Annotated in this window: 50 protein-coding genes (2 of these 50 running past the window's edge); 24 read left to right on the forward strand and 26 right to left on the reverse strand. The window is 71.9% G+C overall.

The window, feature by feature from the left end:
* Both hisS and AB0C03_RS20950 read right to left on the reverse strand, forming a co-directional pair.
* On the reverse strand, positions 1-656 hold the start of the coding sequence (gene hisS, locus AB0C03_RS20945) for a histidine--tRNA ligase (RefSeq protein WP_357638453.1). The gene continues 673 nt to the left of window position 1, outside the view; 656 of the gene's 1,329 nt are visible here — the first part of the coding sequence; the start codon lies at positions 654-656; its stop codon lies beyond the left edge, outside the window.
* A gap of 72 nt (positions 657-728) precedes the next feature.
* Positions 729-1,439, reverse strand: a complete 711-nt coding sequence (locus AB0C03_RS20950; RefSeq protein ID WP_030336975.1) for an MBL fold metallo-hydrolase — start codon at positions 1,437-1,439, stop codon at positions 729-731.
* A 270-nt stretch (positions 1,440-1,709) separates the two neighbouring features.
* On the opposite strand from AB0C03_RS20950, the gene AB0C03_RS20955 reads away from it, so the two are divergent.
* Together AB0C03_RS20955 and AB0C03_RS20960 are read left to right on the forward strand one after the other, a co-directional pair.
* Positions 1,710-2,594 (forward strand): peptidylprolyl isomerase, encoded by an 885-nt coding sequence (locus AB0C03_RS20955; protein ID WP_210866853.1) that lies wholly within the window; start codon positions 1,710-1,712, stop codon positions 2,592-2,594.
* A 59-nt stretch (positions 2,595-2,653) separates the two neighbouring features.
* Positions 2,654-3,493: a peptidylprolyl isomerase gene (locus AB0C03_RS20960; RefSeq protein ID WP_210866852.1), complete on the forward strand. Its 840-nt coding sequence runs from the start codon at positions 2,654-2,656 to the stop codon at positions 3,491-3,493.
* A gap of 67 nt (positions 3,494-3,560) precedes the next feature.
* On the opposite strand, the gene AB0C03_RS20965 is transcribed toward AB0C03_RS20960, so the two are convergent.
* From AB0C03_RS20965 to ruvC, 8 genes are all read right to left on the reverse strand, one after another.
* On the reverse strand, positions 3,561-6,083 hold the full coding sequence (locus tag AB0C03_RS20965) for a RelA/SpoT family protein (protein WP_030336970.1): 2,523 nt from the start codon (positions 6,081-6,083) through the stop codon (positions 3,561-3,563).
* 197 nt (positions 6,084-6,280) lie between these two features.
* Positions 6,281-6,847 (reverse strand): adenine phosphoribosyltransferase, encoded by a 567-nt coding sequence (locus AB0C03_RS20970; RefSeq protein WP_030336968.1) that lies wholly within the window; start codon positions 6,845-6,847, stop codon positions 6,281-6,283.
* Between the two features lie 78 nt (positions 6,848-6,925).
* A complete protein-coding gene (secF, locus tag AB0C03_RS20975; RefSeq protein ID WP_030336967.1) occupies positions 6,926-8,122 on the reverse strand; it encodes a protein translocase subunit SecF in 1,197 nt (398 codons plus the stop codon).
* A 1-nt stretch (position 8,123) separates the two neighbouring features.
* Positions 8,124-10,043, reverse strand: a complete 1,920-nt coding sequence (gene secD / locus AB0C03_RS20980) for a protein translocase subunit SecD (protein ID WP_030336966.1) — start codon at positions 10,041-10,043, stop codon at positions 8,124-8,126.
* A 278-nt stretch (positions 10,044-10,321) separates the two neighbouring features.
* Positions 10,322-10,660, reverse strand: a complete 339-nt coding sequence (gene yajC, locus AB0C03_RS20985; RefSeq protein ID WP_030336965.1) for a preprotein translocase subunit YajC — start codon at positions 10,658-10,660, stop codon at positions 10,322-10,324.
* A 140-nt stretch (positions 10,661-10,800) separates the two neighbouring features.
* Entirely contained in the window at positions 10,801-11,868 is a 1,068-nt protein-coding gene (gene ruvB, locus AB0C03_RS20990) for a Holliday junction branch migration DNA helicase RuvB (protein WP_030336964.1), read from the reverse strand.
* 114 nt (positions 11,869-11,982) lie between these two features.
* Positions 11,983-12,585, reverse strand: coding sequence for a Holliday junction branch migration protein RuvA (gene ruvA, locus AB0C03_RS20995; RefSeq protein WP_030336961.1), 603 nt, complete (start codon positions 12,583-12,585; stop codon positions 11,983-11,985).
* Positions 12,582-13,109, reverse strand: a complete 528-nt coding sequence (ruvC, locus tag AB0C03_RS21000) for a crossover junction endodeoxyribonuclease RuvC (RefSeq protein WP_030336959.1) — start codon at positions 13,107-13,109, stop codon at positions 12,582-12,584. Before ruvC ends, ruvA begins: the two co-directional genes overlap by 4 nt.
* 708 nt (positions 13,110-13,817) lie before the next feature.
* On the opposite strand from ruvC, the gene AB0C03_RS21005 reads away from it, so the two are divergent.
* Positions 13,818-14,600: a 3-hydroxybutyrate dehydrogenase gene (locus tag AB0C03_RS21005; RefSeq protein ID WP_030336958.1), complete on the forward strand. Its 783-nt coding sequence runs from the start codon at positions 13,818-13,820 to the stop codon at positions 14,598-14,600.
* 14 nt (positions 14,601-14,614) lie between these two features.
* Entirely contained in the window at positions 14,615-16,534 is a 1,920-nt protein-coding gene (locus AB0C03_RS21010) for a helix-turn-helix domain-containing protein (RefSeq protein WP_030336956.1), read from the forward strand.
* A gap of 183 nt (positions 16,535-16,717) precedes the next feature.
* Here the strand turns inward: AB0C03_RS21010 and AB0C03_RS21015 are convergent, their stop codons facing one another.
* The 3 genes from AB0C03_RS21015 to AB0C03_RS21025 form a co-directional block, all read right to left on the reverse strand.
* A complete protein-coding gene (locus AB0C03_RS21015) occupies positions 16,718-17,326 on the reverse strand; it encodes a TetR/AcrR family transcriptional regulator (protein WP_030336954.1) in 609 nt (202 codons plus the stop codon).
* 11 nt (positions 17,327-17,337) lie between these two features.
* The gene (locus tag AB0C03_RS21020) at positions 17,338-18,906 is read right to left on the reverse strand and encodes an MFS transporter (protein ID WP_030336952.1); all 1,569 of its coding nucleotides are present in this window, start codon (positions 18,904-18,906) and stop codon (positions 17,338-17,340) included.
* 84 nt (positions 18,907-18,990) lie between these two features.
* The gene (locus AB0C03_RS21025) at positions 18,991-19,662 is read right to left on the reverse strand and encodes a transcriptional regulator (RefSeq protein ID WP_307857933.1); all 672 of its coding nucleotides are present in this window, start codon (positions 19,660-19,662) and stop codon (positions 18,991-18,993) included.
* Between the two features lie 235 nt (positions 19,663-19,897).
* Between AB0C03_RS21025 and AB0C03_RS21030 the strand changes: the two genes are divergently transcribed.
* On the forward strand, positions 19,898-20,755 hold the full coding sequence (locus AB0C03_RS21030) for an SPFH domain-containing protein (RefSeq protein ID WP_030336949.1): 858 nt from the start codon (positions 19,898-19,900) through the stop codon (positions 20,753-20,755).
* Between the two features lie 62 nt (positions 20,756-20,817).
* Here the strand turns inward: AB0C03_RS21030 and AB0C03_RS21035 are convergent, their stop codons facing one another.
* Together AB0C03_RS21035 and AB0C03_RS21040 are read right to left on the reverse strand one after the other, a co-directional pair.
* The gene (locus tag AB0C03_RS21035) at positions 20,818-22,194 is read right to left on the reverse strand and encodes a permease prefix domain 1-containing protein (RefSeq protein ID WP_210866851.1); all 1,377 of its coding nucleotides are present in this window, start codon (positions 22,192-22,194) and stop codon (positions 20,818-20,820) included.
* Complete coding sequence (locus AB0C03_RS21040) at positions 22,191-22,556, reverse strand: PadR family transcriptional regulator (protein WP_030336945.1); 366 nt, start codon at positions 22,554-22,556, stop codon at positions 22,191-22,193. The genes AB0C03_RS21035 and AB0C03_RS21040 overlap by 4 nt, the downstream gene beginning before the upstream one ends.
* 198 nt (positions 22,557-22,754) lie before the next feature.
* On the opposite strand from AB0C03_RS21040, the gene AB0C03_RS21045 reads away from it, so the two are divergent.
* Entirely contained in the window at positions 22,755-23,501 is a 747-nt protein-coding gene (locus AB0C03_RS21045; protein ID WP_210866850.1) for a phosphotransferase family protein, read from the forward strand.
* Between the two features lie 6 nt (positions 23,502-23,507).
* Here the strand turns inward: AB0C03_RS21045 and AB0C03_RS21050 are convergent, their stop codons facing one another.
* From AB0C03_RS21050 to AB0C03_RS21060, 3 genes are read right to left on the reverse strand one after another with little or no spacing between them, the layout of a single operon-like run.
* Positions 23,508-24,650 (reverse strand): alcohol dehydrogenase catalytic domain-containing protein, encoded by a 1,143-nt coding sequence (locus AB0C03_RS21050; protein ID WP_357638461.1) that lies wholly within the window; start codon positions 24,648-24,650, stop codon positions 23,508-23,510.
* On the reverse strand, positions 24,647-26,104 hold the full coding sequence (locus AB0C03_RS21055) for an aldehyde dehydrogenase family protein (protein ID WP_357638463.1): 1,458 nt from the start codon (positions 26,102-26,104) through the stop codon (positions 24,647-24,649). Before AB0C03_RS21055 ends, AB0C03_RS21050 begins: the two co-directional genes overlap by 4 nt.
* 56 nt (positions 26,105-26,160) lie before the next feature.
* Positions 26,161-26,817 carry a TetR/AcrR family transcriptional regulator C-terminal domain-containing protein gene (locus tag AB0C03_RS21060; protein ID WP_357638465.1) on the reverse strand — a complete coding sequence of 219 codons (657 nt, stop codon included), beginning with the start codon at positions 26,815-26,817 and terminating at the stop codon, positions 26,161-26,163.
* A gap of 118 nt (positions 26,818-26,935) precedes the next feature.
* On the opposite strand from AB0C03_RS21060, the gene AB0C03_RS21065 reads away from it, so the two are divergent.
* A complete protein-coding gene (locus AB0C03_RS21065) occupies positions 26,936-28,108 on the forward strand; it encodes an acyl-CoA dehydrogenase family protein (protein WP_030336937.1) in 1,173 nt (390 codons plus the stop codon).
* Positions 28,109-28,171: 63 nt separating this feature from the next.
* On the opposite strand, the gene AB0C03_RS21070 is transcribed toward AB0C03_RS21065, so the two are convergent.
* The 4 genes from AB0C03_RS21070 to AB0C03_RS21085 form a co-directional block, all read right to left on the reverse strand.
* A complete protein-coding gene (locus AB0C03_RS21070) occupies positions 28,172-29,209 on the reverse strand; it encodes an aminotransferase class V-fold PLP-dependent enzyme (protein WP_357638467.1) in 1,038 nt (345 codons plus the stop codon).
* A 58-nt stretch (positions 29,210-29,267) separates the two neighbouring features.
* Positions 29,268-31,457 (reverse strand): FUSC family protein, encoded by a 2,190-nt coding sequence (locus AB0C03_RS21075; protein ID WP_357638469.1) that lies wholly within the window; start codon positions 31,455-31,457, stop codon positions 29,268-29,270.
* An 86-nt stretch (positions 31,458-31,543) separates the two neighbouring features.
* Entirely contained in the window at positions 31,544-32,956 is a 1,413-nt protein-coding gene (locus AB0C03_RS21080) for an FAD-dependent oxidoreductase (RefSeq protein WP_030336931.1), read from the reverse strand.
* Between the two features lie 73 nt (positions 32,957-33,029).
* On the reverse strand, positions 33,030-35,393 hold the full coding sequence (locus AB0C03_RS21085; protein WP_357638472.1) for a protein kinase domain-containing protein: 2,364 nt from the start codon (positions 35,391-35,393) through the stop codon (positions 33,030-33,032).
* Between the two features lie 183 nt (positions 35,394-35,576).
* Between AB0C03_RS21085 and AB0C03_RS21090 the strand changes: the two genes are divergently transcribed.
* Positions 35,577-36,221 carry a hypothetical protein gene (locus tag AB0C03_RS21090; protein WP_357638474.1) on the forward strand — a complete coding sequence of 215 codons (645 nt, stop codon included), beginning with the start codon at positions 35,577-35,579 and terminating at the stop codon, positions 36,219-36,221.
* Positions 36,222-36,525: 304 nt separating this feature from the next.
* Here AB0C03_RS21090 and AB0C03_RS21095 read toward each other — a convergent pair whose 3' ends face one another.
* On the reverse strand, positions 36,526-36,864 hold the full coding sequence (locus tag AB0C03_RS21095) for a hypothetical protein (protein WP_357638476.1): 339 nt from the start codon (positions 36,862-36,864) through the stop codon (positions 36,526-36,528).
* 57 nt (positions 36,865-36,921) lie between these two features.
* Between AB0C03_RS21095 and AB0C03_RS21100 the strand changes: the two genes are divergently transcribed.
* Positions 36,922-37,875, forward strand: coding sequence for a DUF4231 domain-containing protein (locus AB0C03_RS21100; protein WP_357638478.1), 954 nt, complete (start codon positions 36,922-36,924; stop codon positions 37,873-37,875).
* 299 nt (positions 37,876-38,174) lie between these two features.
* On the opposite strand, the gene AB0C03_RS21105 is transcribed toward AB0C03_RS21100, so the two are convergent.
* Complete coding sequence (locus tag AB0C03_RS21105; RefSeq protein WP_030336922.1) at positions 38,175-39,554, reverse strand: cation:dicarboxylate symporter family transporter; 1,380 nt, start codon at positions 39,552-39,554, stop codon at positions 38,175-38,177.
* A gap of 97 nt (positions 39,555-39,651) precedes the next feature.
* Between AB0C03_RS21105 and AB0C03_RS21110 the strand changes: the two genes are divergently transcribed.
* The 5 genes from AB0C03_RS21110 to abc-f all read left to right on the forward strand — a co-directional run bounded on the left by AB0C03_RS21110 (position 39,652) and on the right by abc-f (position 44,556).
* Positions 39,652-41,238 carry an ATP-binding protein gene (locus AB0C03_RS21110; protein ID WP_030336920.1) on the forward strand — a complete coding sequence of 529 codons (1,587 nt, stop codon included), beginning with the start codon at positions 39,652-39,654 and terminating at the stop codon, positions 41,236-41,238.
* The gene (locus tag AB0C03_RS21115; protein WP_030336918.1) at positions 41,235-41,930 is read left to right on the forward strand and encodes a response regulator transcription factor; all 696 of its coding nucleotides are present in this window, start codon (positions 41,235-41,237) and stop codon (positions 41,928-41,930) included. The genes AB0C03_RS21110 and AB0C03_RS21115 overlap by 4 nt, the downstream gene beginning before the upstream one ends.
* A 97-nt stretch (positions 41,931-42,027) precedes the next feature.
* The gene (locus AB0C03_RS21120; RefSeq protein ID WP_156057918.1) at positions 42,028-42,228 is read left to right on the forward strand and encodes a hypothetical protein; all 201 of its coding nucleotides are present in this window, start codon (positions 42,028-42,030) and stop codon (positions 42,226-42,228) included.
* A complete protein-coding gene (locus tag AB0C03_RS21125) occupies positions 42,225-42,629 on the forward strand; it encodes a type II toxin-antitoxin system VapC family toxin (protein WP_357638482.1) in 405 nt (134 codons plus the stop codon). Before AB0C03_RS21120 ends, AB0C03_RS21125 begins: the two co-directional genes overlap by 4 nt.
* Before the next feature lie 289 nt (positions 42,630-42,918).
* The gene (gene abc-f, locus AB0C03_RS21130; RefSeq protein WP_357638484.1) at positions 42,919-44,556 is read left to right on the forward strand and encodes a ribosomal protection-like ABC-F family protein; all 1,638 of its coding nucleotides are present in this window, start codon (positions 42,919-42,921) and stop codon (positions 44,554-44,556) included.
* An 86-nt stretch (positions 44,557-44,642) separates the two neighbouring features.
* Here abc-f and dnaE read toward each other — a convergent pair whose 3' ends face one another.
* On the reverse strand, positions 44,643-48,173 hold the full coding sequence (gene dnaE / locus AB0C03_RS21135; protein ID WP_357638486.1) for a DNA polymerase III subunit alpha: 3,531 nt from the start codon (positions 48,171-48,173) through the stop codon (positions 44,643-44,645).
* Between the two features lie 145 nt (positions 48,174-48,318).
* Between dnaE and AB0C03_RS21140 the strand changes: the two genes are divergently transcribed.
* The 3 genes from AB0C03_RS21140 to AB0C03_RS21150 all read left to right on the forward strand — a co-directional run bounded on the left by AB0C03_RS21140 (position 48,319) and on the right by AB0C03_RS21150 (position 50,137).
* Positions 48,319-48,939, forward strand: coding sequence for an L-threonylcarbamoyladenylate synthase (locus AB0C03_RS21140; RefSeq protein WP_357638487.1), 621 nt, complete (start codon positions 48,319-48,321; stop codon positions 48,937-48,939).
* A gap of 116 nt (positions 48,940-49,055) precedes the next feature.
* The gene (locus AB0C03_RS21145; protein WP_357638489.1) at positions 49,056-49,595 is read left to right on the forward strand and encodes an RNA polymerase sigma factor; all 540 of its coding nucleotides are present in this window, start codon (positions 49,056-49,058) and stop codon (positions 49,593-49,595) included.
* Entirely contained in the window at positions 49,592-50,137 is a 546-nt protein-coding gene (locus AB0C03_RS21150; RefSeq protein ID WP_357638491.1) for a hypothetical protein, read from the forward strand. Before AB0C03_RS21145 ends, AB0C03_RS21150 begins: the two co-directional genes overlap by 4 nt.
* Before the next feature lie 14 nt (positions 50,138-50,151).
* Here AB0C03_RS21150 and AB0C03_RS21155 read toward each other — a convergent pair whose 3' ends face one another.
* On the reverse strand, positions 50,152-51,573 hold the full coding sequence (locus tag AB0C03_RS21155; RefSeq protein WP_357638493.1) for a serine/threonine-protein kinase: 1,422 nt from the start codon (positions 51,571-51,573) through the stop codon (positions 50,152-50,154).
* Between the two features lie 133 nt (positions 51,574-51,706).
* Between AB0C03_RS21155 and AB0C03_RS21160 the strand changes: the two genes are divergently transcribed.
* The 7 genes from AB0C03_RS21160 to AB0C03_RS21190 all read left to right on the forward strand — a co-directional run.
* Positions 51,707-52,306 carry a hypothetical protein gene (locus tag AB0C03_RS21160; protein ID WP_030336907.1) on the forward strand — a complete coding sequence of 200 codons (600 nt, stop codon included), beginning with the start codon at positions 51,707-51,709 and terminating at the stop codon, positions 52,304-52,306.
* 131 nt (positions 52,307-52,437) lie between these two features.
* The gene (locus AB0C03_RS21165) at positions 52,438-52,779 is read left to right on the forward strand and encodes a PadR family transcriptional regulator (protein WP_030336904.1); all 342 of its coding nucleotides are present in this window, start codon (positions 52,438-52,440) and stop codon (positions 52,777-52,779) included.
* Positions 52,776-53,723 carry a permease prefix domain 1-containing protein gene (locus AB0C03_RS21170; RefSeq protein WP_030336902.1) on the forward strand — a complete coding sequence of 316 codons (948 nt, stop codon included), beginning with the start codon at positions 52,776-52,778 and terminating at the stop codon, positions 53,721-53,723. Before AB0C03_RS21165 ends, AB0C03_RS21170 begins: the two co-directional genes overlap by 4 nt.
* Positions 53,724-53,837: 114 nt before the next feature.
* Positions 53,838-55,163 carry a sensor histidine kinase gene (locus AB0C03_RS21175; protein ID WP_030336900.1) on the forward strand — a complete coding sequence of 442 codons (1,326 nt, stop codon included), beginning with the start codon at positions 53,838-53,840 and terminating at the stop codon, positions 55,161-55,163.
* Entirely contained in the window at positions 55,160-55,876 is a 717-nt protein-coding gene (locus tag AB0C03_RS21180; RefSeq protein ID WP_357638496.1) for a response regulator, read from the forward strand. The genes AB0C03_RS21175 and AB0C03_RS21180 overlap by 4 nt, the downstream gene beginning before the upstream one ends.
* Before the next feature lie 81 nt (positions 55,877-55,957).
* Entirely contained in the window at positions 55,958-56,851 is an 894-nt protein-coding gene (locus tag AB0C03_RS21185; protein WP_210866836.1) for an ABC transporter ATP-binding protein, read from the forward strand.
* A protein-coding gene (locus AB0C03_RS21190; protein WP_210866835.1) for an ABC transporter permease crosses the window boundary here: on the forward strand, positions 56,848-57,671 show its 5' portion. 238 nt of this gene lie beyond the right edge of the window; the window shows 824 of its 1,062 coding nt (coding positions 1-824); its start codon is at positions 56,848-56,850; its stop codon lies off the right edge, out of view. The genes AB0C03_RS21185 and AB0C03_RS21190 overlap by 4 nt, the downstream gene beginning before the upstream one ends.

Below are 57,671 nucleotides of genomic sequence, written 5' to 3' on the forward strand. Positions count from 1 at the left end.
GCCTGCGCCTCGCTCGCCCCGGCGGTCTGGGCGAGCAGGTCGGCCACCTTCGCCGGGCCGATCTTGTCGAGCTTGTCGACGGCGCGCAGCGCGGCCTCCGGGTCGGTCAGCCCGACACCCCGGTAGAAACCCTCACTGATCTTGCGGTTGTTGACCTGGATGGTCACCGGCGGGATCGGCAACGACCGCAGCGCGTCGCCGATGACCAACGGCATCTCCGCCTCGTGGTGCGGGGCCAGGGTGTCCCGGTCGACGATGTCGATGTCGGCCTGGACGAACTCCCGGTAGCGACCCTCCTGCGGCCGCTCACCCCGCCACACCTTCTGGATCTGGTAGCGGCGGAACGGGAACGCAAGCTTGCCGGCGTTCTCCAGCACGTACCGGGCGAACGGCACTGTCAGGTCGAAGTGCAGGCCGAGCTGGTCGTCACCGGCCGGGCCCTCAGCGTCGGCGTGCAACCGCCGGATCACGTAGACCTCCTTCGAGGTCTCGCCCTTGCGCAACAGCTGGTCCAGCGGCTCCACGGCGCGGGTCTCCAGCGGCGCGAAGCCGTACAGCTCGAAGGTGGCCCGGATCTTGTCGAGCACGAACTGCTCGATCATCCGCTGACCGGGGGTCCACTCCGGGAAGCCGGAGATGGGCGTGGGCTTGCTCATCGGCGTACTCCTTGCGGTTCCGCGCCGGTGGCGCGGTGGTGTCGTGGGTCCGCGCGTGGCGCGGACGAAGATCTAGAGGCCCCGGGTGGGAGCGGCCGGCGACGTGCCAGCCACCTCGATGAGGTACGGGTTGCTGGCGCGCTCGCGGCCGATGGTGGTGCTGGGGCCATGGCCGGGCAGCACGACGGTGTCGTCGGCCAGCGGGAGGATCTTGTCGCGCAGGCTGCTGAGCATGGCCGGCATGCTCCCGCCCGGCAGGTCGGTGCGGCCGATCGACCCGGCGAAGAGGACGTCACCGGAGAGGCACAGCTCGTCGGCCTCCCAGCCCGACCCGGCGCCCGGCAGCCGGAACAGCACCGACCCGCCGGTATGGCCCGGGGCATGGTCGACGGCGATCTCCAGGCCGGCGAGGGTGAGGGTGGCGCCGTCGGTCAGCTCCGCCACGTCCTCCGGCTCGGTGTAGCTCAACCGGCCACCGAAGAGCGACGTCAGGTCGGCCGAGAGGCCCTTGGCCGGGTCGGCCAGCATCTCCCGGTCGCCCGGGTGCACGTAGGCGGTGATGCCGCGCGCACCGCAGACCGGCGCTACCGAGAAGGTGTGGTCGAGGTGGCCGTGGGTGAGCAGCACGGCGGCCGGATGCAGGCGGTGCTCGGCGAGCAGCGCGTCGAGGCGGCCGAGCACCCCGATGCCGGGGTCGACCACCACGCACTGCTCCCCCGGCGCGGTGGCAACCACGTAGCAGTTGGTGCCGAAGGCGTCCGCGGGAAAGCCGGCCACGAGCACTGGCGCTGTCCTTTCCGTCGAGCAGCTGTCGTCCTGCCCCGCAGCCTATCGGGCGCGCCCAGCCGGTTTGCCGCGTCCGTCCCCGGCACCCCGCAGGGCACAGTGACGATCTCCGATAAGCGCTGCTCGGGACGGGGCGGACCTCGTACACCACATTCCCAGTCACTAGCCGTACACTCTGGCGGGCGTGTGGCGCGGCACACGTGACGCCCGGACGGGCCGGGGCGACCGGCCGCCGGCGACGACCAGGTAGAGGAAAGGGGAGCACTGGTGGCTTCCAGCAGGGACCGGCAGCGCAAACTGGCACGGGCCAAGCTCGACCGGCAGTTGGCTCGCCGGGCGGCCGCTACGCGGCGCCGACGGCAGATCCAGGCCGGAGTCGGCGCCGCTCTGATCCTCGTGTTGGTAGTGGCCGGCTCGGCCTGGGCGCTCGGGGCGTTCGACTCCGACCCGAAGCAGAACACGGCCGCGGCGGAAACCTGCCTCTGGACGCCGCAGGACGCGACGGCCAACACCAACCTCAAGGACGTCGGCACGCCGGCCACCAAGGACCTGCCCACCGACGGCACCCGGCCGATGACCGTGACCACCAACCAGGGCGCGCCGATCACCGCGGAGCTGAACCTCACCAACTCCCCGTGCGCGGCGGCGAGCATCGCCCACCTGGCGAGCCGGTCGTTCTACGACAACACCAAGTGCCACGAGATCACCACCGAGGGCGCGCTGCGCTGCGGCGACCCCAGCGGCACCGGCCTCGGTGGGCCGACCTACTCGTTCTACGACGAGGAACTGCCGACCGTGCCGTCGGCGTCACCGTCGGCCACCCCCGCCCCCGACCAGCCGCCGACGTACCCGAAGGGCACTGTGGCGATGGTCTCCAACCCGCCGGGCAGCAACGGCAGCCAGTTCCTGATCTTCTTCAAGGATTTCACCACCACCGACCCGAAGTACCCGGTCATCGGCCGGGTGACCGGCGGGCTGGACGTGGTGGAGAAGATCGGTGCCCTCCCGACCGTGGACAATGGGACCGGGGCGAAGGTCAAGCCCAGCACCGATGTGACGATCCAGAGCCTCACGGTCGGTGAGCCGGTCTCCGCTGCGGCACCGGCGCCGTCGGCCTCCGGCACCCCGGCCAGCAGCCCGAGCGCCGGCTGACCGGGCGCCACCACCCACCCAAGCGGCACTCAGCAGCAGACAGCCAGGAGGATCCAGGCGTGACGTCCACCAGAGAGCGGCAGCGCGCGGCGGCCCGCGCCCGGCTCGAGAAGGAGATGGCCGAGCGCGCGGCCAAGGCCCGCAAGCGCCGGCAGACGACGGCGATCGTCAGCGCGGGTGCCGCGCTGGTGCTCGTGGTCGCCGGCACCGTCTGGCTGGCGGTGAGCCTCGGCGGCGACGACGACAAGCCCGACACCACCACCGCGGCGCCCGGCGCGGCCGAGTGCGCGTTCAACGCGGTGCCCACCGAGCAGCGGCCACCGCAGATCAAGGACGTGGGGTTGCCGAGCAACGAACAGTCCGCCAAGGGCATCCAGACCATGACGATCGACACCAACCTCGGCCCGATCACCGCCAAGGTCGACCGGTCGCTGGTGCCGTGCACGGCGGGCAGCTTCACCTACCTCGCGGAGAAGAACTTCTTCGACAACACCAAGTGCCACCGCCTGGTGACCGAGGGCATCAAGGTGTTGCAGTGCGGTGACCCCAGCGCCACCGGCAACGGCTGGCGGGACACCGACGGCCAGGGCGGCCCGAGCTACCGCCTGCCCGAGGAGAACCTGCCCACCGACAAGCGCCCGCCGTACCCGGAGGGTGTCATCGCGATGGCCAACTCCGGCCAGCCGGGCAGCACCGGCAGCCAGTTCTTCATCGTCTACGGCGACTCTCCGCTGGACCCGGCGTACACGGTGCTGGGCACCATCACCGGCGGCCTGGACCTGGTCAAGGACGTGGCCAAGGCCGGCGACGACGGGGCGTTCGCCCAGCAGGCCGGCGGCGGCCACCCGAAGAAGGAGGTCATCATCAAGGACCTCGCGATGAGCAACCCGCAGGGCTGACACCCGCGCAGACGACACAGCGCCCGCCGGCTGAGCCGGCGGGCGCTGTCGTGTTCGGGGTACGGCGTCAGGCGCCCGAGGTGACCCGGTAGGCGTCGAAGACGCCGTCGACCTTGCGGACCGTGGCCAGCAGGTGGCCCAGGTGCTTCGGGTCGGCCATCTCGAAGCTGAACCGGCTCACCGCCACCCGGTCACGGGTGGTGGTGACGGTGGCGGAGAGGATGTTGACCCGCTCGTCGGAGAGCACCCGGGTGACGTCGGCCAGCAGCTTGTGCCGGTCCAACGCCTCGACCTGGATGGCGACCAGGAACGTCGAGGCGGAGGTGAGCTTCCAACTCACCTCGACCACCCGCTCGCTCTGCGCGCGCAGGTCCTCGGCGTTGGCGCAGTCGTCGCGGTGCACGCTCACCCCGCCGGAGCGGGTGACGAAGCCGAACACCGAGTCCGGAGGCACGGGGGTGCAGCACCGGGCCAGCTTGATCCAGACGTCGCTGACGCCCCGGACCACCACGCCCGGGTCACTGCTGCTCTGCCGGCTGCGCGGCGGCCGGGTGGCGACGGCGGTCTCGGCGATGTCCTCCGCCGCACCCTCCTCGCCGCCGTACGCGGCCATCAGCTTCTGCACCACCGACTGCGCGGAGACCTGGCTGTCGCCGACCGCCGCGTACAGCGAGGCCACGTCGGCCAGGTGCAGGTCGCGGGCGATCGACATGAGCGCGTCGGAGGTGAGCATCCGCTGCAACGGCATGCCCTGCTTGCGCATCGCCTTGACGATCGCGTCCTTGCCGGCCTCGATCGCCTCCTCGCGCCGCTCCTTGTTGAAGTACTGCCGGATCTTCGTCCGGGCGCGCGGGCTCTTGACGAAGCCCAGCCAGTCCTGCGTGGGGCCGGCCGTCTCGGACTTCGACGTGAAGATCTCGATCACGTCGCCGTTGGACAGCGTCGACTCCAGCGGCACCAGCTTGCCGTTGACCCGCGCCCCGATGCACTTGTGCCCCACCTCGGTGTGCACCGCGTACGCGAAGTCCACCGGTGTCGAACCGGTCGGCAGCGGGATGACGTCACCCTTGGGGGTGAAGACGTACACCTCCTGGCTGGACAGGTCGAAGCGCAGCGCGTCCAGGAACTCGCTCGGGTCGGCCGCCTCCCGCTGCCAGTCCAGCAGCTGCCGCAGCCAGGTCATCTCGTCGATGTGCGCCGGCGGGCCGACGATCTGGGTGCCCTTGTGCTCCTTGTACTTCCAGTGCGCGGCGATGCCGAACTCGGCGGTGCGGTGCATCGCGTACGTGCGGATCTGCATCTCCACCGGCTTGCCGGTGGGCCCGATGACAGTCGTGTGCAACGACTGGTACATGTTGAACTTGGGCATCGCGATGTAGTCCTTGAACCGGCCCGGCACCGGCTGCCAGTTGGCGTGGATGACCCCCAGCGCCGCGTAGCAGTCGCGAACCGTGTCGACCAGGATGCGCACACCGACCAGGTCGTAGATGTCGTTGAAGTCGCGACCCCGCACGATCATCTTCTGGTAGATCGAGTAGAGGTGCTTCGGCCGACCTGTCGTCTCCGCCTTGATCTTGGCGGCCTTCAGGTCGGTCTGCACCTTCTGCGTCACCTGCCGCAGCAACGCCTCGCGCTGCGGCTGGTGCTCCCCGATCAGCCGGTTGATCTCCTCGTAGCGCTTCGGGAAGAGCGTGCCGAAGGACAGATCCTCCAGCTCCCACTTGATCGTGTTCATACCGAGCCGGTGCGCCAGCGGCGCGAGGATCTCCAGCGTCTCCTTGGCCTTCTGCTCCTGCTTGGGGCGGGGCAGGAAGGTCAGGGTACGCATGTTGTGCAGCCGGTCGGCCAGCTTGATCACCAGCACCCGCGGGTCCTTGGCCATCGCCACGACCATCTTGCGGATCGTCTCGGCCTTGGCCGCGTCGCCCAGCTTGACCTTGTCGAGCTTGGTGACGCCGTCGACCAGCAGGGCGACCTCGCCGCCGAAGTCGGCGCGCATCTGGTCGAGGGTGTACTCGGTGTCCTCGATGGTGTCGTGCAGCAGCGCGGCGACCAGGGTGGTGGTGTCCATCCCCAGGTTGCCGAGGATCGTCGCCACGGCGAGGGGGTGGGTGATGTACGGGTCACCGGACTTGCGGTACTGCCCGGAGTGCCACCGGGCGGCCGTGTCGAAGGCGCGCTGGAGCAGCCGGGCGTCCGCCTTGGGGTGGTTGTCCCGGTGGCTCGCGATGAGCGGCTCCAGCACCTCGCTGACCTGAGAGGTCTGCCAGGGCGCGTTGAACCGGGCCAGCCGGGCCCGGACCCGCCGGCCGGTGGGCGCGTTGGACAGCCCGAAGCCACCGCTGGGCGACGGGTCGATGCCGGCGTCGCTCGGGAACGGCACCACGACACCGTCGGCGCCGGGAGACGCCTCGGCGCTCGGCGGGCCGCTGGTCGGACGCACCGGGCTCTCGCCGGAAGCCCTGCCGGAGCCGTTGCCGGTGCCCGTCACCCGGGCCGGCGCGTCGCCTGTCCGGTCAGTCACCGAGCCGTCAGCGTCGCCTGTCGGGTGCACCGTGCCCTCCGCCGGAGGGACGACATCGTGGGACACCGGCCTCCTCACCGCTCGCCGGAAACACGCCGGCCGAAGATCGGCCGACCTGGTCTCGCCCGCCGGACGGGGTACCGCCGGCGTCAGCAAAGGGCAATGCTACCCGCACGGACGGTCCCCTGCCGCTCCGCCGGACGGTCGGCGCCGGGTCCATCCGACAGGTCCGGGATCAAACGGTCAGCCGGGTACCGACCGGCTCAAACAGTCAACAGGGCGTGGACGGGACGCGGCGCCAGTCGCTCACGTCCACCCAGGAAACCGAGCTCCAGCAGCACGGTGAAGCCGGCGACGGTCCCACCGGCCCGCTCGACCAGGTCCAGCGTCGCCTCGGCGGTGCCACCGGTGGCCAGCACGTCGTCGACCACCAACACCCGGTGCCCGGCGGTGAAGGCGTCCTCGTGCACTTCCAACGTCGCCTCGCCGTACTCCAGCGCGTAGGAGACCGAGTGCGCGGGGCGGGGCAGCTTGCCGGCCTTGCGTACCGGCACCACGCCCACCCCCGTCGCGTACGCGATGGCCGCCGCGACCACGAACCCACGCGCCTCGATGCCGACCACCACGTCGAAGGCTTCCCGCCCGTGGTACGAGACGATCCCGTCGATCACCTCACGGAAGACCTTGCCGTCGGCGAACAGTGGCATCAGGTCCTTGAACAAGACGCCCGGCTTGGGAAAGTCGGGCACGTCCAGCACCCGGCTGGCGACCAGTCGGGCGGCCTCCGGGCCACTGTCCCCGCGCGCTGCGGTGCTGTGGGTCTCCGTCACGGCTGTTTCGCTCTCCTTCGACGACGAACGGCGTCCGGCAACAGCATGCCGGACGCCGTTCGGGTGTTTCCTGTCGGGTCAGCGCCGCTTGGCGCCACCCGGCCGGTTGCCGCCGCCACCCGGGCGACCGCCCCGGGCACCGGTCGGGCGCTTGCCCGCCGGCCGAGCGCCCACCTTGGGGGCGGCACCGGCCAGCGCGGCGGCGTCCTGGTCGACCGGCTCGTCGGACGCGACGGCCTGGGCGGCCGGGCTCGCGGCGCCCTTACCGGGGACCTCGCCGCGGGCGACAGCGCCCCGCCGGCTCAGGACGCGCTTGTTGTGCGCCTGGATCCGCGGGTCGTAGTTCTTCAGCAGCGCCAGCAGCGGGGTGGCCACCAGGATGGAGGTCAGGAACGCCACCGCCATACCGACGAACAGCACCAGACCGAGGTCCTTCAACGTGCCGGCACCGAGCAGGCCGGCACCGATGAAGAGCAGACCGCCGACCGGCAGCAGAGCGACGACGGAGGTGTTCAACGACCGCATCAGGCTCTGGTTGATAGCCAGGTTGGACGCCTCGCCGTACGTCTGGTTGTTGTTGGCGGTGATGCCCCGGGTGTTCTCCTGGACCTTGTCGAAGACCACCACCACGTCGTAGAGCGCGAAGCCCAGGATGGTGAGGAAACCGATGATCGTCGACGGGGTGACCTCGAAACCGACCAGCGAGTAGATGCCGGCGGTGAGGATCAGGTTCGTGATCAGCGAGGCGACCGCGGCCACGGCCATCCGCCACTCGAAGCGCAGGATCAGGTAGACCATCACCAGCGCGATGAAGATGACCAGACCGAGCACGGCCCGCTCGGTGACCTGGCTGCCCCACGCCTCACTGACCTGGTTGCTGCTGATCTGGTCGGCGTTGATGCCGAGGTCCTCGGCGATCTGGGCCTTGACCGCGGTGGCCTGCTCGGCGGTGAGCTGCGGCGTGCGCAGCTCGTACGAGTCGCCGCCCGGGCCGCCGACCTTCTGCGTGGTCGCCACCGTGACACCGGTGTTCTCGGCGGCCAGGGCCGAGTTGACCTCCCGCTCGGCGTCGTCCAGGGTGCCGACGCTGGCCGGCACCTGGAACGAGTTGCCGCCCGCGAACTCGATGCCCAGGCTGAACCCGCGGATCGAGAAGCTGAGGATCGCGATCAGGATCAGAACCCCGGCGACGCCGAACCAGAGCTTGCGCCGGCCGACGATGTTGAGACCGGCCTCGCCGTTGTAGAGGCGGCTCGCCAGACCGTTTTCAGCCATCTCAGGCCTCCTTGGCGCGCGGGTTGCGGGGCTGAGTCGGCTGGTTGCGGGCCGGAAGCGCCCGGCCCAGACCGCTGACCCGCGGGGACAGGAACGCCCGGGTCCGGGCGAACATCGTCATGATCGGGTGACGGAAGAGGAACACCACCACCAGGTCCAGAACGGTGGCCAGGCCGAGCGCGAACGCGAAGCCCTTGACCGTGCCGACCGAGACCACGTAGAGCACCACCGCGGAGAGCAGGGTGATCGCGTTGGCCGAGATAATCGTGCGACGGGCCCGGATCCAGGCACGCGGCACCGCGCTCCGCGGGCTGCGCCCCTCCCGGATCTCGTCCTTCAATCGTTCGAAGTAGATGACGAACGAGTCCGCCGCCACACCGAGCGAGACGATCATGCCGGCGATGCCGGCGAGGGTGAGCGTGAAGCCGATCTGCCGGCCGAGCACCACCAGCGCGCCGAAGACCAGCAGCGCGGAGAGGATCAGGCTCAGGAAGATGACCGAGCCGAGCAGCCGGTAGTAGAAGAACGCGTAGATGATGACCAGCAGCATGCCGATGCCGGCCGCGAGCAGACCAGCGCGCAGGTGGCTGGCGCCCAGGGTGGCGGTGACGTTCTGCGCCTCCTGCTGCTCGAAGGTCACCGGCAGCGCGCCGTAGCGGAGCTGGCCGGCGAGGGTGCTGGCGTCCTTCTGGGTGAACTGGCCGGTGATCTGCGAGTTGCCGGTGAGCACACCCTGGATCTCCGGGGAGGACACGATCTCGTTGTCCAGCACCACGGCGACCCGGCACTTGCCGTCCTGGCCCAGCGCGGTCGCGTCACAGGCCTGGCCCTCGTTGTTGAACGCCTCACGGGTCAGCGAGGTCCACTTGCCCTGACCGTCGCCGGTGAAGTCCAGGCTGACCACCCAGGCGTTGGTCTGGTCGAGCACCGCATCGGCGTCGGAGACGTCGGTGCCCAGCACCTTGGCCTGGTCGAGCAGGTACTTCGAAGCGCCGTCCTCGCAGGAGACCACCTGCTGCTTCGGGTCGGAGATCGACGCCGGGGGGCGCTGGTCGAGCTGCGCGCAGCCGATCGTCGGCACGTTGAACTGCATCTGCGCCGGCAGCACCGCGACCTCCTGCGGAGACAGCGTGCCGAACGGCTTGAGCTTCTCGGCCAGCGACGGGTCGGCGGTCAGGTCGGCCGGGGCCTGCAGCCCGTTCGCGGCCTGCCACGCGGCGGCGCCGACCTTCTGCTCGACGGCCTTGCGCTGCTCCTCCACGCTGGCCGGCACCGGCTCCGAACTGGCGGTGGGCGCGGCGGCGCTCGGCGAGGCCGAGGCGGACGCGGAAGGAGTCGGCGTGGCACTGGGCGACGCCGGGGCCATCCCGCCCTGACCACCGCTGGGCGACGAGGTCACCTTCGGCGAGGCGCTGCCCGTGGGGGTCGGGGTCGCGGCGCCGGACGGGGTCGCGCTGCCGGTCGGGGCGGCGCTGCCGGACGGGGTCGGCGTGGCGGCGGGCGGCGCCTCGGCCACACCACTGCCGGAGGCGGCCTTGAGCACCTTGCGGAAGCGCAGCTCGGCGGCTTCGCCAACGTCGTCGAGGTTGCGGTTCTCACCGGGCAGGGAGATGACGATGTTGCGGTTGCCCTCGGTGACCACCTCGGCCTCGGCCACGCCGAACGCGTTGACCCGGCTCTCGATGATCTCGCGGGCCTCCTCGAGGTTCTCCGCCGTCGGGGGCTTGCCGTCGACGCTGTTGGTCGCCTCCAGTGTCACCCGCGTGCCGCCGATGAGGTCCAGGCCGAGCTTGGGCTCGAGCCGGTCCTTCCAACTGCCGCTGGCGCCGGCGAAGAACACCAAAAGATAGAGGACCACGAAGATGAACCCGAGCACGGCGAGCTGCCGCCCGGGGCGCATCTGTCCCTGAGGTGGTGCCACGGCTGTCCTGTCTCCCTGTACGGTCGCGCCGCTGTCGCAGCGGCGGCGGTGTCGGGCCGGGGGTCCCGCCCGACGGGTCTGCCTTGAGTCGACGAGATGCCGACACGAGAACCGGGCCCCCCGGCGCGGAACGCCGACGGCCACCGGAACGTGTCGACGCCCGACGTCGACCCAACTATCCAGTTTTCACGTCTCGCCCGCTGCCCCGTCGGGGCGCGACGACCCGGAAGCCGGGTCGACCGGCCGTACGCCGGACTCGCCGCTCCCGGGGGGAGGGGTCAGTCCTTGGCGGTGTCCGCGTCCTCGGTGACCGGCTCGCTCGGCAGCTCGGCACGGGTGACCACCCGCGCGATGGCCGGGCGGGCGTAGCGGGTCTGCACGCCCGGGGCGACCTCGATCAGGACGGTGTCGTCCTCGATGCCGGTGACCGTGCCGTAGAGCCCGCCGATGGTCACGACCTCGTCGCCGGGGCCGAGGTTGGACTGCATCGCCTCTGCCTCTTTGCGGCGCTTCTGCTGGGGTCGGATCATCATGAAGTACATGACGCCGAAGAGCAGGGCGATCATCAGGATCGGCGTGAAACCGCCGGCCCCGCCACCCGCTGCTGCCAATTGCACGGTTACTGACCTTCCCATTGGCCGCCTGCCCGGCACCGTGGGTGCCGGAGCGGAGGCGGATTCTCACGTCCTGTACAGACCGCGGCGAAGTCTAAACCCTGCACCTGAGAACGCCGAATGCGGCACAGATCACGTTCACATCACGGCTGTTCGGCATCCAGCGAGAACAGATCGGGCACAGGTGGACTATCTACACCAAATGTACCATTCGGTGGTGTGCGCCCCAGATGCCGCCAGGCGGCCTCGGTCGCCACCCGCCCCCTGGGCGTACGCGCCAACAGCCCGGCCCGCACCAGGAACGGCTCGCAGACCTCTTCGACCGTGTCCGGCTGCTCCCCCACCGCCACCGCCAGGGTGGACAACCCGACCGGGCCACCCCGGAACGAGTCGACCAACGCGGTCAGCACCGCCCGGTCCAACCGGTCCAGGCCCAGCGCGTCCACGTCGTACACGATCAGGGCGGCGCGGGCCGTGTCGAGATCGACCACCCCGTCCGCGCGGACCTCGGCGTAGTCGCGGACCCGGCGCAGCAACCGGTTGGCGATCCGCGGCGTACCCCGGGACCGACCGGCGATCTCGGTCGCGCCCTCCGGGGTGATCGGCACCCCCAGGATCCGTGCCGAACGGTGCAGCAGCGTCTCCAGATCCGCCGGCGAGTAGAAGTCGAGGTGCGCGACGAAACCGAACCGGTCCCGCATCGGCCCGGTCAGCAGGCCCGACCGGGTCGTCGCGCCGACCAGGGTGAACGGCTCGACGTCCAGCGGGATCGCCGTCGCCCCCGGACCCTTGCCCACCACCACGTCGACCCGGAAGTCCTCCATCGCGCTGTACAGCAACTCCTCCGCCGGCCGCGCAATCCGGTGGATCTCGTCGATGAAGAGCACGTCGCCCTCGGCGAGGCTGGTCAGGATCGCCGCCAGATCACCCGACCGCTCGATCGCCGGACCGCTGGTCACCCGGATACCCGCGCCCAACTCGGCGGCGACGATATTGGCCAGACTCGTCTTACCCAATCCGGGCGGGCCGGAGAGCAGAATGTGGTCCGGCGGCGAACCCCGCCGCATGGCGCCCTGCAACAACAGGTCCAGCTGGTCGCGGACCCGGTCCTGGGCGATGAACTCGGCCAACCGCCTCGGCCGTACCGTGGCCTCCGCGTCCCGGTCGGCGTCGTTGACGTACGCCGAGACGAGCCCCTCGGTCTCGCTCATCGGGCCGTCTTCATTCGCGACTGCGGGGCTCGCAAACCCGGCTCACTCCTCGCGCTCATCGGGCTGCCTTCAATCGCGACTGCGGGGCTCGCAAACCCGGCTCACTCCTCGCGCTCATCGGGTCCGACCCAGCAGCCGGATGGCCTGCTTGAGCAGCACCGGCACCGGCGGGGTCTCACCCTCGATCGACTCCGCCACCGCGGCCACCGCCTGATCGGCCTGGCCGGCCGTCCAACCCAACCCCACCAGGGCCTGCCGGACCTGCTCCGGCCAGCTGCCACGAGTCACCCCGGCCGACCCGTCGGCGCCGATCGGCACCGGGCCGATCCGGTCGCGCAGCTCCAGCACCAGGCGTTCCGCGCCCTTCTTGCCGATGCCGGGCACCCGGGTCAGGGCGGCGGTGTCGGCGTTGGCGATCGCCTTGCGGACCGCGTCCGGGGTGTGCACCGCCAGCACCGCCTGGGCCAGCCGCGGGCCGACCCCACTGGCGGTCTGCAACAGCTCGAACAGCGACTTGGCGTCGTCGTCGGCGAAGCCGTACAGGGTCAGTGAGTCTTCCCGCACGATCAGGCTGGTGGCGAGCCGGGCGACCTGGCCGACCCGCAGCTCCGCGAGGGTCCCCGGGGCGCAGTGCACGGCGAGCCCGACCCCACCGACCTCGATCACGGCCTGGTCCGGACCCGTCGCGGTCACCGTGCCGCGCACGCTGGCGATCATCGTGCTCCTCCTCGTCGTGCCCGGTCGGCCGCGGCGGCCAGCTTGGAGCGGGTCCCGCCGCGCCACACGTGGCAGATGGCCAGAGCCAGCGCGTCGGCGGCGTCGGCCGGCTTCGGCGGCTCGGCCAACCGCAACAGCCGGGTCACCATCGCGGTCATCTGCGCCTTGTCGGCCTGACCGGACCCGGTCACGGCCGCCTTCACCTCGCTCGGGGTGTACGTCTGCACCGGCAGCCCGGCCCGCGCCCCGGCCAGCACGGCGATGCCGCTGGCCTGCGCGGTGCCCATCACCGTGCGGACGTTGTGCTGGCTGAACACCCGCTCGACGGCGACGCTCTCCGGTTGGTGCTCGGCCACCAACTCGGTCAGCGACCGGTCCAGGTGCAACAGGCGCAGCGCCAGGTCGTCGGCCGGGTCGGTGTAGACCACGTAGTAGGCGACCAGGGTGCAGGGCCGGCCGGGCACACCCTCGACCACACCCACCCCGCACCGGGTCAGACCCGGGTCGACACCGAGCACGCGCACGCCGCCCCCTCCCCAACCGTCAGCAGTACGTGTGTTCGACACCCTAACCGGCGCCCTTCCCACCAGCCCCACGGGACACGCCCCCCGCGCCCCACACCCCACGCCTCGCACCCCACGCCCGCCCGCACCCCGCACTCACGCCCCACGCGTCCCACACCCACACCCACGCCTGCACCCCGCACTCACGCCGCCGCGAGCCCGCACCCCGCACCGCGCGCGCCACGCGCCACGCGCCACGCGCCACGCGCCACGCGCCACGCGCCACGCGCCACGCGCCAAGATCCGAGCAACCTCCCGGATGTCGCTGCCTCAGACGCTCCGGCGGCCGATCGGGCGCGAATCGCAACGTCGACGCCGGCAAGGTCACGCTCGATCCAGGATGTAGTGGCAACGGAACGCCGGGATGCCCACTACATCCTGGATATTGCGCGATCTTGCGCGGCGCGGCGCGGCGCAGGCGCAGCCTGGCGCGGAGCGGCGCAACCGGCCCGGCGCGGCCCGGCGCGGCCCGGCGCGGCCCGGCGCGGCCCGGCGCGGCCCGGCGCGGCCCGGCGCGGCCCGGCGCGGCGCAGCCTGACGCAGTGCGGCGCGACGAGGGCGGTGGGCGCGTGTGGGTCGGGAGGGGCGGGCGAGCCACACAGCTTCGGTGCGGAGTATGTGTCGCCGGCCCATGTGCCGGGGGGCACACAGCTCGTAACTTCTTGCGCCATGACGGCAGAACCCGTGGTGGTCCCCCACGTCGTACAGGTCGACCTCACCGGTCGGACCGCCCTGGTCACCGGGGGCGGCGGCGGCATCGGGCGGGCGTGTGCCCTGCGGCTCGGCGCGGCCGGCGCCACGGTGCTCGTGGTGGACCGCAACCTGGAGGCGGCGAAGGCGGTGGCCGCCGAGGCCGGGGGCCGGGCGGAGGGGGTCGACCTGTCCGACGCCGCGGCGGTGGACTCCCTCGACGCGGACGTGGACATCGTGGTGAACAACGCCGGGCTCCAGCACGTGGCGCCGTTGCAGGACTTCCCCGTCGAGCGCTTCGAGTACATCCAGCGGGTGATGGTGGAGGCGCCGTTCCTGCTGATCCGCCGGGCGCTGCCGCACATGTACGCCCAGGGCTGGGGGCGGGTCATCAACATCTCCTCGGTGCACGGGCTGCGGGCCTCGCCCTACAAGGCCGCGTACGTCTCGGCCAAGCACGCCCTCGAAGGGCTGTCGAAGGTGGTCGCGCTGGAGGGCGCCGCGCACGGGGTCACCGCCAACTGCATCAACCCGGCGTACGTGCGCACCGCCCTGGTGGAGAGCCAGATCGCCGATCAGGCGGCCAGTCACGGCATCGACGAGACCGAGGTGGTCGAGAAGATCATGCTGGCCCGGGCCGCGATCAAGCGGTTGATCGAGCCGGAGGAGGTGGCCGAGCTGCTGGCGTACCTCTGCTCGCCGCCGGCGGCGTTCATCAGCGGAGCGTCGATCGCCCTCGACGGGGGCTGGACGGCCAACTAGTGGGGCTGAGCACAATGTCGACCATGTCATCGCCGGTGGAGTTCCTGGAGCTGCTCGCCCGAGAGGCCGCGGCCGTCGAGTTCGAGGGACCACTGGTGGCCGCGCGGGCGGCCGGGCTGCCGCCGGAGCGCCTGGCCGAGCTGGAGCAGGCCAGGGCTGTGGCGTTGCGGGTCCGCGCGCTGCTGGAGCGCCGCCGCCGCCGGGAGAGCGAGCTGTCCGGCCTGTACGACACGGTCAGCGACCTGGCCGGGCTGCGCGACCTGGACGACGTGTTGCGGGCGATCGTGCACCGGGCCCGTCACCTGCTCGGCGCGGACGTGGCGTACATGACGCTCAACGACGACGAACGTGGCGACACCTACATGCGGGTGACCGACGGGTCGGTCTCGGCCCGTTTCCAGCGGCTGCGCCTGCCGATGGGCGCCGGCCTCGGTGGCCTGGTGGCCCAGTCGGGCGCCCCGTACGTCACCGCGAACTACGGCGAGGACGCCCGCTTCCACCACACCGGCGAGATCGACGCGGGGGTGGGCGAGGAGGGTCTGGTGGCGATCCTCGGGGTGCCGCTGCGACTCGGCTCCACCTCGATCGGGGTGCTCTACGCGGCCAACCGTTCGGCCCGGCCGTTCGTCCGGGAGGAGGTGACGCTGCTGGTGTCGCTGGCCGCGCACGCCGCGGTGGCGATCGACACCGCCCGGCTGCTGGCCGAGACCCGTTCGGCGTTGGCCGAGTTGTCGGCGGCGAACACCACCATCCGGGCGCACAGCAGCTCGGTGGAGCGGGCGGCGGCGGCCCACGACCGGATGACCGCGTTGGTGCTGCGCGGCGGTGGGGTGGAGGACGTGGCGGCGGCGGTGACCGAGGTGCTGGGCGGCGCGCTGCTGGCGTTGGACGCCGAGGGCCGCCTGCTGGCCCGGGTGGGTGAGATCGAGGAGCCGGACCGCGCGGACATCGTGGAGGCGGTGGCCGCGTCCCGGACCGAGGGGCGCAGCGTCCGCCGGGGCCCGCTCTGGTACGCCGCCGTGGTGGCCGGCGCGGAGAACCTGGGCGCCCTGGTGCTGCGCCCGGACGACGAGTTGGTCGACGCCGACCAGCGCATCCTGGAGCGGGCCGCGTTGGTGACCGCGCTGCTGCTGTTGTTCCGCCGGACGGTCGCGGAGGCGGAGGGGCGGGTGCGGGGCGAGCTGCTGGACGACCTGATCGCCCGCCCGCTGCGCGACACCGACGCGTTGCGCAGCCGGGCCCGTCGGCTCGGCGTGGACCTGGACGCGCCGCACGTGCTGGTGGCGGTGGGTGACGACGCGATCGCCGCGACCGGTTCGGCTCGGCAGCGGGTGCTCTCCTGGGCCACCACGTACGCCTCGGCGCGCGGCGGACTGGCGGCGGCCCGCGACGGCCGGGTGGTGCTGATGTTGCCGGGCTCGGACGCGGGCGGCAGTGCCCGCGCGGTGGCCCGGGACCTGTCCCGGGTGACCGGCCGCCCGGTGACCGCCGGGGCGAGTGGCCCGGCGAACACGCCGGCGGCGCTGGCGGTGACGTTTCAGGAGGCGGACCGGTGCCTGACGGCGTTGGGTGCGTTGGGCCGTGCCGGGCAGGGCGCGAGCACCGTGGAGTTGGGCTTCGTCGGGTTGTTGCTGGGCACTGTCGGTGACCGCGGTGAGAAGGACGTGACGGAGTTCCTCACCGCCACGGTCGGCCCGGTGCTCGACTACGACGCCCGCCGCGGCACGGCGCTGGTGAAGACGCTGGAGGCGTACTTCGGGGTGGGTGGCAGCCTGGCCCGGGCCGCCGAGCAACTGCACGTGCACGTCAACACGGTGACCCAGCGGTTGGAGCGGGTCGGGCAGTTGCTCGGCGTCGACTGGCAGCGCCCCGAGCGGGCGCTGGAGGTGCAGCTCGCGCTGCGTCTGCACCGCCTGCGCGCGCCGGCCGGCTGACCGCACCGCCGGGCCGCCGTGCCGCCCGGACCGCCGCGCCGCCGTGCAGCCCGGACCGCCGTGCAGCCCGGACCGCCGCGCCGCCGTGCAGCCCGAGCCGCCGTGCAGCCCGAGCCGTAGACGCCTGGTCAGCGGGCACCCCGCTGACCGCCACCCGGCCGGCGGGCACCGGGGCCGCCGACGTCAGCGGGCCCGGATGCCCTCCAGCACCGCGTCGACGACCCGTTCGGGCAGGGTCTGCTCGTCCAGGTCCGGATTCCACTGCAGCACCCGCTGGATCAGCATCGGGCCGGTGAGCAGCGCCATCGTCACCTCGACGTCGATGTCGGCGCGGAGCGCGCCCTCGTCGATGCCGCGTCGCAGCACCTCGCGCATCAGCTTCCGCCGGGGCGCGATGATGTTCTGGTAGAGCTGGTACTGGTCCGCGCTGCGGTTCACGGCGGGCACCAGACAGGGCATGATCTTCGCCGCGCGTGGGTCGACGTTCTTGCCGATCGCGCCGACCAGCAGCACCAGGTCGTCGCGGACCGAGTGCCCGGCCGGCTGGGCCAGGACGCCCTTGAGTCGCCGCAACGCGTCCAGCAGCAACGCGTCCTTGCCGGCCCAGCGGCGGTAGATGGTGGCCTTGCCGACCCCGGCGCGGGCGGCGATCGCCTCGATCGAGAGCGCCTCGATGGTGCTGCCCTCGGCGAGCAGGTCGAGGGTCGCCTCGATGATCGCCTCGTCGGCGCGGATGCTCCGCGGTCGCCCGGGCGACCGCGGAGCATCAGCAGTGGACGTCATGTCCGCCATTCTTCCCGCACCTAGGCCGTGCCGGCCAATTCGGGCTCGGCGACCGGCGTCACCGGGGCGACGCTGGTCTCCTCCTTGCCCGGCATCCAGCGCAGCACCACGATGATCCCGAGCGCGGCGATCACCGCGGAGAGCCCGGCCGCCCAGTGCATGGCGGTGACGAAGGCGTCGTTGGCCGCCGAGATCAGCCCCGGCGCCGCCGGGCCGAGCTGGCCCGCCGCCGCGTACGCCCCGGAGATCGACTCGTTGGCCGCGTCCTGGGCCTGCGTGGGCAGGCCGGTCAGCGCGTCACCGATGTCGCTGCGGTAGACAGCGGAGAGCACCGAGCCGAGGACGGCAACGCCGAGCGCGCCGGCCACCTGGCGGATGGTGTTGCTGACCGCGGAGCCCACCCCGGCCTTCTCCCGGGGCAGCGCCGACATGATCGACTCGGTGGCCGGCGGCATGATGTTGGCCATCCCGGCGCCCTGGATGAGGAAGACGAGCAGCACGATCCAGATCGGGGTGGAGGCGCCGATGAAGACGAAGGCGCCGAGTGACACAGCGGTCAGCACCAACCCGACGGCGGCGACGGCCTTCCCGCCGTAGCGGCGGACCATCGTGGCGCTGCGCGGCGCGAAGACCAGCTGGGCGCCGGCGAAGGGCAGGAAGAGCAGACCGGTCTGCAACGGGCTGTAGTCACGCACGAGCTGCAGGTAGAACGATCCGAAGAACATCGAGCCCATCGCGGCGAAGAACACCAGGCCGACGATGGCGACCGGAGCGGCGAACCGGGGCACCTTGAACAGCCGGACGTCCAGCGACGGGTGGTCGCTGCGCCGCTCGTGCTGCACGAACCAGGCCAGCACCGCGACGCCGACCAGGATCGAGCCCCAGGCCAGCGGACGGCCGAAGCCGTGCTCGCCGCCGTCGATGATGCCGTAGGAGAGGGCGACCAGGCCGACCACGGAGAGCAGAACGCCGAGCACGTCGATGCGGCCCGGGCGCGGGTCACGCGACTCGGGGACGAGCAGCGCCACCAGCACCACGCCCGCGGCGACCACCGGCACGTTGATCAGGAAGACCGAACCCCACCAGAAGTGCTCCAGCAGCGCGCCGCCGAGGATCGGGCCGATCGCCACGGCGAGGCCGACAGCGCCGGCCCAGACCCCGATGGCCCGACCGCGCTCGCGCGGGTCGAAGACGTTGGAGATGATCGACAGTGTCACCGGCATGATGGCCGCGCCGCCGACCCCCATCAGGGCGCGGGCCGCGATGAGCTGTCCGGGGCTCTGGGCGTACGCGGAGAGCAGCGAAGCCAGGCCGAACACCAGCAGACCGATCATCAGGAAGCGCTTGCGGCCGGCGCGGTCGCCGAGCACGCCGAAGGTGAACAGCAGCCCGGCGAAGACCAGGGTGTAGGAGTTGATGGACCACTCCAGCTCGCCCTGGCTGGCACCGAGGCCGTGCACCGGGTCGGCCAGGGTGCGCAGGGCGACGTTGAGGATCGTGTTGTCGAGGACGACCACGAGGAGGCTGATCACCAGCACCCCCAGGATCGCCCACCGCCTCGGGTGTCCCGTGTTGTTCTGCAGTTCCATTCCCGGCTTTCCCCCCACGCTGGTCACCCGCGACGAAATACGATACGGGTCAGACTCGTAACGCGAGTCAGCCTACGACGCGCATTAACGATACGGGACCGATCCGTATCGTATGTGGTGGGCGTCACGTCCCGGCGCGACAGCCAGGCAGGCGGCGACGGCGTCCGCCAACGTGCCGAGCCGCACGGCCGGCTTGCCGAGCGGCTCGATCCAGCCCGGCCCCGCGCCGTACACCCGAAGGCGTGGGAAGTCCCGGGCGAAGCGCAGCAGGCGGTACGCGCGGCCGGTGAGCGGCGTCTGCGACCAGAGCACGACGGTGCGGGGTCGGGCCCGGTGCACCGCACTGGCCAGCGCGCCCCAGGGCAGCGCGGGGCCGAGATTCAGACAGCCGCGACCCTGCTCGCGCAGCGCGGCGGCGAGGGCGTGCAGCCCGAGGCAGTGCGCCTCCTGCTCGGCGCCGGCCAGCAACACCCCGCCCGCGGGCAGGGACCGGCCGGGCTCCCGGCGGTACACGTCCATCCCGACCCGGACACCCTCGCTCAGGGCGTGCTCGACGGCGATCTCGGCGGCGGTCCGCCCCGGCATCCGGGCCAGCAGCGGCCCGCAGACCTGCTCCCAGAGCGCCTCGACGCCCCACGCGTGCGCCATCTCCAGCAGCACAGTGGCGACACGGTTACTGTCCAGGTCCTCAGCCGCCAGACAGACGCGCTTGTACGCGACCTCCACGGCATCCGCCGGCATCGAAGCGCTCAGCACCACACGTACCCCCGGGTAGACGTTTCCTACCCGATGGTTCGCTGAAACGGCGCGCGGTGGATGCGCTGTCGTGGGATTCGCCGGCGACGGGCATCCGGCCGGAGGGATATCGGCCGCGTCGCCCCGCGACGGCGGCACGGCGAGGCCGGTCACCAGGCCGGTCCCCCCGGACCACCTGCTTGACCTGCCCTCGTACGTTGATGATCCACACAGCTCAGCGGAAGGTCCTCACCCCATGCCTGTCGGCTTCACCATGGCGATCGTCTTCGCCGTCGCCCTGGCGGTCAGCGCCGTCGTCGCCCTCGTCGCTTCGGCCAAGCCGCTGAAGCGGACGGCCGCCCTCGCGGCGCTCGGCCTTCTCGCCCTCACCCTGGTGGTCGGCATCGCCTCCAGCGCCCACTCGGTGCCCATCCGCTCGGTCGGCATCGTCACCAGCTTCGGCAAGCCCACCGGCGAGGTGACCGGATCGGGCCTGAAGTGGGTGGCGCCCTGGCAGAAGGTCGGCGAGTGGGACGCGGGCCGGCAGAAGTACGACCACATCGGCGGCAACAACTGCGTACGCGTGCGCACCGGCACCCTCGCCGACGCCTGCGTCGAGGTGCTCGTCGAATGGCAGGTCAAGCCGGAGAACGCGCCGAAGCAGTTCATGGACTACAAGGGCGACTTCGGCAGCTTCCGCGGTCAGCGGGTGGGAGTGCAGCTCGACAGCGCGGTGAACGACGCCTTCGCCGCGTACAACCCGCTGGAGAAGATCGACGCCCAGACCGGTGACCTCAACGTCGACCTGAAGCCGTTCGCCGCGAACATCAAGACCAGCGCGGAGACCCGCCTCGCCAGCGACGTGGACATCCTCTCGGTGACCATCACCCGGGTCAACCACGACGACAAGACCGAGGGCAACATCAAGGCGTTCCAGGACAAGCTGGCCCAGACCCGCAACCTGGAGCAGGACCGCAAGAACGCCGAGATCTCCAAGCAGATCACCGAGACCAACGCGAAGGTGGACAAGGTGACCCGCTGCCTGGAGATCGCGGAGAAGAACGGCGCGAACCCGGGCCTGTGCATCAACCCGGGCATCGTCACCGGCAAGTGACAGCGGGGCCGGCCCACCCGTGGCGGGTGGCCGGCCCCGGTTCGCGGCTGGTCGCTCGCCGACTAGGCGAAGCTGAACAGCGGCGGAAACACCAGCACCACGATCCAGGCCCACGCCGCGTACACCGGCAGGTAACCGGTCTGCCACCGTTCGAGCGCCGCGAACGGCGTACGCCGGCGGATGAAGGTCAGCAGGAGCCACGCCGACCACGCGAGGTTGACCAGCAGGATCACGTTCTCTCCGAGCGCCGCCGCCCGGTTGGGCGTGCCGCCGTAGTCGTCGGTGATGCGCCCGGTGATCTCTATCAGCACCAGCACGTCGATGGCCAACGCGCTGACCACGAGCGCGAGTTGGAGTTTGTCGAACGGGCCGGGCGGGGCCGACGGATCGCGGGCCGACAGTGAGTAGAGCAGCAGCCCCAGCACCACGACCAGCAGGAGGTCGAAGAGGAGCAGCGCCTCACGCTCGACGTCGATGCCGTGGCTGGTCCAGACGACAGCGACGAGGAAGGCGAGCAGGGCGGCAGTGAAGAGCGGGGTGAACAACCGGGTGAGCACCGGCGCGATGTTCTCGACGACGCTCTGCTTGGCCTCGACGAGCCACCCGGCCACCACGACGGCGGCCGCGGCGCCACCGGGCAGCAGCCACTGCGAGACGAACTCCTGCGGGACGATGCCGATGGCCGCGAAGGTGTTGAACAGGAACGCGGCGAGCACGCCGCCGCCGAGCGCCATCAGCACCAGGTAGATGAACCACTCGCCGGTGAACCGGATGAAGTCCATGCGCCGACGCGACGAGCGCCAGTCGTCGGCGACGTAGGCCAGGCCGACCACCAGCCACAGGGCGATGGGAAGGTGGACGCTGGTGACGACCACTGACTGCGAGTCGTCCGCCAGGGGGTAGGCGTTGGCCGCCACCGCGCCGAGAGCGAAGAGGACCGCGAGTGCCGCGATCACCGGCCGTCGGGCGCTGCGACGCCAGGCCAGGTACGCCGCCAGCCAGGGCAACGCGAACAGTGTGAAGTTCCGCGCGTAGAACGCGCCGTCCTCGCCGAAGCTCAGCCCGAACAGCACCGGCACCTTGACCGACACCAGCGCGCCCGCCGCGCAGGCGAGCATCACCCACAGGTCCCGCCGGGCGCGGGGGCCGTCGGCCGGGCCGGCGGAGTCGCCGGTCAGCACCAACTGCTTCCACAACCGTTCCGAGTGTTCCCGGGCGAACTCGCGGGAGAGTTCGTCGAGGCTGCCCATCCGTTTCACCGCGACCAGAAACGCCTCGTCGGGGCTCAGGCCGGCGGCGACGAGTTCGTCCACGGAGCCGCGCAGGTGGTCTTCCAACTCGTCGGCGTCCACCGCCTGCAACTCCCGGCGGCGGAGCACGTACTGGCGCCACAGGGCGAACTGCGCTTCCAACTCCTGCGGGCCGTCGGGTGCCGTCATGCCAGGCCCCCCAACGGGGGCACCGTCAGCGGCGCGCGGTCCTGCCAGATCTCCTTGAGCGCGCCCACCACCGTGTCCCACTGCCGGCGCTGCTCGGCCAGCTCGGCCAGGCCGCTGTCGGTGATGCGGTAGTACTTGCGCTTGCGCTCACCGGCGACCGACTGCCAGCTCGACTCCAGATAGGAGAGGCGCTCAAGTCGGTGCAGCAACGGATACAGCAGCCCTTCGGTCCAGTCCAGCTCACCCCCGGACAGCTCGTTGATCCGCCGGAGGATGGCGTAGCCGTAGCTCTCGCCCTCGGCCAGGATGCCGAGCACCATCGGGGTCGCCGAGGCGGCGACCAGGTCCTTGGCGACCTTCATGAAACCTCCCGCCCCAAACCTAGAAGTACGATGCATAGTACTGCTAGGTATAGCGCCTGACGCAACCTCAGCGCCGGCGCGGACCTTCCGACCAGTCGCACGACTCTCGTCACCGCGGTCGCCGGGTCGGCCCCGGGCACCTGGCCACCACCGCCTCCCGTGGAAAATCAGTCGAATCCCGATGGTCGGGTCACCACAATGGCCGGTGTGCCGGAGGTCAAGGTGGTCGTAGCCCATCAGGAACGCGCCACCCTGCGCATCGGCGACGTGTTCCTGAAGATCGATGCTGATTCGGGGCGCACCGACGTCGAGGTCGAGGCGATGGCCATCGCGCCGGTCCCGACTCCCGAGGTCCTCTGGCGCCAGCCGCCAGTGCTCGCGCTCGCCGCCCTGCCCGGTACGGCACTCGGCCGCCTCGGCGAGCCGTCGACCGCGTCGTCGGCGGCGTGGACCGCAGTGGGCGCCGCCGTTCGGAAGCTGCACGACGCGCCACTACCGCCGTGGCCCGGTCGCGACCGCGCCGAGTTGACATCACAGCTCGACGCCGAGTGCGAGTGGCTCGTCCGCGACCGCGTCCTCCCCACCGACCTGGTCGCCCGCAACCGCCAGGTCGCCGAGGCGGCGCTCCGACCGTGGACCCCGGTGTTCACGCACGGCGACCTGCAGATCACCCACGTGTTCGTCGACGGCGACGAGATCACCGGTGTGATCGACTGGTCCGAGGCGGGCCGGGGCGACGCCCTCTTCGACCTCGCCACCCTGACGCTCGGGCACGAGGAACGCCTCGCCGACGTCCTCGCCGGCTACCGCGCCGACGTCGACCTCGACGTCATCCGCGGCTGGTGGTCAGCGCGCAGCCTGCTGGCGATCCGCTGGCTCGTCGCGCACGGCTTCGACCCGTTCGCACCAGGCTGCGAGGTCGACGTCCTGAAATCCCGGCTGTGACCGGCGTCAGCTGAGGGTGACCACCCAGCGGGCGCCCTCGCCCCGGGCCAGCCGGTCGAACGCCGTGGGCGCCTCGTCCAACGGAATCGTGCCGCTGACCAGCACCCCCAGATCCAGTGCGCCGTCGGCCAGCTCGGCAGCCAGCATCGGCACCTCCCGATCCGGGTCGGACGATCCGTACACCGAGGAGCGCAGCGTGCGCGCCGAGTGGAAGATGTCCAGCGCGCCGAGGCTGACCATGTCGTCCTTCGCGCCCATCCCGACCACTGTCACCGCTCCGCCGCGCCGGGTGAGCCGCCAGGCGGCACGGATGGTGGCCGCCCGACCGACGCACTCGAAGGCGTGGTCGACGCCACGGCTCTCGGTGCGCGCCCGTACCTCCTTGGAGAGCCGATCGTCGGAGAGCAGGAAGTCGGTGGCCCCGGCGGCCAGCGCCAGATCCCGCTTCGCCTCCGCGACGTCGACGGCCAGGATCGTGGTGGCACCGGCCCGGCGGGCCGCGCTGAGCACGGCGAGCCCGACGCCACCGAGCCCGACGACCGCCACCGACTCGCCGGGCGTCACCCGGGCGGTGTTCCGGACCGCGCCCACGCCGGTGAGCACCGCGCAGCCGAGCAGTGCGGCCTGTTCGGGTGGCAGCCCGGCCGGGATCGGGATGACGGCACGCTCGGGTACCACCACCGCCTCGGCGAGAGCGCCGAGGCCGAGGGTCAGGTGCAGCGGGACCCCGTCGTCGGTCTCGCCACGCGCCACCGTCGGGGCCGTGGTGGCGGCGCAGAGCCACGGCTCGCCGCGCCGGCACCACCAGCAGGCCCGGCACGCCGGTGCCCAGTTGAGCACCACCGGGGTGCCGACGGTCACCTGCACGCCCGGCCCGGTCTCGGCCACCACACCGGTCGCCTCGTGCCCGAGCACCAGCGGGAACCTCGCCGCGAGGGTGCCGTTGACCATGGACAGGTCGGAGTGGCAGACACCGGCCGCCGTGATCGTCACCCGCACCTCGCCGGGGCCGGGCGCGGGCAGGCGTACCCGCTCGACCCGCAGCTCGGCACCCGACCCGCGCGCGACCAGCGCGCGAACCGTGACCGGCGCGGACGCCGCTTCGGTGCCGCCGCCCGGCGCGGCCGGGGACAGCTCGCCGCCGGTCATCGCTGGATCGCCTTCAGCTCGCAGAACTCGGCCAGCCCGTGCACGCCCAACTCCCGGCCCAGGCCGGACTGCTTGTAGCCACCGAACGGGGCGAGCGGGTTGAACGGGGCACCGTTGATGTCGACGGCGCCGGTGCGCAGCCGCCGGGCCACCGCCAGCGCCGCGTCCGTGTCGGTGGACCAGACCGCGCCGGCCAGCCCGTACTTCGAGTTGTTGGCGATGGCGACCGCCTCGTCGGTGTCGGCGAACGGGATGACGGCGAGCACCGGCCCGAAGACCTCCTCCTGGGCGAGCGCGCTGTCGGGGTGCACGTCGGCGAAGACGGTGGGGGCGACGAAGTGCCCCCGGGCCGGCACCGGCGCGTCCGGTCCACCGGCGACCAGCCGGGCGCCGTCGGCGACGGCCCGGTCGATGTGGCCGCGCACCCGCTGCGCCTGGGCGGCGGAGACCAACGGGCCGAGCCGGGTCGCCGGGTCGAACGGGTCACCGAGCCGGTAGCCGGCCACCGCCGTGGCGATCAGGTGGAGGGCTTCGTCGTACCGGTCGCGGTGCACCAGCATCCTGGTCCACGCGGTGCAGGTCTGACCCGAGTTGAGCAGGGCGTTGCCGACGCCCACCTTGACGGCGGTGGCCAGGTCGGCGTCCGGGAGGATCACGTTGGCGGACTTGCCGCCCAGCTCCAGCGCGACCCGGGCGATCCGGTCGGCGGCGAGCCGCATGATCCGCGCGCCGGTGGCGGTGGAGCCGGTGAACGAGACCAGGTCGACGTCGGGGTGCCCGGCGAGAGCTTCGCCGACCACCGGCCCGGTGCCGCTGACCAGGTTCAGCACCCCCGGCGGCAGACCGGCCTCGGTGACCGCGTCGAAGAGCAGGTACGCGGTCAACGGGGTCAGCTCGCTGGGCTTGAGCACCACAGTGCAACCGGCGGCCAGGGCCGGGGCGAGCTTCGCCATCACCTGGTGCAGCGGGTAGTTCCACGGCGTGATCGCGCCGACCACGCCGATCGGCTCGCGGACGACGAGGGAGTTGCCGATGTGCTCCTCGACCGGCTCCCGGGCGGCGAGCGCCACATGGTCGCGCAGCACTGTCAATGGGAGCCCGACCTGCACCCGGGTGGCGAGCTTGAGCGGCGCGCCCAGCTCCCCGGCGATGGTGTGGGCGAGATCGTCGGCCCGGGCGGCGAGCGCCGTGTGCAGCCGGTCGAGGTGAGCGGAGCGCTGCGCGGGGGCGGCGGCCGACCAGCCGGGAAACGCGGCGCGGGCCGCGGCCACGGCGCGGTCCACGTCGGCCGGGGTGCCGGCCGGCACCTGCCCGATCAGCTCCCCGGTGCTCGGGTTCTCCACGTCGATCAGGTCGGTGCCGGCGGGCGACGTCCACTCCCCGTCGACGTGCAGGTGGCGCCGCAGGCGCAGGGGGTCGGGCAACTGCGACGGCGGGGCGGCGGCGAGGTCCATGTCGTCCCTTCGAGGGTGGGCGATGGGCGATGAAACTAGCGCTGGGAGTTTGGACGCTACCCGGTGGGCCCGGCGGACTCCACCGGGTCGACGGTGCGGGCGTACTCGGCGGCCAGCCCGTGCAGCAGGGCGTCCAGGCCCAGGGCGAAGGCGCCCTCGTCGACGCTCTGCTGATGCTCGGCGAGCCGGTGCGCCTGGCGCAGGTGCGGGTAGTGCGCCGCGTACAACTCCGGGTCCTCGACGAAACCGCGGGCGAACGAGCCGAGCGCCGACCCGGCCACGAAGTAGCGCAACGCCGCGCCGATGTGGGTGGCGCGGGCCGGCGGCCAGCCGGCCCGGACCAGCCCGCCGTAGACCGCGTCGGCCATCGCGAGGGCGGCCGGTCGACGACCCGGCCCCTGCGCGAGGTACGGCACGATGTTCGGGTGCGCGGTGAGCGCCCGCCGGTACGACCAGGCCCAGTCCCGCAGCGCGGTGACCCAGTCCCGGCTGGCGAAGCCGCTGGTGTCGACAGCACCGGTGACCGTGTCGGCGACCGCGTCGAGGATCTCGTCCTTGGTGGCGAAGTGGTTGTAGAGCGACGGCCCGCGGACGCCCAGTTCGGCGGCGAGCCGGCGGGTGGAGAAGGCGGGCAGGCCCTCGGCGTCGATGAGCGCGGTGGCGCTCTCGACGATCAGCTGCCGGGTGAGCCGGGGCTGGCGGGGTCGGGGCACTGCGCTCCTTGAGGGTCTCGGGTCGTGGGGTCTGGACGAATGAAAACTTACACCGCTAGTTTAGATGTGACCGCTGCGTCCCGCAGCGGCGCACCGCCACGCCGACCGAGGGGGAACCGTGGACTTCGCACTGTCCGACGAGGAACGCGCCGTCCGAGACACCGTGCGCGCGTTCATCACCCGCGAGGTGATGCCCCTGGAGGCGGAGGTGCTCCGCCGGGAACGGGCGCACCAGCCGGGCCTGGACCACTCCGAGGTGCGGGAACTGCAACTCAAGGCGCGCAAGTTCGGCTTCTGGGGCCTGGCCACACCGGAAGAGTACGGGGGGATGAACCTGCCGGCCGTCCTCCAGTCGTTGATCTGGACCGAACTGGGCCGCACGTTCGTGCCGTTCCGCTTCGGCGGCGAGGCGGACAACATCCTGTTCCACGCCACCGAGGAGCAGAAGCGGGAGTTCCTCATCCCGACCATCGAGGGTGAGCGCCGCTCCTGCTTCGCGATCACCGAACCGGGCGCCGGTTCGGACGCGGCCAACATCCGGCTGTCCGCCCGCCGCGACGGCGACGACTGGATCCTCGACGGCGAGAAGACCTTCATCACCGGCGGCCACGACGCCGACTTCGCCATCGTGGTCGCGGTGACCGACCGGGAGAAGGGCGCCCGCAACGGCGGCGCCACGGCGTTCCTGGTGGACCGGTCGATGGGCTGGCGTTCGGAGTTCATCCAGACGATGGGCGAGGGCGGGCCGGCGTCGCTGATCTTCGAGGGCGTCCGCGTGCCGCACCGCAACATCCTCGGCGAGATCGGGCAGGGCTTCACGCTCGGCATGGAGTGGATCGGCAAGGGCCGCTACACCATCCCGTCGCACGCCATCGGCATCGCCGAGCGGGTCCTGCAGATGGCCATCGACTACGCCAACACCCGGGAGACGTTCGGCGCGACGATCGGCACCAACCAGGCCATCCAGTGGATGATCGCCGACTCGGAGACCGAGTTGGAGGCGGCCCGCTGGCTGGTGCTGCGCTCCGCGTGGACGGTCGACCAAGGGCTGGACCCCCGGCACGCCTCGTCGATGGGCAAGCTCTACGGCGCCGGCATGGTCAACCGGGTGGTCGACCGGGTGCTCCAGATCCACGGCGGCATGGGCTACACCCGGGAGCTGCCGATCGAACGCTGGTACCGGCAGGTCCGGCTCTACCGGATCTTCGAGGGCACCGACGAGATGCAACGGTTGATCATCTCCCGGGACCTGCTGCGCGGCTACACGAAGATCGGCGGCCACCTGGCCTGAGCCGGATGCCGTACGCCGTCGGGGACGGCCGGGTGCGCGCCCGGTCGTCCCCGGCGGCGGATCTCAGCCGGTCAACGCCGTCAGCGCGGCGTCCACATCGGCCTCGGTGGAGTAGATGTGGAAGGAGGCCCGGACCCGGCCGGCGCGCACCGCCGCCCGGATGCCGGCCGCCGCGAGGCGCTGCTGCGCGTCGGGCACGTCCACGCTGACGATGGCGCTCTCCCCCGGTGGCCGACCCAACCCGGTCAGGAACCGGTTGGCCAGTGCCACGTTGTGCGCCCCGATCGCCGACACGCCGATCTCGGCGACCACCTCCAGGGCGGGCGCCGCGCCGACCCAGCTGAACCAGGCCGGTGAGATGTCGAACCGGCGGGCGTCGTCGGCCAACCGCAGCGGCGGACCGTAGTAGGAGGCGTGCGGGTCGCCGCCCGCGTACCAGCCGGCGGCGTCGGGGCGCAGCCGCTCCCGCAGCGCGGGCGCCAGATAGGCGAACCCGGTCCCCCGCGGATTCATCAGCCACTTGTAGCCGCCCACCGCCACCACGTCGGCCCGGCTGCCGTCGAACGGCAACCACCCGCACGCCTGCGTCGCGTCCACCGCCACCAGCGCGTCGTGCGCGCGGGCCGCGGCCACGATCTCGTCGTACGCCGCGACCGCCCCGTCGGCCGACTGCACCAGGCTGAACGCGACCAGGTCGGTGTCGGCGTCGATGGCGTCGACCAGCGACTCCAGCGGCACCGTACGGACCGTGACACCCCGCTCCCGCTGCACCAGCCAGGGGAAGAGATTCGAGGTGAACTCGACCTCGGGGACCACCACCGTGGCACCGGCCGGCAGCGCCGCCGCGACCGGCGCGAGGAGTTGGGACACGGCCGCGCCGACCGCCACGTCACCGACCGGCACCCCGATCAGGCCGGCGAACGCTACCCGGGCCCGGTGCGTCGACTCGCCCCAGCCCTCCCACGACGTACGACCAACCCGCCAGGCGGTAAGGGCCTCCTGCACCGCCGCCCACGCCGGCTCCGGCGGCAGCCCGTAGCTGGCGGTGTTCAACCAGCCCGGCTCCGGCTGCCACAGCTTCTGCGCCTGCTCGATCTCCATGCCTCGACGCTATGTCGAGCCCGGCGCGACGGGGACTGCCAATCCGCGACCCGCGGCCTCACGGCTCCCGGCGGCGTCCGGCCGACTCGTCGGCGGTGGGCCGCTGGATGTGGGTGAGGCTGTCGGCGAGAGCGGCGAGCCACCGATCGACCTCCACCAGGTGCCGGACGGACTGCAGGTCGGCCCCGCGCAGCAGCGGACGGATCCGGTCCAGCTGGTCGACACAGGTCATCGAGACCGGTGCCGGGCCCGCTGTCCGGCCGTGGGCGACCTCGTCGGCGAGGGTGTCGTACGCCGAGCGCAGGCGGCCGGCGGAGTCCGCCAGCAGCGCCGCCGCCTCGGGCCAGCCGGCGAGGCAGCCGGGCGGGTTGCGGCGCAGCAGCGACTGTGCGCCGGGCAGCACGTGGTGCCCGGCGCTCAGGACGGCACCCCAGTTCACCTGCCGCCGGCGTGGATCGTGCCGCTCGGAGTGGTACTGCCAGTACGACGCGTCGACCAGGACCATCCGGCGGCGGACCCGGTCGAGCGCGGCGTCGGGTGGCGGCGAAGCGCCGAGCACCGCCTGGACCGTCTGATCGACGGCGTCAGCGTTGACCGCCAGGTAGCGGGCGGCGTTGTGCCGCAGGTCGTGGCCCGCGCCGCGCGGCCACATCGCCACCCCGGCGAGCACGCCGATCACCGTACCGAGCAGCACGTCGACGAGGCGGGCCTCGGCGAGCCGCCAGCCTTCCGGGCCGAGTTGGGCGAAGACGACAGTCAGCAGGACCGTGAACAGCGCCTGCTGCCACACCGGACCGAGCAGGCGGCCAACCCCCAGGGCCAGCAGCAGGGTGATCGGAAGGACGACGGCGTAGACGACCGGTTCGTCGACGACGAGCATCACCCCGCCGCTGACAACCGCCCCGATGATGGTGCCCAGCACGGCCGGCCGCAGTTCGGTGCGGGTGTCGGCGGCCGAGGTGCGCAGGACCGTGAGGGTGGCCAGCAGCACCCAGAAGCCGTGGTTCAGGTGCAACACCCCGGCCGCCACCCGGGCGATGGCCAGGGCCACGGCCAGCCGCAGTGAGCTGTGCAGGTGGGCCGAGCGCGGCGCCAGGTGGGAGCGGAACTGCCACCAGTACAGCGTCCACGGGCTGTGCCGGGCGTACTCGAACAGCCCCGAGGAGGCGTGCGGGTCGTCGAGCCGCGCCCCGGCGGCCACCCGGCAACCGACGGCGAAGACCCGCACCTGGTCGGCGAGGGCCAGCGCCGTGGCGTCGCGGCACAACCGCTGCACGTCCGGCGCGTCGCGGACGCCGCCCGTTCCCACGGGGTACGCCGCCTCGGCCCGTGCGACCGCGACGTCCAGGTCGGCGAGGGTCACCGCCGGCGCACCCGGCGACAGGCTCCGGCCGGCGACGCGGGTCGTCTCCGCGCACGAGCGCAGCAGACGCGCCGCCGCCAGGTCCGGAATCGGCTCCGGCGGGGCGTCCGCCGCCAGCCGGTCCGCCTCGACGAGCGCCTCCCGGAGCGCGGCGGCGCAGATCCGCAACGCCCGGTCCTGCGCGCCCGCCGCGGTGGGCGCCCACGTCGCGGGGGTACGGCCCAGCTCGATCGCCGCCATCGCGTCGTACGCCCGCGCGCGCCGAGTGTCCCGGTCGGCCCCGGCGGTGTGCGGGTCGGTCACCGTGGCGGCGGTGTCGTCGAGGAAGGCGGCGAGGCCGTCCGCCGCCGCGGCGAGGCGCTGCCGGTAGGAGACCGGCACCGGGTCGGGCCAGAGGACGACCTCCGCCGCGGCGAGCAGCACGACGGCGAGCGTCACCCCGCCGAGTCGGGCCGGCAGGGTGCCCGGCTGGTACGGCGGGAACGACGCCAGGATGTAGAAGAGCTGGAACGCGCTCGCCAACCCCACCAGGCGCGGGTTGCCGACCCCGGCGAACGCCACCACGAACCCGACGACGAGCATGCCGCCGGCGGCCGCCCACGTGCTCCACGCCAGGAACGAGCCCACCGCGATCAGCGCCCACACCACCGGTAGCGACAGCACGAGGATCCGCGCCCGCTGCGGCGCCGGACCCGGCAGCTTCGCGAACGACCCGGCGGCGATCGTGCCGAACAACCCGTACGTGGCGAGGGTGGAGTTGCCCGCACCGTAGCGGCAGCCGAAGAAGACGACCGACGCGACGAGCGTCAGTCGTGCCGCGCGTCGCAGGATGACGTCACCCGGGTCACGGCGGCGAAGCCGGCCAAGGAGGCTGGTTCCGAGCACTACCGCTCCCCCGGTCCGTCGCAGCAGCCCTCCCCGGCCCACCATTCTCCACCGCGCCCCGCCACGGGCGGCGGGTTACCGGCGAATCATCGCCGGGAGCTGCCCAGCAGACCGAGCCGGAGAGCCCGCAACAGGGTGCCGGGGCGGCTCAGGGCGGCCGGATGGTCGAGCATGGTGGTGACCCGACCCAGCCGGGCGTTGAGCACCGGGTCGGTCAGCGACGCCCGGAAGAGCAGGTCCCCGAACCACTTGGTGACCTTGTAGCCGGGCGGGTACGGCCCGTCGACGTGCGGCAGCTCGATGTCGGCGGTGGTGGAGATCTGCCAGGCCGCGTCGACCACCACCCGGACCTGGTCGAAGTACGCCCGCGCCGGCTCGTCGTGCGGCCTCGGCCCGGATCGCAGGTACCTGGACAGGCAGGAGGCGTGCAGCGTCGCGGAGGTCATGCCCTGGCCGTACACCGGGTTGAAGGACGCGACCGCGTCGCCCGCGGCGACCAGCCCGGCGGGGAGGCGGTCGAGCTTGTGGAAGTCGCGGCGTCGGCTGTCGGCCTGGTGGTACGTGACCACCCCGCCGAGCATCTCCCCGTGTTCGGCGATGTCACCGAACATCTGTGGGTAGTGCTCCCGGCAGCGGGCGGTGAAGTCGGCGACGTCGCGGCTGGGCCGGTCACCGTCGTAGCCGGCCACCAGCATGATCCAGCGGTCCCCCTCGACCGAGTTGATGCCACCGATCCGGGCGGTACGCCCCCTGCCCGCCATGGTGTGGAAGACCGCCACCCACGCGTCGCTGACCTTCTCGTCGCGCCTGAAGAGCGCCGTGGCGTAGTTGAGTTTGATCGGCATGCGCTGCATGGGTGGACGCGGCCACCCGTGCTCGGCCAGCCAGTCGCTCAACCGGCTGGACCGTCCCATCGCGTCGACCACCAGGTCGGCCGCCTCGACGACGGGCTCGGTGCCGCCCTCGGGCACGTACCGGACGCCGGTGACCCGCCGCTCGTCGAAGAGCAGGCCCTCCGCCCGGCCGTACACCATCCGGATGTTGTCGACGGCGAGGGTGCGCCGCCGGACCAGCGCCTCCAGGAACGGACGCGTGGTGATCAGCGCCGGCCCGGTGCCGGTCGCCGCGGGTGGCAGGCCCAACATGCCGTTCACGAAGACCTTCGCCGTGCCCGGGTCGCGCGGCGGCGGCGGAGCGCCGAGCGCGAGCGCCTCGTCGGCGATGCCGGGGAACCAGCGCTCCAACTGGACCTGACCGGCGGGCAGCAACGCGTGCACCTGACTGCCCTGCGGCACCCCCGGCCGTGGCCCGGCGTCGACGTCGGACGGGTCCCGTTCGACGATCAGCACCTCCTCGGCGTGATCGCTGAGCACCCGGGCCGCCAGCAACCCGGCCATGCTGCCACCGAGCACCACCGCACGTCGCATGACGACTCTGGTCTCGGCCGGTCGTTCGGCGGTCGCTATCTCCGCGAAGAGCCGGGACGGAGAGGGGGGCATGCGATCACTCCTCGGACGGTCGGGAAGGCGTGGCATCCACGACCGTAACCACCGCCGCCCCCGCCGTCAGCGCTCAGCTGGCCCGCCACTTCTGGTTGGCGTTGCCGGTGCACTGCCAGATCTGCAACCGGGCGCCGTTGTCCGGGTTCGAGTCGACCACGTCGACGCACCTGTCCGCCTTGGTGTTCACCAGGTCGTACGCCTTGTTGAGGGTGAACCTCTGCGACGACGCGCCGGAGCACTCGGCCAGGATGACGTACGCCCCGTCCTGGGTGGAGTGGCCGGCGACATCAAGGCACATCCCCATCGAGCGGACGGTGCCGTCCGACGGGAACGTCCACAGTTGCTTCGCGGTCCGTCGACAGTCCCAGATCTGCGGTCGCGCGCCGGCGTAGGCGTTGCCCTCCGGAATGTCGATGCAGCGGTCACTGGCGAAGCTGGAGATCTGCTTGCCGGCGGGCGGGCTGCTCTTCGTCGGAGACGGTGGCGGAGCGGACGGCGGCGCCTGGTTTCCCCCAGCGGTGGTCGTTCCGCTGCCCGTCCTCGGCGACGGCGGCGGCGCACTGGCCGACGGCGGCGCGCTGGCGGCGCGCGACGGCGGGGCACCCGCGACGGGTAGGCCCTGGAAACCATCCGTGATCAGCGCGAGGACGGCCTCGCTCGCGGACCATTCGGCCGCCGAGGTGGTCCAGTCGATCGAGTACGCGTGCCCGTTGTGGCCGACGAACACCCGGCTCGACGTGTGCATCGGCGTGCCGTCCTGGTCGGTGTACGTCCACGCCCACTCGGCGGCCCGCAGTTGGTAGCGCAGCGCGTCGAGCCGGACCTGCCGATACTCGGCGTACCGGCCGCGTTGTGCCGTCTCCCGCGCCCGCAGCTGCGCGAGCGGGTCCGCGGGGACGGACCGGAGTTCGTCGACGACGAGCACGCGACTGCCGTCCGGCTCGCGGAACACGGCGCGCTCACCGTCGCGCCGGGCCTGCCAGCCGTCCGGCACCGGTACGAGGAAGCGCGGATCGTCACGGTAGTAGCGCCAACCCGCCGGCGGCGGTGGCAGCACCCTGGACACCGGCGTCTCGGCGACCGGCGACGGGTGCACGTCCGGCGCCGCCACGTCGTCGGCACCCGGGTCACCGAACATCCCGCCCTTGAGCACTGACGCGGCCACCAGCAGGACGACCAGTAGCACGGCGGCCCCGATCGACCCGATCAGCCGCGCCCGACGCTGACGACCCTTCCCGGGCACCGGGGCGGCAGCGGGTGACGGGGGCACCGCCGGCGACATGGGCGCGGCAGCGACGGCGGGCGACGTTGGGGCAGCCGGCGCGGCGGGCGACGTTGGGGCAGCCGGCGCGGCGGGCGACGTTGGGGCAGCCGGCGCGGCGGGCGACGTTGGGGCAGCCCGCGCGGCGGGCGACGTTGGGGCAGCCCGCGCGGCATTGACAGTCGGTGCCGCGGGGGCGTCGGACGCGTCGGGAACGGCCGGCGACGCGGGCGGACCGGGTTCGGCGGGGACGAACTCGGGCACGATCGTCGGACGGGGCAGGTCGGCCGTGGCGGTGGTGATCCGGGTCAGCGGTCCGCCGTCGGCCCCGCTCACCTCAGTCGCCGGCACATCCGGGGTGGCGGCCTGGCGCAGGAGCCGGTCCGCCTCCTCGGCGCTGATCCGTTGACCCGGCTCCCGGCGCAGCAGTCCCTCCAGGAGTGGGGTCAGCGGACCCGCCCGTCGCGCCGGCGGTGGCGGTTCGGTGGCCAGGGCCGCCAGCGTGGCGATCGGAGACGAGCGGTGGTACGGGGTACGTCCCTCGACGGCCGCGTAGAGGGTGGCGCCCAGCGACCACAGATCGGCCGCCGGCCCCACGTCGCCGTCGGTGGCCCGCTCGGGTGCGAGGAACGCCGGCGAGCCGAGCACCATTCCGGTCTGGGTCATCCGTGGGTCGCCGGGGAGGGTGGCCAGACCGAAGTCGGTCAGCACCACAGTGCCGTCGTCGGCGAGCAGCACGTTGGCCGGCTTGACGTCCCGGTGCAGCACACCGGCGCGGTGGGCGGCCCGCAGCGCGCCCAGGATGCCCAGCCCGATCCGGGCGGCGCGGTCCGCCGACATCGGCCCCTCAGCTTCGAGCACCTGTTGCAGGGACCGGGACGGCACGAGCTCCATCACGATCCAGGGGTCGCCGCCGGAGTGCAGCACGTCGAAGACGCGTACCACATTGGGGTGGCCCAGACGGGCGACGGCCCGCGCCTCACGCATGGACCGTTCGCGCATCTCCCGACGTTCGTCGTCGTGCAGGCCGGGCGGTGCCACCAACTCCTTGATGGCGACGTCGCGCTGCAGCATCTCGTCGCGGGCCTGCCACACGCGGCCCATCCCGCCCTGGCCGAGCGGACGGACCAGCCGATAGCGATCGGCAATCAACTGTCGAGAGGCGTCTGGCACGACAGGAAGGTACCTGCCCTGGTTTACGTACCCAATTCTTCTGGCGGCTGGAAAAGCGACAGTTGGATATGTCACACGCAAGATCGACTGGTTACCGATCGTTCATTTCCGCTATTGGTACGAGCGGTGTCGCCCACCGCGATGTTACCAACGCGTATATCGGCCTCCTGCTATAAATATCGAATGAATTCGAATTCTGCGGAGCGCCGGACCGGACGCGCCGCGGCCGGGGTGGCCGGCCTGTGCCTGGCGGTGGTCCTGTCCGCCTGCACGTCGGCAGGTGACCCGCGCCAGCCCACCTCAGCGCCGGCCGACCGGGCGCCGGCTGATCGGGCAACTCCGGCCGACCGGTCGGCGCCGGCCACCGGTGCCAGCGGTGCCGGGCTGCCGTGCACGCCATCGGTCGACGCGCTGCCGACGCCGCCGGCCGGCTACCGGTTGGTGGGCGAGGATGTGGCGGTGCCCGACACCCCGGTGCTGTCGGCGGGCGATTCCGGGGAGGCCGATCCGGCGGCGCGGCTGTTCGCCAAATGGGGGCTCGTCGTCCGCGCCGGCACCGTCGTCGACCTGCGGGTGGCACCGGGCTGGCAGGACAGGGCCCGGCTCGGGTGGGGCGGCACCGGCGCACCCGCGGCGACCGTCACGGTGCACGCCTGCCCTCCCGAGGGTGGGCAGGCGCAGTGGCTGGCCTTCGTCGGCGGCGCCTGGGTCGCGCAGGTCGCCTGCGTACCGCTGATCGTGACGTCGGACGGCCGGACCGACCGCGTCAACCTCGGCATCGGCACCCCCTGCGACACGACCGCCACGCGGCACCCCGTCACCTCATGAACCCCGAACGGCCCGGCGCCGCCTGCTGCCGCTCAGTCCGGTAGCGCTCATGCGCCTCAGCCCGGCAGCGCCCGTGCGCGCCAGCCCGGCAGCGCCCGTGCGCGCCTCAGTTCGGCAGCGCCCGCGCGCGCCTCAGCCCAGCACCGCTGGGCTCAGCCCGGCAGCGCTCGTGCGACTCGATCAAGCAGGTCGCGGGCACCGGCCTGAACATCCGGGTCGGGATCGTCCAGCAGACTCCGGAGCACGGCACGAAAACGCATCCGGTCCTCCGGCCCTGCGCAGGCGAGCTCGAAGAAGGCGGCGCTCAGGCAACCGGTGAGATGATCCCCTGCTCCGGCTCAGCGACATGCCACGCTGCCGCGATGAGACGCAGGCCGGCTGCGTCACGACGCCGCAGCAGTTCCTCGGCGGTGGCGTCGGTGACCGCGGTGTTCGCGCTGTCGAGAAGCAGGCTCCGCACCACGGTGTCCACCGGCTTCCGCCCAACGACAGCGCTCAGGTGACGCCCGGCGCGGGCCCGGTCCGACCACAACTGCGACCGGGCCAACCTCAGCGCCTCCCCCATCTCCACCCCCACATCATCCCCGCCCCCACCCGGATCGACGTCCACCGCCCTGGTGATCAAGAGCTTTCCGTCATCCATCCCGGTGTGTCGTGACGCAAACCTCTTGATCACCAGGGGTGACGGGTGGGAGTGGGGGTGGACAGGGGTGTCTACTGTCTACAGCGGCTGGCGTCCGACTGTCGATGTCCTGGATGTTCTGTCGAGAGGGTCAACGACATGCTGAAGGCCGAGGATCTTCCCCCGTTTCAGCGCGCCGTGTCCGATGAGTCGCAGCGCGGCCAACGCGTGTACGCCACCCTTGTCGCGCTGCGGCTGTCCCTGCTCCTGGTGGCCGCTGTCGCGGGAGTCGCCACCTGGAAGCTCGACAATTTCGCCCTCGGCCCGGCGCTGGCGGCGGGCGCGTTCGCCGCCACCTCGATCGTCGAGGTCTTTCTCCTCACCAATCGTCCGAATGAACGGTGGTACGTCGGCAGGGCCCTCTCCGAATCCATCAAATCACTCACCTGGCGATTCACCGTCGCGGCTGACCCTTTTCCCCGATCGCAGAGCGAATCGGACAGCGTTCAGGAATTCACCAACCGATTGTTGGGCCTGACCGGGGACATGTCGGCCGCCGGGTTGGCGGCTCCCGCGGTGGCCGGGCAACAGATCACTGACGGAATGCGTGCGCTGCGCGCCACCCCCCTTGAGGAGCGCCGCGCCGCGTACCTGGTCGGCCGTCTCGAGGCCCAGCGGGCCTGGTACGCCGAACGGTCACTGGCGAACCGGGCGCGGGCGACCGGCTGGTCGGTGACCATGCTCGTGCTGGAGATCGTCGGGGTGACCCTGGCCGTGTCGAGGGCTGCCGGACTGACGGACCTCGACCTGCTCGGGGTGGCCGCCGCGGCGGTCGCGGCCGGCGCGGCCTGGACCCAGACGCGGCAACACGGCGCGGTGGCGACCGCCTACGCGCTGGCCAGCCAGGAGCTTGCCGCCATGGGGTCACTGGCCACCCGGATCAGTACGGAAGCCGAGCTGTCGCGGTTCGTGAATGACACGGAGACGGCGATTTCCCGGGAACACACGATGTGGCGCGCACGCCGACGCTGACACCGCCGCCATCCAGCCCTTGCCGCCCGCTCCCGCCGCTCGCCGCCTGGAGATCGCCGCCCGCCGCCCGGAGATCGACTCGGATTTCAGGAAAGCGCGGTGTCGGGGCCGTTCGGATACCCCGATATTCAGAAAGCGGAGTGGATCACGGCGCGGACCGAGATCACGACGTGGACCGAGATCACGACGTGGACCGAGATCACGGGGTGGACCGGCATCACGGGGTGGACCGCAGAACACGGCGCGGACCGGGATCACGGCGGCCGGGGCCACCGCGAAGCCCGGTCCACGTCCGTGCGTCAGGCCGACGCTCCGGCCGGCGCGGTCTCCCTCTCGTCGGGGCGCGGCGCCGCGTCGTCGTGCTCGTCGACCATGGTGGCCTCGTCGAACGGGTCGTTGCCGCTCAGCACCCCGACCGCCCGGTCCCGGTCGAACTCGCCGGTCCAGGTTCCCACCAGCACTGTCGCCACCGCGTTGCCGGCGAAGTTGGTCAGCGCCCGCGCCTCCGACATGAACCGGTCGATGCCGACGATCAGTCCGACCCCGTCGACGAGGTCCGGTCGGTGCGACTGGAGGCCGCCGGCCAGCGTGGCCAGCCCGGCGCCGGTGACTCCGGCGGCGCCCTTCGAGGCGATGATCATGAACAGCAGCAGCGAGATCTGCTCGCCGACAGCGAGTGGCTTGCCCAGCGCGTCGGCGATGAACAGCGACGCCATGGTCAGGTAGATCGCCGTACCGTCCAGGTTGAACGAGTAGCCGGTCGGCACCGTGATGCCGACGACCGGCTTGCTCACGCCGAAGTGTTCCATCTTGGCGATCAGCCGCGGCAGCGCCGACTCCGACGACGAGGTGGACAGGATCAGCAGGAACTCCCGGCCGAGATAACGCAGCAGCGAGAAGATCGAGATCCGGGCCACGAACCACAGCAGCGCGCCCAGGAAGACCAGCACGAAGATCAGACAGGTGACGTAGAAGCCCACCATGATCTGGGCGAGGCTCTTGAGGGCGTCCACGCCGGTCGCGCCGACCACGGCGGCCATCGCGCCGAACGCGCCGATCGGCGCCAGCCACATGATCATGGCGAGGACCTTGAAGACGACCCGCTGGACGACGGTGATGGCGCTGAGCACCGGCTCACCCCGCTGTCCCATGGCCTGGACGGCGAACCCGACCAGCAGGGCGACCAGCAGCGTCTGGAGCACCTTGCCCTCGGTGAGGGCGGAGAGCAGCGTCGTCGGGATGATCCCGAGCAGGAAGTCGGCGGTACCGGCGGCCTCGTCACCGGCGGCGGCCTTGCCCGAGCCGGCGAGGTCCGGGCCGAGGTTCAGGCCGGAGCCGGGGTGGATGAGGTTGCCGACGACCAGGCCGATGGCGAGCGCGACCGTCGACATGGTCAGGAAGTAGCCGAGGGCCAGGCCGCCGACCTTGCCGACCTTCGCGGCCTGCCGGACCGAGCCGACGCCGAGCACGATGGTGCAGAAGATGACCGGGCTGATCATCATCTTGATCAGGTTGACGAAGCCGGTGCCGATCGGCTTGAGTTCCTTGCCGAAATCGGGGGCGACCAGGCCGACCACGATGCCGGCGACGACGGCCACGATGACGGCCAGATACAGGTAACGGGTACGGTCCCGGCGGACCGCCGGCGCCGGGGTGGTGGCGGATGTGGTGGTGTCCATGTCGACAATGTGAAGCGCGTCTCACCCGTTGACAGCCTTGCGGTCATTCTGTTCACCGCGATGGCAGCAACGGCGGCGCGACGAGGAGGTGGTGGAGGTGGCCCGACGCCAGTGGAGCATCGCGGGGCAACTCTTCGCCCTCCAGGCGATGGTGGTGACGTTGCTGGTGCTGGCCGGCGCGGCGGGCGCCGTCTGGCTGGCCCGCAGCGACTCCCGCCAGGCCGCGCAGGAGGAGGTGCTCGCGGTGGCGCAGACGGTGGCGCGCTCCCCCGACGTCCGCGCCGCCCTCACCACCGCCGATCCGGCCAGCATCCTGCAGCCGTACGCCGAATCGACCCGGCTGGCCACGGGCACCGACTTCGTGGTGGTGATGGCCCCCGACCGCACCCGTTTCTCACACCCCACCCGCGAGCGCATCGGCCAGCCGTTCGTCGGCGAGATCGGGCCCGCCCTGGCCGGCCACCCCTTCACCACCACGAACGTCGGCACGCTCGGCGAGTCGGTGCGCGCTGTCGTTCCCGTGTACGACGAGCAGCGGCACCTCGTCGGTCTGGTCTCGGTGGGCATCACCACCCGGGCCATCGACCGTAAGCTGCTCGGCCAACTGCCGGTGCTGTTCGGGGTGGCCGCGCCGGCTCTGGCGCTCGCCGCGACGGGCTCCTGGCTGCTCAGCCGCCGGCTGCGTCGCCAGACGCACGGTCTGGGGCCGGCGCAGATGACCCGGATGTACGAGTACTACGACGCCGTTCTGCACTCGGTGCGCGAAGGTCTCGTCGTGCTGACCACCGATCGTCGGGTGGCGCTGGTGAACGACGAGGGCCGCCGACTGTTGGGGCTCGACGCGGACGCGCCGGTGATCGATCAGCCGGTGGCCGGGATCGACCTGCCGCCCGCGGCGGCCGAGTTGCTCGACTCCGGGCGCGACGCCCGCGACGAGCCGATCCTCGCCGGTGACCGGGTGCTCGTCGCCAACCAGCGGACCGCCCGTTTCGAGGGCGCGGCGCTCGGCACCGTGCTGACCCTGCGCGACCAGACCGAGCTGCGCACCCTGGCCAGTGAGCTGGATTCGGTGCGGGCGCTGACCGAGGCGTTGCAGGCGCAGACCCACGAGTCGGCCAACCGGCTGCACACCGTGCTGACCCTGGTCGAGCTGGGCCGCACCGAGGAGGCCGTCCGGCTCGGCACCCGCGACCTGGCCCTCGCCCAGCAGCTGACCGACCGGGTGGTCGGCGCGGTGACCGAACCGGCGCTCGCGGCCCTGCTGCTCGGCAAGTCCGCGCAGGCCGGCGAGCGCGGAGTGGACCTGATCGTCGAACCGGACTGCCGCCTCGACGACAGCCCGCTGCCGACCGCTGACCTGCTCACCGTGGTCGGCAACCTGGTCGACAACGCGCTCGAAGCGGTGGCCGGCACCCCGGCGCCCCGCCGCGTACGCGTCTTCGTCGGCGCGGCCGACGACGAACTGGTGGTCCGGGTCGCCGACAGCGGCCCCGGGCTGGCACCGGAGCGGGTCGCCGACGCGTTCCGGCGCGGCTGGTCCACCAAGAGCACCGGCCGCGGCCTCGGCCTGGCGCTGGTCGGGCAGGTGGTGCGCCGGCACGGCGGCAGCGCCGAGGTGGATCGCTCGGACGACGGCGGCAGCCGGTTCACCGTCCGGCTGCCGAGCCGGATCGAGCGGTCATGACCGACATCCGGGTGCTCGTCGTCGAGGACGAGCCGCTGCTGGCCGAGGCGCACGCCGCGTACACCGAACGGGTTCGGGGTTTTGTCGTGGTCGGGGTGGCGCACACCGCGCGGGCGGCGATGGCGGCCCTGCGCGCCGACCACGGCGGCGGCGTGGACCTCGTACTCCTGGATTTTCGGCTGCCCGACCTGCACGGCCTGGACGTGTGCCGGGCGCTGCGGGCAGCCGGCAGCAGCGTGGACGTGCTGGCCGTGACGTCCGCGCGGGACCTGGCGGTGGTGCGCACCGCCGTGTCCCTCGGGGTGACCCACTACCTGCTCAAACCGTTCACGTTCGCCGCGTTCCGCGACAAGCTGGAGCGCTACGCCGACTACCGCGCCCAGGCGCTCGCCGACGGCGAGGTCGCCGCCCAGCACGAGGTGGACCAGATGTTCGCCACCCTGCGCGGCACCGCCGGGCACAGCCTGCCGAAGGGGCTCGACGCGCAGACCCTTGATCGGGTACGCGCCGCCCTCACCGACGGCACCCGCGCGGCGGCCGGGCTGTCCGCGACCGAGGTGAGCGCGCTGACCGGCATCTCCCGGGTGACCGCCCGCCGCTATCTGGAGTACCTGGTGACCGTCGACCGGGCCGCGCGCACCCCCCGATACGGCACCCCCGGCCGCCCCGAGGTCGAATACCGACCCCGCTGAGCGCGGTACAGCTTGACTCTCCGACATCAACGCGAGATGCCGCCCATCGATGTCGGAGGTGGAAGAATTGGGCCGACCCGATATGCAGGAGCGAGCCGTGACGTCGAGCAATGCCGAACAGATGCCCGAATGGCCGACGACTGACCACGTGCCGGCCGAGGAGTTGGCCCGTCGTCAGGGCGTCCAGCCGGTCGCCTCCGTGGACGACCTGGCCCGTCCGGGTCTCTTCGAGTCGGACGAGGAACTGGACGAGTTCCTCACCGACCTGTACACCTCTCGGCGGGCCGGCGCCGCATGAGCCTCGTCGTTCTGGACACCGACGTAGCGTCAGCAATCCTCCGCGGGCGCCTACCTGAACGTCTCCGTGCCCGCCTGGCCGGTAAGACCCTCTGCATCACCTTCGTGACGCTCGGCGAGCTGACCAAGTGGACGGCACTGCGCAGCTGGGGTCCGCGCAAGCTGGCTGATCTCGCGCAGTGGCGTTCGGGAATCGTGCTGCTTCCCTTCGACGAGGCGGTGGCGGTCACCTGGGGTCACCTCCAAGCACGGGCTCAGCACCGAGGGCTCCCCCGACCGACCAACGACTCCTGGATCGCGGCTTGCTGCCTGGTCGACCGGCTGCCACTGGCGACTTTCAACGGCAAAGATTTCGCCGACTTCGCCGAGTACGACGGGCTACGCCTCTTCGACGTTTCCTAGCGCCGGCTGCGCCGAAGTGGCTGTCCGATACCGCGAAGCGGCACCTGGCTGGTAACCCGGTGGCGGGGCGGAGATCCGTTGTTAGACTCGGCGGCGTTGGGTCAGTGGTACGACCAGGGAGACCAGACATGGCGGGTGACGACGACATCTCCGGGTGAGACCGGATGTGTTCGGCCATCGGTTCGGCGCGCGTAAGGCGCAGCCGCGGTGGCCATGACGTCGTTCCACCGTTCCCGTTCGTCGTCGGGCGGCTTACGCACGCCCAGCCCACCCTCTGAGGTCACTCGCCATGTCTGATGCCTTCATCGTCTGCTCGAATCTGTCCTTCTCGTGGCCGGACGACACCCCGGTCTTCTCGGACCTGTCCTTCACGGTGCCGGGCGGTCGCACCGGCCTGGTCGCGCCCAACGGCGCCGGCAAGAGCACCCTGCTGCGGCTGATCGCCGGGGAGCTGCGGCCCAGTGGTGGCAGCGTCACCGTCGACGGCCTGCTCGGCTACCTCCCGCAGACGCTGCCCCTGGCCGGTGACCTGAGCGTGGCGCAAGTGCTGGGCGTGGCCGAGCGGGTCGCGGCGTTGCACGCCATCGAGGCCGGCGACGCGAGCGAGGAACACTTCGCCACCATCGGCGACGACTGGGACATCGAGGAGCGCACCCGCTCGGAGTTGGACCGGCTCGGCCTGGGTGAGCTGTCGCTCGACCGGCGGCTGCACACCCTCAGCGGCGGTCAGGTGGTCTCCCTCGGCCTGGCGGCGCAACTGCTGCGCCACCCGAGCGTGCTGCTGCTCGACGAGCCGACGAACAACCTGGACCTGGACGCCCGGCACAAGCTCTACGACGTGCTCACCGGCTGGTCCGGGTGTCTGCTGCTGGTCAGCCACGACCGGGAACTGCTGGACCGGATGGACCGCATCGCCGAGCTGGACCGGGGCGAGATCCGCTGGTACGGGGGCAACTTCACCGCGTACACCGAGGCGGTGCAGGCGGCGCGGGAGGTCGCCGAGAGCAACCTGCGCAACGCCGAGCAGGAGGTCAAGCGGGAGAAGCGGGAGATGCAGCAGGCCCGGGAGCGCGCCGACCGGCGGGCCAGCAACGCCGCCAAGAACCTCAAGAACGCCGGTCTGGCCCGGATCGTGGCCGGCGGTCTCAAGCGCAGCGCGCAGGAGTCGGCGGGCAGGGCGCAGGAGACGCACGCCGGCCGGCTCGGGCAGGCCAAGGCCCGACTCGACGAGGCGGGGCGGGCGGTACGCGACGAGGACCGGATCACGGTCGACCTGCCGGACACCAGCGTCCCGGGCGGGCGCACGGTCTTCTCCGGCCAGGGGATGCAGGCCCGCTTCGACGGCCGGGACCTGTTCGGCGGCGACGGCGCGGACCTGGTGATCCGGGGGCCGGAACGGATCGCTCTCACCGGGGCGAACGGCGTCGGCAAGTCGACGCTGCTGCGGCTGGTCACCGGCGACCTGGAACCGGCCGGCGGCGACATCCGGCGGGCCGACGGGCGGATCGCGTACCTGTCGCAGCGGCTGGACCTGCTGGACCTCGACCGTACGGTGGCGGAGAACTTCGCCGCGTACGCGCCGAGCCTGCCGGACGCCAAGCGGATGAACCTGCTCGCCCGGTTCCTGTTCCGGGGCGCCCGGGTCAACCTGCCCGTCGGGGTGCTCTCCGGTGGCGAGCGGCTACGCGCCACCCTCGCCTGTGTGCTCTGCGCCGAACCGGCACCGCAACTGCTGCTGCTCGACGAGCCGACGAACAACCTGGACCTGGTCAGCGTCGGTCAGTTGGAGAGCGCGCTCGCCGCGTACCAGGGGGCGTTCGTGGTGGTCAGCCACGACGAACGGTTCCTCGCGGAGATCGGCGTGCAGCGCTGGTTGCGGCTGGCCGACGGCCAACTGCGGGAGATCAGCGCCCCCGACCGGGGCTGAGCCCGGCGGTGTCCCCGGCCCGGTCGGACGAACGCCCGGCCGGGCCGAGGCCCCGGTCAGCTCACCCTCGCCGGGCCGAGGCCCGGTCAGCTCACGTTGGCCGGGCCGAGGACGCTCTTCAGGTCACCCATCAGGGCGGTCGTCGGCGCCACCCGGAACGGCCCCAGCCGCAGGGTGGTGGTACGCCCGCCGTTCTGCAGCTTGACGTGCACCTCGGTGTCACCCGGGTGCAGCACCAGGGTTTCCTTGAGCCGTTCGACCAGCGGTGGTGTGCACCGGTGCACCGGGATGGTGAGGGTGACCGGCTTGTTGGTGGCGCTGGTGCTGACGTCCGGCATGGACATGTCCATCGCCATGATCCGTGGGGTGTCGTCGCGGCGGTCCACCCGACCCTTGACCACCACGATGGCGTCCTCGGCGATGTACTGCCCGATCACCTCGTAGGTGTTGGGGAAGAACAGCGTCTCCACCCCGCCGGCCAGGTCCTCCAGGGTGGCCGACGCCCAGGCCCGGCCCTGCTTGGTGACCCGGCGCTGCACCCCGGAGAGAATGCCGGCGAGGGTGACGACCGCCCCGTCGGGCACCGCCCCCTCCTCGGCCAGCGAGGCGATGGTGGTGTCGGCCGCCGCGTTGAGAATGTGCTCCAGGCCGAACAGCGGGTGGTCGGAGACGTACAGGCCGAGCATCTCTCGTTCGAAGGCCAGCTTGTCGCGCTTGTCCCACTCGCTGTCGCCGATGGTCGGCATCACAGTGGTGCTGCCGGTGTCGGCGTCACCGAAGCCGGCGCCGAACAGGTCGTACTGGCCGACGGCCTCCTTGCGCTTGACGTCGGCGTACGCGTCGATCGCGTCGGCGTGCACCGCGAGCAGCCCCTTGCGGGGGTGGTCCATCGAGTCGAACGCGCCCGCCTTGATCAGCGATTCGATGGTCTTCTTGTTGCAGACCACCGCGTCCACCTTGGACAGGAAGTCGTAGAAGTCGGTGTAGTCGCCCTTCTCCTCCCGGCAGCGCATGATCGAGGCGACCACGTTCGCCCCGACGTTGCGCACGGCGGCCAGGCCGAAGCGGATGTCCTTGCCGACCGGGGTGAACGGCCCGGCCGAGGTGTTCACGTCCGGTGGCAGCACCTGGATGCGCATCCGGCGACACTCGGCCAGGTAGAGCGCCATCTTGTCCTTGTCGTCGCCGACGCTGGTCAGCAGCCCGGCCATGTACTCGGCCGGGTAGTGCGCCTTCAGGTACGCGGTCCAGTAGGAGACCAGCCCGTACGCGGCGGAGTGCGCCTTGTTGAACGCGTACCCGGCGAACGGCACCAGGACGTCCCAGACGGCCTGGATCGCCTCGTCGGAGTAGCCGCGTTCGCGGCAGCCGTCCCGGAACGGGATGAACTCCTTGTCGAGGATCTCCTTCTTCTTCTTACCCATGGCCCGGCGCAGCAGGTCCGCCTGACCGAGGCTGTAACCGGCGAGGATCTGCGCGGCCCGCTGCACCTGCTCCTGGTAGACGATCAGGCCGTGGGTGGGCGCCAGGATCTCCCGCAGCGGCTCCTCCAGCTCCGGGTGGATCGGGGTGATCTCCTGCAGGCCGTTCTTGCGCAGCGCGTAGTTGGTGTGCGAGTCGACGCCCATCGGGCCGGGCCGGTACAGGGCCAGGACGGCGGAGATGTCCTCGAAGTTGTCCGGTTTCATCAACCGCAGCAGCGACCGCATCGGCCCACCGTCGAGCTGGAACACGCCGAGGGTGTCACCGCGGGCCAGCAGCTCGTACGCGGCCTTGTCGTCCAGCGGCAGGGCCAGCAGGTCGAGCTTCAGGCCGTGGTTCAGCTCGATGTTCTTGACCGCGTCGTCGATGATCGTCAGGTTGCGCAGGCCGAGGAAGTCCATCTTCAGCAGCCCGAGCGACTCGCAGGTCGGGTAGTCGAACTGCGTGATGATCGCCCCGTCGGCGTCGCGGCGCATCAACGGGATGTGCTCGATGATCGGCTCGGCGGACATGATGACGCCGGCGGCGTGCACACCGGTCTGCCGGATCAGCCCCTCGATGCCCTTGGCGGTGTCGATCACCTTGCGGACGTCCGGGTCGGAGTCGTACAGGCCGCGGATCTCGCCCGCCTCGGCGTAGCGGGGGTGCTTGTTGTCGAAGATGCCGGTGAGCGGGATGTCCTTGCCCATCACCGCCGGCGGCATGGCCTTGGTGATCCGGTCGCCGACCGCGTACGGGAAGCCGAGGACCCGGGCCGAGTCCTTGATCGCGGCCTTCGCCTTGATCGTGCCGAAGGTCGCGATCTGGGCGACCTTGTCCTCGCCCCACTTGTCGGTGACGTACTTGATCACCTCACCGCGCCGGCGCTCGTCGAAGTCGATGTCGACATCCGGCATCGAGACCCGCTCGGGGTTCAGGAACCGCTCGAAGATCAGGCCGTGCTGGATCGGGTCCAGGTCGGTGATGCCCAGTGCGTACGCCACCAGCGAGCCGGCGGCCGAACCACGGCCCGGACCCACCGCGATGCCCTGGTTCTTCGCCCACTGGATGAAGTCGGCGACCACGAGGAAGTAGGACGGGAAGCCCATCTGGTTGATGACGCCCAGCTCGTACTCCGCCTGGACGACGTGCCCCTCCGGGATGCCGTTCGGGTAGCGGCGGCCCAGACCGGCGAAGGTCTCCTTGCGGAACCAGGACTCCTCGGTCTCACCCTCGGGCACCGGGAAGCGCGGCATCAGGTTGTGGAACTCGAACATGCCCTTCGGGTCGACCTTCTCGGCGACCAGCAGGGTGTTGCGGCAGCCCTCCTGCCACAGCTCGGACGAGTCCACGGCGCGCATCTGGTCGGCGCTCTTGATGAAGTAGCCGCCGCCCTCGAACCGGAACCGGTTGGGGTCGTCGATGTTGCTGCCGGTCTGCACGCAGAGCAGCACGTCGTGGGCGGTGGCCTGGGCCTCGTGGGTGTAGTGCGAGTCGTTGGTGACCACCGGCGGGATGTCCAGCTTGCGGGCGATCTCGGTGAGCCCCTCGCGGACCCGGCTCTCGATGGAGAGGCCGTGATCCATGATCTCCAGGAAGTAGTTCTCCTTGCCGAAGATGTCCTGGTAGCTGGCGGCGACCTTGAGCGCCTCGTCGAACTGGCCCAGCCGCAGCCGGGTCTGCACCGCGCCGGACGGGCAGCCGGTGGTGGCCATGATCCCCTCGGCGTGCTCGGCGATCAGCTCCATGTCCATCCGGGGCCACTTGACGTAGTGCCCCTCCATGGAGGCGCGCGAGTTGAGGGTGAAGAGGTTCTTCAGGCCCTGCGCGTTCTTCGCCCACATCGTCTTGTGGGTGATCGCGCCGTTACCGGAGATGTCGTCGCTCTTCTGCTCCGGGCGACCCCACTTGACCCGCGCCTTGTGGTAGCGCGACTCCGGCGCCACGTACGCCTCGACGCCCAGGATCGGGGTGATCCCGGCGGCCATCGCCTGGTTGTAGAAGTCGTTCGCGCCATGCATGTTGCCGTGGTCGGTGATCGCCACAGCGGGCATGCCCAGCCGCTTGGCCTCGGCGAACAGGTCCTTCAGTCGGGCCGCTCCGTCGAGCATCGAGTACTCGGTGTGCACGTGCAGATGCGCGAACGAATCAGCCATGCGTGGCGCCCCCCGGCGGTGTGGATCTTGTTGGTCGGAGCCGACCGGGACCTACCCTACCGAGGTGATCTCGGCGGCTCCACCGTCCGCGCCGAGGGTGGCCCTCGTCTCCTGATCGTCCCCGGATGGGCCTAGGCTCTCCAGGATGGCGAGGTACTACGACGTGCACCCGGAGAACCCGCAGCCCCGGGTCATCGGCCAGGTCGCCGACCTGATCCGCGGCGGTGGGCTGGTGGCCTACCCGACCGACTCCTGCTACGCGCTCGGCATCCAGCTGGGCAACCAGGACGGACTCGACCGCATCCGGCAGATCCGGCACCTCGACGACCGGCACCACTTCACCCTGGTCTGCCACGACTTCGCGCAGCTCGGCCAGTTCGTGCAGATCAGCAACGCGGTCTTCCGGCTGGTGAAGGCGTCCACCCCGGGCAGCTACACGTTCATCCTGCCGGCCACCCGAGAGGTGCCCCGCCGGATGCTGCACCCGAAGAAGCGAACCGTCGGCGTGCGGGTGCCAAGGCACGTCGTCACCCAGGCGCTGCTGGCCGAGCTGGCCGAGCCGCTGGTGTCCAGCACGCTGGTCCTGCCCGGCGACGAGGAGCCGATGACGCAGGGCTGGGAGATCAAGGAACGGCTCGACCACCAGCTCGACGCGGTGCTCGACGCCGGCGACTGCGGCATGGAGCCGACGACGGTGATCGACCTGTCCGGGCCCGAGCCGGAGATTCTGCGCCGGGGCGCCGGGGACGTGTCCCGCTTCGAGTAGGGCGCCGGTTCGCGTCGGGTGCCGGTTCGCGTCGGGTGCCGGACGGTACGGGGCCACTACGGCGGCGGCGGTCGTACGCTCCGGGGATCGGCACCGGCGAGCATTGGACACCCGGCATGCCCGACGCGGACGACATCGACGCGCTGGCCCGGTCCGCCGCGCACGGCGACCCGGCCGCGCTGAACGCCCTGCTGGTCGCGGTGCGCCCGGAGGTGCTGCGGCTGTGCGCCCGGTTCCTGCCCAACCGGGAGGACGCCGAGGAAGCCTGCCAGGACGCCCTGCTGGCGCTGGCCGGCAGCATCGCCCGGTTCGAGGGGCGCTCCTCGTTCCGCACCTGGCTGCACCGGCTGACCGCCAACCGGGCCCGCTCCACGTACCGCACGCTGCGCCGCCGCTGCCGACTGGAGGCCGGCGGCGTGCCGCTGCCCGACGAGGCCGACCCCCGGCGGACCAGCGTGATCGCGGGCACCCGCCTCGACCTGCTCGACGCCTTCGACGCGGTCCACCCCGACCTCGCCGAGGTGGTCGCCCTGCGCGACGTCCTGGGGCTGAGCTACCCGGAGATCGCCGCCCTGCTCGACGTGCCGGTGGGCACCGTGAAGTCCCGGTTGCACCTGGCCCGGCGGCAGGTCCGCCAACGACTCGACGCCGAATGAACCCGCTGTCGCTGCGCCGGCTCGTCGTGGTCCTCACGGCCACGGTGGGGGTCGCCGCCTGCGGCACCGACGCCGTCTCGCCGCTGCCCGTCCAACCGCCCGCCCCGACCCGCTCGACGCCGACCCCCTCCCCGATCCCGGCGAGCACGGCGGTCCCCGCGCCCACCGGGTCGCCGTCGCGACCGCCGCCGACCGGCACGCGCCCGTCCGCCGCACCGCCAACCCCCAGCAGGACCACTGGTACGCCCCGAACGACTCCCCCGCCGACCGACACGACGCCGGCCTGTCTGGGCGCGGTCCGCTACGACCTGCCGCTCGCCGAGACCGAGATCGAGCTGCTGAAGTCGCTCTGCTTCGCCACCGGCGCGGTGCTGCGGATCCAGGGCATCGGGCCGGGCCTCGTCACCGTGGACCGCCCGGAGTTGGTCTCCCAGCAGTACGAGGCGGGCGTGGTGGACATCCGCTTCGTCCGCCCCGGCACCGTCGCCGTGACGATCCCCAAAAACGACCGGGAGCACACCGTCACAGTGGTGGTCCGCTAGGGCGCGTTCGGCACCTACCGCAGGCGTACCCCGGCGAGCAGGGTGTCCACGAAGGTGGGTCCGCTCTGCGCCGGCGGGGTGAGCTGCACGTACACCAGGGCGGCCCGGCCGGGGTGCAGGGCGGCCGACTCGATGATCTGCGGCCGGTCCCGGTCGCAGCGGTACGCCACCACGATCCACTCGATGCCCGCCTGCCGGGTGGTCCGGGCCGGTGCCGGCGTGCAGTCGCCGTGCGTTCGCTCAGCCAGGAAACCGGCCGGCGTGGTGCGTGCCGCCGTGCTCGCGGAGAGGCCCACGAACGCGCCGGGCAGGCGAGGGTCGACGGCCCACCGGCGCGGTTGCGGCGACATCACCAGGGCTGGTTCGGGTTCGCCGTCGGCACCGTACTGACCGGCCCAGGTGGCACCCGTGGCGGACCAGCCGGCCGGCAACGCCACGGTCAGCGGCCCGGCCGTGTACGTGCCGCCGACCGGCCGAGCCGACCCGGCGCCACCCGACTCGGCGCCCACCGCGCCCACCGCGACGACGGCCACCATCGTGGCCCCGGCCAGCCGCAACCGGCGGCGGGCCCCCGGTCGCGGTGGCGGCTGCCGCGGTACGGGACCGGTCGCGATGGTCAGCCGCGCCGGGTCGCTCGCACGGGTCAACGCGGCGTGCAGGGTGGCGGCGTCGGGGTAGCGGTCGGCCGGGCGGTGGGCGGTGGCCTGGGCGAGCACCGCCGCGACCGCCGCGGGCACGTCGTGCCGCAGTCGGAGCCCCGGGGTGCGCCGGTGCGGATCGGGGCTGGTCGGGTTCGCTCCGGTCGGGTCGGCGGCCAGCAGCCGGATGCCGAGGCGGCCGAGCCCGTACACGTCGGCGCGGGTGTCGACCACCGCGCCTGGATCGTCCTGTTCGGGGGCCATGTATCCCGGGGTGCCGGCCCGGGCGGTCAGCCCGGAGGCGGCGGCGAGCGCCTTGGCGAGACCGAGGTCGGCGATCAGCACCTGTTCCGCGCCGTCAGGGCCGGCGCAGCGGAACAGGATGTTGCCGGGGGTGAGATCGCGGTGCACGACGCCGTGCCGGTGCAGCACGGCGACCCCGGCGCAGACCTCGCCGAGCAGCCGCAACGCCGCCGGCACGGGGATCTCGCCGGCGGCCAGCCGGTCCCGCAGGCTGCCCCCGTCCGCCCAGGCCAGGACCGCGTACGGCCGACCGTCGGGCAGTTCACCCAGGGCGTGCACCCGGATCAGCCGCTCGTGCTCCAACCGGCGCAGCAACCGGGCCTCGTCGAGGAAGCGTTCCCGGACGCGTAGGTCGTGGCTCCAGTTCTCGGCCAGCACCTTGATCGCCACGTGCGCGTCGAGCGCCCGGTCGTAACCCAGCCAGACCGTCGCGAACGAACCGACGCCGAGCAGTCGCTCGATGGCGTAGGGCCCGATCCGCAGTGGAGCCGTCACCGTCTCACCCCCGGCCAGCGCGGTCGGTCGGCGTTTCTCTGCACAGTAGACCGAGCGGTTCGCGATCTCGACGAACCGTTGGCCCGGGCGCGGTGACTAACAGGGCAGGAGACCCCGCACCGAAGGAGCCGTCATGAACCGTCCCGCGATCCTCCTCACCACCGCCGCGTTGGCGCTCGGCACGCTCGTCCCGGCGACGGTCGCCGGTCCGGCGACCGCCGCGCCCCCGGTCGGCGGCACCGCGCCCGCGTCGGCGCGCGGTCCGCTCGCCGCCGCCGTCGGACACAGCCACCCGCAGGTGCTCAGCGTGCGTGGCGCCGGTGTGTACCGCATCGGCGCCAGTCTGGCGGCGCTCACCGCGAACGGGCACATCGACTGGACCGCGTCGGGCTGCGGCCCGGTGGTGCACGCCGGAGCCACCGGTTCCTGGGCGGGTGTGCTCCTGCTGGCCTTCCGCGACGGGCGCCTGGTGGAGGTGGGTACGGCCACCAACCCGCCGCGATCTCCCGCCGGCGCCGGTGTCGGCATGTCGTTCGCCGAGTTGGAGGCGATCTACGGCCGACGGGGGTCGCTGATCCGCAACGACGCGGGGGACGCCGAGGCGTACCTGGTGCGGGTCGGGTCGCGGGTGGAGTTGTTCACCGGGCACCCGATCCGGCCGGGGGTGGGCTACTTCCAGGTCGGCCCGGCCAGCTTCGTCGAGCGGAACTTCCGGCAGGGCGGGTCCTGCTGATTCGACCCACCCGCGGGGCGTCCGGTGTCGACCGGGCGCCCCGCGTCGCCGCTCGGCCCGATTCGGAGGTTGGGCGGACACGATGATGTCGGGCTAGACATTAGTGTGTGGCACACAGTATGGTGTGACACATGGTTAGCGAGGATGTTCTACGGACGCACCTGCAGGAGTTGCGTCGAGGCACCGTCGTGGTGGCCAGCCTGGTCGCGCTCCGCCGGCCGGACTACGGCTACGCACTGCTGCAACGGCTCACCGACCACGGCTTCCCGGTCGACGCCAACACGCTCTACCCGCTGCTGCGCCGCCTGGAGGACCAGGGGCTGCTGACCAGCGAGTGGAATACCGCGGAGAGCCGGCCGCGCAAGTTCTACCGGACCAGCGACGAGGGCGAGTCGATGCTGAGCCGGCTGCTCGACGACCTCGCCGCCGTGCAGACCTCCATCACCGGGCTGATCCAAGGAGTGGACCGATGAACACCCTGACCGACCGCTACCTCGCCGCCACCCTGCGCTCGGTGCCCGCCCAGCGCCGCGACGAGATCGCCAGCGAGCTGCGGGCCTCCATCGAGGACATGATCGAGGGTCGGACCGACGGCGGGCAGGACGCCACCACCGCCGAGCGGGAGGTGCTCACCGAGCTGGGCAACCCGGACGTGCTGGCCGCCCGGTACGCCGACCGTCGACTCCAGCTCATCGGCCCGACCTACTACCTGGTCTGGCTGCGGCTGCTGAAACTGCTGCTCAGCTTCATCCCGGCGCTCGTCGGCACGATCGTCACCATCGTCGAGGCGGCCGAGGGGAAAGGTTTCGGAGCCATCGGTCCGGGCCTCGTCGTCGCCCTGCAGGTGGCGGTGCAGATCGCCTTCTGGCTCACCCTGACCTTCGCCATCATCGAGCGCTCCCAAACGCCGGTGAACCTGCCGGACTGGACGGTCGACCAGCTGCCCGACGCCCCGGTGCACCGGGGCATCCCGCTCGCCGACACCATCGCCTCGGTGGTCATGCTGGTGGCGACCATCGCGTACCTGCCCATCCAGCACTTCCAGTCCTGGGTGCGCGGCACCGACGGCGAGAACATCGCGATCCTCGACCCGGCTCTCTGGTCGTTCTGGCTGCCGGCGCTGATCGTCGTGCTGGTCGCCAGCGTGATCTTCGAGATCGTCAAGTACCGGATCGGACGCTGGACCTGGCGTCTCTTCGGCACCAAGGTGCTGCTCAACCTGGCGTTCTCCGTGCCGCTGGTGTGGTTGGCGCTCTCCGACCGGCTGCTCAACCCGGCCCTGGGCGAGCGGCTGAGCTGGCTGGCGGATGCCGACAACCGAAACCTCCTCGGCGCGGCGATCGCGGTGGGAACGGCAGTGGTGGTGGTCTGGGACCTGATCGACACCGCGATCAAGACCCGACGCCAGACGGCGTGAGCGACACCCTCAGACGGCGGCCCGGCGCGTACCCCGCGCCGGGCCGCCCGCCCGTTGGCCGGCAGTGACCCGCCCGCCGACCCCGCCCGGGCGGGCACGTGGCATCGTTCTCGGATGACCGCCGCACCGCAGGGGGAATGGCACCGCCCCGGTCCAACGGCCGAGCAGCGCCGCAACGACCTGTGGCTCGGGTTGGGGATGACCGGGCTGGCCCTGGTGAGCCTCACCCTGGCCCGCAGCACCGGGGCGTTCCTGCTGGGCCCGCCGCCGTCCGGGCCGGAGCAACTGTTCTGGACCGTCGCGGTGACCCTGCCGCTGATCTGGCGACGACGGTGGCCGGCCGCCACCCTGCTGGTCGTCGCGGTGATGTTCATCGCCGCGCAGGCACGATCGGCACCCGAGACGCAGTTCTCCCCCTGGGCCCTGTTCTGCGCCATCTACACCGTCGGCGCCTGGGGGCAGGACCGCCAGCTGTCGCGCCGACTGCGAGTCGGGGTGATCGCCACGATGTTCGCCTGGCTCGGGGTCTACTACGCGGTGATGATCGACCACATTCCGGCGGATGCCTTCGCCGGTGCGGTCGGACCGGTGCCGCCGGTGCTCGCCGCGATGGTCACCGGCGTCCTGCTCAACGTGCTGGTGTTCGGTTTCGCGTACTTCTTCGGCGAGACCGCGTGGGTGGCCGCGCGGCGCGAACACGAACTGCGCACCCAGGCCGAGGACCTGCGCCGGTCGCAGGCCGAGGCCCGGGAGCGGGCGGTGCTCGGCGAACGGGTCCGGATCGCGCGGGAGCTGCACGACGTGGTGGCCCATCACGTGTCGGTGATGGGCGTGCAGGCATCCGCCTGCCGCCGGGTCTTCGACCGCGACCCGGGCAAGGCCCGCACGGCACTGACCGCCATCGAGCAGAGCGCCCGCACCGCCGTCGACGAGCTGCGTCGGATGCTCGGCGTGCTGCGGACCACCGCCGGGACCGACGCCGCGCCGCCGACGGCCGGCGGCCTGGAGCGGATCGACGAACTCGTCGAGCGGGCGCGCGCCGCCGGGCTGACGACCACCCTCGGGGTGTACGGCGACGCTGTCACGTTGCCCGCGTCCGTCTCGCAGGCGGCCTACCGGGTGACGCAGGAGGCGGTGACCAACACCCTGAAGCACGCCGGAGCGAACCTGTTGGACGTGCGGGTCCGCTACCTGGCCCGCGAGGTGGAGGTCGACGTGACCGACGACGGACGGGGCGGCGGCCGGGCCGACAGCGTCGGGTTGGGACTGATCGGGATGCGCGAACGGGTCGGCGCCCACGACGGCGACCTGGAGGCCGGGCCGCGGGCCGGCGGCGGTTGGCGGGTACGCGCCCGCTTCCCCCTGGCGGCCCCGATCAGCCCGCAGCCGAGGCCGAGCGACAGGCAGCAGGCGGCAGCCGGCGCGGGGCCGTCGGCATGAGCGCGGCGGCACACCACACACCGGACACCGGCCCGACGGTCCGGGTCCTGCTCGCCGACGACCAGCACCTGGTCCGTACCGGCTTCCGGGTCATCCTGGAGGTGGAGGACGACATCGAGGTCGTCGGTGAGGCCGCCGACGGCGAACGGGCCGTCGCGATGGCCCGGGCCACCCGCCCGGACGTCGTACTCATGGATGTGGAGATGCCCGGGATGGACGGCCTGGACGCCACCCGGCAGATCACCGCCGACGGGCCCGGTGGGCCGGCCGTGCTGATCCTCACGACCTTCGACCGCGACGACTATCTCTTCGCCGCGCTGCGGGCCGGGGCCAGCGGCTTCCTGCTCAAGAACGGCACGCCGGAGGAGCTGGTCGAGGCGATCCGGGTGCTGGCCAGGGGCGACGGTCTGCTCGCTCCGGAGATCACCCGCCGGGTGATCTCCACCTTCGCCCGACCCGGCGACCCGACAGGCACCGCCCACCGGGGCCCGGACGCCGAGGCCGCGTTGGCCGAGCTGACCCCGCGCGAGCGGGAGGTGCTGATGCTGCTCGCCGCCGGGTCGAGCAACGCCGAGATCGCCACGACCATCCACCTGGGCGAGGCGACGGTGAAGACGCACGTGAGTCGGGTGCTGGCCAAACTCGGCCTGCGTGACAGGGTGCAGGCAGTGGTCTTCGCGTACGAGAACGGGGTGGTCCGCCCCGGCGGGTGACCGGCGTCCACCGCCCGGCGGACCCGCCCGCTCCGCCGCCGGGCGGACGGCGCAACGGCGTACTCGATCTAGCATCAGCGCGTGACCAGAACGCTTCGCCTCGACGGCGTCGACCGCAGCTTCGGCGACCGGCAGGTGCTCAACAACGTGTCCTTCGAGGTGGCTGCCGGGCGGATGACCGGCTTCGTGGGCGCCAACGGCGCCGGCAAGACCACCACCATGCGGATCATCCTGGGGGTGCTCTCCGCCGACGCGGGCGAGGTCAGTTGGGGTGGCACGGCGCTGACCCGGCAGGACCGCCGACGCTTCGGGTACATGCCGGAGGAGCGCGGCCTCTACCCGAAGATGACCACCCGGGAGCAGGTCGCCTACCTGGGCCGGCTGCACGGCCTGGACGCCGCCGCGGCACGCCGTGCCACCGACGCCCTGCTGGAGCGGGTCGGGCTCGGTGAACGCGGAAACGACCTGCTGGAGACGCTGTCGCTGGGCAACCAGCAACGCGCGCAGATCGCCGCCGCGCTGGTGCACGACCCCGAGGTGCTGGTGCTCGACGAGCCGTTCTCCGGGCTCGACCCGCTGGCCGTCGACACCGTCGTCGCCGTGCTGCGGGAACGGGCGTCGGCCGGCGCGCCCGTGCTCTTCTCCAGTCACCAGCTCGACGTCGTGGAGCGCCTCTGCGACGACCTGGTGATCATCGGGGACGGGGTGATCCGGGCCGCCGGCAGCCGGCAGCAGCTGCGCGACTCGTACACGGTGCCCCGCTACGAGCTGGTGGTCGCCGGCGACGCCGGTTGGGTACGCGACCACCCCGGGGTGACAGTGGTCGAGCTGGACGGCCCCCGGGTGGTCTTCGACCTGCCGGCCGGCGCCGACGAGCAGCCCGTCCTCCAGGCGGCTCTGGCCCGCGGCCCGGTCCGCGCCTTCCGCCCGGTCAGCCCCTCGCTCACCGAGATCTTCCGAGAGGTCACCCAGTGAACGTCACCCAGGCCACCCGGCTGGTCGCCGAACGCGAGATCCGCGTCAAGCTCCGCGACCGCACCTTCCTGTTCGGCACCCTCTTCTTCCTGCTGATCGCGGCGGCCGGCACCATCCTGCCGCCGTTGCTCGCCGGCGGGCCGTCCACCGTCGCGGCGACCGAGAGCGTGGCCGCGCCGCTGCGCGCCGCCGGGCTGGAGGTCCAGGTCGTCCCCGACGACCGGGCCGCCGAGCGGGCCGTCCGCGACGGCGACGTGGACGCAGCGGTGGTCGGCGGACCCGCCGTCGTGGCCATGGACGAGGCCCCCGACGACGTGGTGCGGGCCCTGAGCAGCCAGCCGACCGTACGCCTGCTCGACCCGGACGCTGTCGACCCCGTGGTGGCGTTCCTGGTGCCGTTCGTCTTCGCGTTCGTCTTCTTCATCACCTCGCAGACCTTCGGCCTGCAGATCGCGCAGAGCGTCACCGAGGAGAAGCAGACCCGGATCGTGGAGATCCTGGTGGCCGCCGTGCCGGTCCGGGCCCTGCTGGCCGGCAAGGTGGTGGCCGGCGCGATCCTGGCGTTCGCACAGATCGCCTTGATCGCGGTGGTGGCGGTGATCGGGCTGCAGATGGGTGACAGCGGGGGCCTGCTCACCCTGCTCGCCCCGGCGATCGGCTGGTTCGTGCCGTTCTTCCTGCTCGGCTTCGTGCTGCTCGCCGCGATGTGGGCGGCGGCCGGCGCGCTGGCCAACCGGCAGGAGGACATCGCCGCCGTGTCGACACCGGTGCAGTTCGCCGTGATGCTGCCGTTCTTCGCGGTGATCTTCCTGAACGACAA

It is taken from the genome of Micromonospora parva (assembly GCF_040649675.1).
Classification (GTDB): domain Bacteria; phylum Actinomycetota; class Actinomycetes; order Mycobacteriales; family Micromonosporaceae; genus Micromonospora; species Micromonospora parva.

Bases quoted from the DNA above. Each gene is read 5' to 3' on its own strand.
- AB0C03_RS21160 (WP_030336907.1), top strand. From the start codon at position 51,707: ATGAACCGTCCCGCGATCCTCCTCACCACCGCCGCGTTGGCGCTCGGC.
- secF (WP_030336967.1), bottom strand. From the start codon at position 8,122: ATGGCTGAAAACGGTCTGGCGAGCCGCCTCTACAACGGCGAGGCCGGT.
- AB0C03_RS21105 (WP_030336922.1), bottom strand. From the start codon at position 39,554: ATGGACACCACCACATCCGCCACCACCCCGGCGCCGGCGGTCCGCCGG.
- dnaE (WP_357638486.1), bottom strand. From the start codon at position 48,173: ATGGCTGATTCGTTCGCGCATCTGCACGTGCACACCGAGTACTCGATG.
- AB0C03_RS21115 (WP_030336918.1), top strand. From the start codon at position 41,235: ATGACCGACATCCGGGTGCTCGTCGTCGAGGACGAGCCGCTGCTGGCC.
- AB0C03_RS21035 (WP_210866851.1), bottom strand. From the start codon at position 22,194: ATGACGGCACCCGACGGCCCGCAGGAGTTGGAAGCGCAGTTCGCCCTG.
- AB0C03_RS21175 (WP_030336900.1), top strand. From the start codon at position 53,838: ATGACCGCCGCACCGCAGGGGGAATGGCACCGCCCCGGTCCAACGGCC.
- AB0C03_RS21050 (WP_357638461.1), bottom strand. From the start codon at position 24,650: ATGACCGGCGGCGAGCTGTCCCCGGCCGCGCCGGGCGGCGGCACCGAA.
- ruvA (WP_030336961.1), bottom strand. From the start codon at position 12,585: ATGATCGCCAGCGTGCGCGGCACGGTGACCGCGACGGGTCCGGACCAG.
- AB0C03_RS21040 (WP_030336945.1), bottom strand. From the start codon at position 22,556: ATGAAGGTCGCCAAGGACCTGGTCGCCGCCTCGGCGACCCCGATGGTG.
- AB0C03_RS21095 (WP_357638476.1), bottom strand. From the start codon at position 36,864: ATGGATGACGGAAAGCTCTTGATCACCAGGGCGGTGGACGTCGATCCG.
- AB0C03_RS21080 (WP_030336931.1), bottom strand. From the start codon at position 32,956: ATGCCCCCCTCTCCGTCCCGGCTCTTCGCGGAGATAGCGACCGCCGAA.
- abc-f (WP_357638484.1), top strand. From the start codon at position 42,919: ATGTCTGATGCCTTCATCGTCTGCTCGAATCTGTCCTTCTCGTGGCCG.
- ruvB (WP_030336964.1), bottom strand. From the start codon at position 11,868: ATGAGCGAGACCGAGGGGCTCGTCTCGGCGTACGTCAACGACGCCGAC.
- AB0C03_RS21005 (WP_030336958.1), top strand. From the start codon at position 13,818: ATGACGGCAGAACCCGTGGTGGTCCCCCACGTCGTACAGGTCGACCTC.
- AB0C03_RS21125 (WP_357638482.1), top strand. From the start codon at position 42,225: ATGAGCCTCGTCGTTCTGGACACCGACGTAGCGTCAGCAATCCTCCGC.
- AB0C03_RS21045 (WP_210866850.1), top strand. From the start codon at position 22,755: ATGGCCGGTGTGCCGGAGGTCAAGGTGGTCGTAGCCCATCAGGAACGC.
- AB0C03_RS21055 (WP_357638463.1), bottom strand. From the start codon at position 26,104: ATGGACCTCGCCGCCGCCCCGCCGTCGCAGTTGCCCGACCCCCTGCGC.
- AB0C03_RS21010 (WP_030336956.1), top strand. From the start codon at position 14,615: ATGTCGACCATGTCATCGCCGGTGGAGTTCCTGGAGCTGCTCGCCCGA.
- AB0C03_RS21070 (WP_357638467.1), bottom strand. From the start codon at position 29,209: ATGGAGATCGAGCAGGCGCAGAAGCTGTGGCAGCCGGAGCCGGGCTGG.
- AB0C03_RS21140 (WP_357638487.1), top strand. From the start codon at position 48,319: ATGGCGAGGTACTACGACGTGCACCCGGAGAACCCGCAGCCCCGGGTC.
- AB0C03_RS21170 (WP_030336902.1), top strand. From the start codon at position 52,776: ATGAACACCCTGACCGACCGCTACCTCGCCGCCACCCTGCGCTCGGTG.
- AB0C03_RS21180 (WP_357638496.1), top strand. From the start codon at position 55,160: ATGAGCGCGGCGGCACACCACACACCGGACACCGGCCCGACGGTCCGG.
- AB0C03_RS21020 (WP_030336952.1), bottom strand. From the start codon at position 18,906: ATGGAACTGCAGAACAACACGGGACACCCGAGGCGGTGGGCGATCCTG.
- AB0C03_RS21015 (WP_030336954.1), bottom strand. From the start codon at position 17,326: ATGGCGGACATGACGTCCACTGCTGATGCTCCGCGGTCGCCCGGGCGA.
- AB0C03_RS21150 (WP_357638491.1), top strand. From the start codon at position 49,592: ATGAACCCGCTGTCGCTGCGCCGGCTCGTCGTGGTCCTCACGGCCACG.
- AB0C03_RS21165 (WP_030336904.1), top strand. From the start codon at position 52,438: ATGGTTAGCGAGGATGTTCTACGGACGCACCTGCAGGAGTTGCGTCGA.
- AB0C03_RS21030 (WP_030336949.1), top strand. From the start codon at position 19,898: ATGCCTGTCGGCTTCACCATGGCGATCGTCTTCGCCGTCGCCCTGGCG.
- AB0C03_RS21090 (WP_357638474.1), top strand. From the start codon at position 35,577: ATGAATTCGAATTCTGCGGAGCGCCGGACCGGACGCGCCGCGGCCGGG.
- AB0C03_RS21145 (WP_357638489.1), top strand. From the start codon at position 49,056: ATGCCCGACGCGGACGACATCGACGCGCTGGCCCGGTCCGCCGCGCAC.